At 60.0% G+C, this 54,282-nt stretch carries 56 protein-coding genes and 1 pseudogene (2 of these 57 cut by a window edge); 29 read left to right on the forward strand and 28 right to left on the reverse strand.

What is annotated here, in order from left to right:
* On the reverse strand, positions 1–134 hold the 5' portion of the coding sequence (locus tag ACP7CJ_RS03670; protein ID WP_276197159.1) for a methyl-accepting chemotaxis protein. Its footprint begins 1,348 nt before the window's first position; only the first 134 of its 1,482 coding nucleotides appear in the window; it begins with the start codon at positions 132–134; its stop codon lies beyond the left edge, outside the window.
* A 96-nt stretch (positions 135–230) separates the two neighbouring features.
* Positions 231–1,037, reverse strand: coding sequence for a TatD family hydrolase (locus ACP7CJ_RS03675; RefSeq protein WP_276197160.1), 807 nt, complete (start codon positions 1,035–1,037; stop codon positions 231–233).
* A gap of 236 nt (positions 1,038–1,273) precedes the next feature.
* On the opposite strand from ACP7CJ_RS03675, the gene ACP7CJ_RS03680 reads away from it, so the two are divergent.
* The 3 genes from ACP7CJ_RS03680 to ACP7CJ_RS03690 all read left to right on the forward strand — a co-directional run bounded on the left by ACP7CJ_RS03680 (position 1,274) and on the right by ACP7CJ_RS03690 (position 3,808).
* Complete coding sequence (locus ACP7CJ_RS03680) at positions 1,274–2,701, forward strand: transglycosylase SLT domain-containing protein (protein WP_276197161.1); 1,428 nt, start codon at positions 1,274–1,276, stop codon at positions 2,699–2,701.
* A 103-nt stretch (positions 2,702–2,804) separates the two neighbouring features.
* Positions 2,805–3,239: a DoxX family protein gene (locus ACP7CJ_RS03685; protein WP_276197162.1), complete on the forward strand. Its 435-nt coding sequence runs from the start codon at positions 2,805–2,807 to the stop codon at positions 3,237–3,239.
* Positions 3,240–3,499: 260 nt separating this feature from the next.
* The gene (locus ACP7CJ_RS03690) at positions 3,500–3,808 is read left to right on the forward strand and encodes a class I SAM-dependent methyltransferase (protein WP_276197163.1); all 309 of its coding nucleotides are present in this window, start codon (positions 3,500–3,502) and stop codon (positions 3,806–3,808) included.
* Positions 3,809–3,812: 4 nt separating this feature from the next.
* Here ACP7CJ_RS03690 and ACP7CJ_RS03695 read toward each other — a convergent pair whose 3' ends face one another.
* Genes ACP7CJ_RS03695 through ACP7CJ_RS03705 form a run of 3 tightly spaced genes read right to left on the reverse strand, consistent with a single transcriptional unit; the run spans position 3,813 to position 7,168 of the window.
* Positions 3,813–5,504 carry a Gldg family protein gene (locus ACP7CJ_RS03695; RefSeq protein ID WP_276197164.1) on the reverse strand — a complete coding sequence of 564 codons (1,692 nt, stop codon included), beginning with the start codon at positions 5,502–5,504 and terminating at the stop codon, positions 3,813–3,815.
* A gap of 15 nt (positions 5,505–5,519) precedes the next feature.
* A complete protein-coding gene (locus tag ACP7CJ_RS03700; protein ID WP_276197165.1) occupies positions 5,520–6,245 on the reverse strand; it encodes an ABC-2 transporter permease in 726 nt (241 codons plus the stop codon).
* Entirely contained in the window at positions 6,242–7,168 is a 927-nt protein-coding gene (locus ACP7CJ_RS03705) for an ABC transporter ATP-binding protein (protein ID WP_276197166.1), read from the reverse strand. Before ACP7CJ_RS03705 ends, ACP7CJ_RS03700 begins: the two co-directional genes overlap by 4 nt.
* Positions 7,169–7,425: 257 nt before the next feature.
* On the opposite strand from ACP7CJ_RS03705, the gene ACP7CJ_RS03710 reads away from it, so the two are divergent.
* Both ACP7CJ_RS03710 and greB read left to right on the forward strand, forming a co-directional pair.
* Positions 7,426–8,589, forward strand: coding sequence for a hypothetical protein (locus ACP7CJ_RS03710; RefSeq protein ID WP_276197167.1), 1,164 nt, complete (start codon positions 7,426–7,428; stop codon positions 8,587–8,589).
* Between the two features lie 125 nt (positions 8,590–8,714).
* On the forward strand, positions 8,715–9,188 hold the full coding sequence (gene greB, locus ACP7CJ_RS03715; RefSeq protein WP_177033332.1) for a transcription elongation factor GreB: 474 nt from the start codon (positions 8,715–8,717) through the stop codon (positions 9,186–9,188).
* 44 nt (positions 9,189–9,232) lie between these two features.
* Here greB and ACP7CJ_RS03720 read toward each other — a convergent pair whose 3' ends face one another.
* Positions 9,233–11,743, reverse strand: coding sequence for an ABC transporter permease (locus tag ACP7CJ_RS03720; protein WP_276197168.1), 2,511 nt, complete (start codon positions 11,741–11,743; stop codon positions 9,233–9,235).
* Positions 11,743–12,426: an ABC transporter ATP-binding protein gene (locus ACP7CJ_RS03725; RefSeq protein ID WP_010176179.1), complete on the reverse strand. Its 684-nt coding sequence runs from the start codon at positions 12,424–12,426 to the stop codon at positions 11,743–11,745. Before ACP7CJ_RS03725 ends, ACP7CJ_RS03720 begins: the two co-directional genes overlap by 1 nt.
* 10 nt (positions 12,427–12,436) lie before the next feature.
* On the opposite strand from ACP7CJ_RS03725, the gene ACP7CJ_RS03730 reads away from it, so the two are divergent.
* From ACP7CJ_RS03730 to ACP7CJ_RS03740, 3 genes are all read left to right on the forward strand, one after another.
* Positions 12,437–13,042 (forward strand): arylesterase, encoded by a 606-nt coding sequence (locus ACP7CJ_RS03730; protein ID WP_426099429.1) that lies wholly within the window; start codon positions 12,437–12,439, stop codon positions 13,040–13,042.
* Positions 13,043–13,100: 58 nt separating this feature from the next.
* The gene (locus ACP7CJ_RS03735; protein WP_247401699.1) at positions 13,101–13,394 is read left to right on the forward strand and encodes a hypothetical protein; all 294 of its coding nucleotides are present in this window, start codon (positions 13,101–13,103) and stop codon (positions 13,392–13,394) included.
* 86 nt (positions 13,395–13,480) lie between these two features.
* Positions 13,481–14,449: a L,D-transpeptidase family protein gene (locus ACP7CJ_RS03740; RefSeq protein WP_276197170.1), complete on the forward strand. Its 969-nt coding sequence runs from the start codon at positions 13,481–13,483 to the stop codon at positions 14,447–14,449.
* A gap of 139 nt (positions 14,450–14,588) precedes the next feature.
* Here the strand turns inward: ACP7CJ_RS03740 and ACP7CJ_RS03745 are convergent, their stop codons facing one another.
* Positions 14,589–14,840: an Lpp/OprI family alanine-zipper lipoprotein gene (locus ACP7CJ_RS03745; protein ID WP_247401697.1), complete on the reverse strand. Its 252-nt coding sequence runs from the start codon at positions 14,838–14,840 to the stop codon at positions 14,589–14,591.
* A 611-nt stretch (positions 14,841–15,451) separates the two neighbouring features.
* On the opposite strand from ACP7CJ_RS03745, the gene ACP7CJ_RS03750 reads away from it, so the two are divergent.
* A complete protein-coding gene (locus ACP7CJ_RS03750) occupies positions 15,452–15,733 on the forward strand; it encodes a GNAT family N-acetyltransferase (RefSeq protein WP_003189869.1) in 282 nt (93 codons plus the stop codon).
* A gap of 64 nt (positions 15,734–15,797) precedes the next feature.
* Here the strand turns inward: ACP7CJ_RS03750 and ACP7CJ_RS03755 are convergent, their stop codons facing one another.
* Positions 15,798–16,874: a 3-deoxy-7-phosphoheptulonate synthase gene (locus ACP7CJ_RS03755; protein ID WP_247401696.1), complete on the reverse strand. Its 1,077-nt coding sequence runs from the start codon at positions 16,872–16,874 to the stop codon at positions 15,798–15,800.
* Positions 16,875–17,005: 131 nt separating this feature from the next.
* The gene (locus ACP7CJ_RS03760; protein ID WP_247401694.1) at positions 17,006–17,440 is read right to left on the reverse strand and encodes a PilZ domain-containing protein; all 435 of its coding nucleotides are present in this window, start codon (positions 17,438–17,440) and stop codon (positions 17,006–17,008) included.
* Between ACP7CJ_RS03760 and ACP7CJ_RS03765 the strand changes: the two genes are divergently transcribed.
* From ACP7CJ_RS03765 to cysB, 5 genes are all read left to right on the forward strand, one after another.
* Positions 17,439–17,825: a thioredoxin gene (locus ACP7CJ_RS03765; protein WP_247401692.1), complete on the forward strand. Its 387-nt coding sequence runs from the start codon at positions 17,439–17,441 to the stop codon at positions 17,823–17,825. The two genes, ACP7CJ_RS03760 and ACP7CJ_RS03765, sit on opposite strands and share 2 nt — an antisense overlap.
* Positions 17,822–18,775, forward strand: coding sequence for a putative 2-dehydropantoate 2-reductase (locus ACP7CJ_RS03770; RefSeq protein ID WP_276197172.1), 954 nt, complete (start codon positions 17,822–17,824; stop codon positions 18,773–18,775). Before ACP7CJ_RS03765 ends, ACP7CJ_RS03770 begins: the two co-directional genes overlap by 4 nt.
* Before the next feature lie 15 nt (positions 18,776–18,790).
* The gene (locus tag ACP7CJ_RS03775) at positions 18,791–19,708 is read left to right on the forward strand and encodes a 5'-nucleotidase (RefSeq protein WP_276197173.1); all 918 of its coding nucleotides are present in this window, start codon (positions 18,791–18,793) and stop codon (positions 19,706–19,708) included.
* Positions 19,709–19,778: 70 nt separating this feature from the next.
* The gene (locus tag ACP7CJ_RS03780) at positions 19,779–20,279 is read left to right on the forward strand and encodes a universal stress protein (RefSeq protein ID WP_276197174.1); all 501 of its coding nucleotides are present in this window, start codon (positions 19,779–19,781) and stop codon (positions 20,277–20,279) included.
* 103 nt (positions 20,280–20,382) lie between these two features.
* Complete coding sequence (cysB, locus tag ACP7CJ_RS03785; RefSeq protein WP_426099428.1) at positions 20,383–21,357, forward strand: HTH-type transcriptional regulator CysB; 975 nt, start codon at positions 20,383–20,385, stop codon at positions 21,355–21,357.
* Between the two features lie 5 nt (positions 21,358–21,362).
* On the opposite strand, the gene ACP7CJ_RS03790 is transcribed toward cysB, so the two are convergent.
* Positions 21,363–21,851, reverse strand: a complete 489-nt coding sequence (locus ACP7CJ_RS03790; RefSeq protein ID WP_276197175.1) for a GreA/GreB family elongation factor — start codon at positions 21,849–21,851, stop codon at positions 21,363–21,365.
* A 12-nt stretch (positions 21,852–21,863) separates the two neighbouring features.
* On the reverse strand, positions 21,864–22,232 hold the full coding sequence (locus tag ACP7CJ_RS03795; RefSeq protein WP_276197176.1) for a hypothetical protein: 369 nt from the start codon (positions 22,230–22,232) through the stop codon (positions 21,864–21,866).
* 132 nt (positions 22,233–22,364) lie between these two features.
* On the opposite strand from ACP7CJ_RS03795, the gene earP reads away from it, so the two are divergent.
* On the forward strand, positions 22,365–23,498 hold the full coding sequence (gene earP, locus ACP7CJ_RS03800) for an elongation factor P maturation arginine rhamnosyltransferase EarP (RefSeq protein ID WP_426099427.1): 1,134 nt from the start codon (positions 22,365–22,367) through the stop codon (positions 23,496–23,498).
* A gap of 49 nt (positions 23,499–23,547) precedes the next feature.
* Positions 23,548–24,120: an elongation factor P gene (locus ACP7CJ_RS03805; protein ID WP_017849516.1), complete on the forward strand. Its 573-nt coding sequence runs from the start codon at positions 23,548–23,550 to the stop codon at positions 24,118–24,120.
* A 211-nt stretch (positions 24,121–24,331) separates the two neighbouring features.
* On the opposite strand, the pseudogene ACP7CJ_RS03810 reads toward ACP7CJ_RS03805, so the two are convergent.
* Together ACP7CJ_RS03810 and ACP7CJ_RS03815 are read right to left on the reverse strand one after the other, a co-directional pair.
* Positions 24,332–24,486 (reverse strand): annotated as a pseudogene (locus tag ACP7CJ_RS03810) (MarR family transcriptional regulator); the annotation flags it as partial.
* Positions 24,477–25,427, reverse strand: a complete 951-nt coding sequence (locus tag ACP7CJ_RS03815) for a LysR family transcriptional regulator (protein WP_426099426.1) — start codon at positions 25,425–25,427, stop codon at positions 24,477–24,479. The pseudogene ACP7CJ_RS03810 and the gene ACP7CJ_RS03815, both read right to left, overlap by 10 nt.
* Before the next feature lie 108 nt (positions 25,428–25,535).
* Between ACP7CJ_RS03815 and ACP7CJ_RS03820 the strand changes: the two genes are divergently transcribed.
* Entirely contained in the window at positions 25,536–26,285 is a 750-nt protein-coding gene (locus ACP7CJ_RS03820) for a sulfite exporter TauE/SafE family protein (protein WP_426099726.1), read from the forward strand.
* Here the strand turns inward: ACP7CJ_RS03820 and ACP7CJ_RS03825 are convergent.
* Positions 26,275–27,129: a LysR family transcriptional regulator gene (locus tag ACP7CJ_RS03825; RefSeq protein WP_276197178.1), complete on the reverse strand. Its 855-nt coding sequence runs from the start codon at positions 27,127–27,129 to the stop codon at positions 26,275–26,277. The genes ACP7CJ_RS03820 and ACP7CJ_RS03825 overlap by 11 nt on opposite strands.
* A gap of 97 nt (positions 27,130–27,226) precedes the next feature.
* On the opposite strand from ACP7CJ_RS03825, the gene ACP7CJ_RS03830 reads away from it, so the two are divergent.
* Positions 27,227–27,433: a DUF1127 domain-containing protein gene (locus ACP7CJ_RS03830; RefSeq protein ID WP_426099425.1), complete on the forward strand. Its 207-nt coding sequence runs from the start codon at positions 27,227–27,229 to the stop codon at positions 27,431–27,433.
* A 45-nt stretch (positions 27,434–27,478) separates the two neighbouring features.
* On the forward strand, positions 27,479–28,702 hold the full coding sequence (locus tag ACP7CJ_RS03835) for a winged helix-turn-helix domain-containing protein (RefSeq protein ID WP_426099424.1): 1,224 nt from the start codon (positions 27,479–27,481) through the stop codon (positions 28,700–28,702).
* Positions 28,703–28,733: 31 nt separating this feature from the next.
* Here the strand turns inward: ACP7CJ_RS03835 and ACP7CJ_RS03840 are convergent, their stop codons facing one another.
* Positions 28,734–30,080 carry a class II 3-deoxy-7-phosphoheptulonate synthase gene (locus tag ACP7CJ_RS03840; RefSeq protein ID WP_276197181.1) on the reverse strand — a complete coding sequence of 449 codons (1,347 nt, stop codon included), beginning with the start codon at positions 30,078–30,080 and terminating at the stop codon, positions 28,734–28,736.
* 125 nt (positions 30,081–30,205) lie between these two features.
* Between ACP7CJ_RS03840 and ACP7CJ_RS03845 the strand changes: the two genes are divergently transcribed.
* Positions 30,206–30,961: a spermidine synthase gene (locus ACP7CJ_RS03845; protein ID WP_247406229.1), complete on the forward strand. Its 756-nt coding sequence runs from the start codon at positions 30,206–30,208 to the stop codon at positions 30,959–30,961.
* 117 nt (positions 30,962–31,078) lie between these two features.
* Here the strand turns inward: ACP7CJ_RS03845 and ACP7CJ_RS03850 are convergent, their stop codons facing one another.
* Complete coding sequence (locus ACP7CJ_RS03850; protein WP_276197182.1) at positions 31,079–31,870, reverse strand: crotonase/enoyl-CoA hydratase family protein; 792 nt, start codon at positions 31,868–31,870, stop codon at positions 31,079–31,081.
* Positions 31,871–32,293: 423 nt separating this feature from the next.
* On the opposite strand from ACP7CJ_RS03850, the gene ACP7CJ_RS03855 reads away from it, so the two are divergent.
* Entirely contained in the window at positions 32,294–33,967 is a 1,674-nt protein-coding gene (locus ACP7CJ_RS03855; RefSeq protein ID WP_276197183.1) for a DEAD/DEAH box helicase, read from the forward strand.
* 71 nt (positions 33,968–34,038) lie between these two features.
* Here ACP7CJ_RS03855 and ACP7CJ_RS03860 read toward each other — a convergent pair whose 3' ends face one another.
* Positions 34,039–34,806 (reverse strand): DODA-type extradiol aromatic ring-opening family dioxygenase, encoded by a 768-nt coding sequence (locus tag ACP7CJ_RS03860; protein WP_276197184.1) that lies wholly within the window; start codon positions 34,804–34,806, stop codon positions 34,039–34,041.
* Between the two features lie 102 nt (positions 34,807–34,908).
* Here ACP7CJ_RS03860 and ACP7CJ_RS03865 point away from each other — a divergent pair, with 102 nt between their 5' ends.
* Complete coding sequence (locus tag ACP7CJ_RS03865) at positions 34,909–35,565, forward strand: thiopurine S-methyltransferase (RefSeq protein WP_426099423.1); 657 nt, start codon at positions 34,909–34,911, stop codon at positions 35,563–35,565.
* A 71-nt stretch (positions 35,566–35,636) separates the two neighbouring features.
* On the opposite strand, the gene htpX is transcribed toward ACP7CJ_RS03865, so the two are convergent.
* Positions 35,637–36,524: a protease HtpX gene (gene htpX, locus ACP7CJ_RS03870; RefSeq protein ID WP_017849408.1), complete on the reverse strand. Its 888-nt coding sequence runs from the start codon at positions 36,522–36,524 to the stop codon at positions 35,637–35,639.
* Positions 36,525–36,828: 304 nt separating this feature from the next.
* On the reverse strand, positions 36,829–38,040 hold the full coding sequence (locus ACP7CJ_RS03875) for a pyridoxal phosphate-dependent aminotransferase (RefSeq protein WP_426099421.1): 1,212 nt from the start codon (positions 38,038–38,040) through the stop codon (positions 36,829–36,831).
* A 202-nt stretch (positions 38,041–38,242) separates the two neighbouring features.
* Here ACP7CJ_RS03875 and msrB point away from each other — a divergent pair, with 202 nt between their 5' ends.
* From msrB to ACP7CJ_RS03890, 3 genes are all read left to right on the forward strand, one after another.
* Positions 38,243–38,635, forward strand: a complete 393-nt coding sequence (gene msrB, locus ACP7CJ_RS03880; RefSeq protein WP_426099420.1) for a peptide-methionine (R)-S-oxide reductase MsrB — start codon at positions 38,243–38,245, stop codon at positions 38,633–38,635.
* A gap of 127 nt (positions 38,636–38,762) precedes the next feature.
* A complete protein-coding gene (locus tag ACP7CJ_RS03885; RefSeq protein WP_276197186.1) occupies positions 38,763–39,248 on the forward strand; it encodes a glutathione peroxidase in 486 nt (161 codons plus the stop codon).
* A complete protein-coding gene (locus ACP7CJ_RS03890) occupies positions 39,245–39,709 on the forward strand; it encodes a MarR family winged helix-turn-helix transcriptional regulator (protein WP_276197187.1) in 465 nt (154 codons plus the stop codon). The genes ACP7CJ_RS03885 and ACP7CJ_RS03890 overlap by 4 nt, the downstream gene beginning before the upstream one ends.
* On the opposite strand, the gene ACP7CJ_RS03895 is transcribed toward ACP7CJ_RS03890, so the two are convergent.
* Positions 39,690–41,999: a response regulator gene (locus ACP7CJ_RS03895; RefSeq protein ID WP_426099419.1), complete on the reverse strand. Its 2,310-nt coding sequence runs from the start codon at positions 41,997–41,999 to the stop codon at positions 39,690–39,692. The genes ACP7CJ_RS03890 and ACP7CJ_RS03895 overlap by 20 nt on opposite strands.
* A 170-nt stretch (positions 42,000–42,169) precedes the next feature.
* Here ACP7CJ_RS03895 and ACP7CJ_RS03900 point away from each other — a divergent pair, with 170 nt between their 5' ends.
* Together ACP7CJ_RS03900 and ACP7CJ_RS03905 are read left to right on the forward strand one after the other, a co-directional pair.
* Positions 42,170–43,060, forward strand: a complete 891-nt coding sequence (locus tag ACP7CJ_RS03900; protein WP_426099418.1) for an ATP-binding protein — start codon at positions 42,170–42,172, stop codon at positions 43,058–43,060.
* A complete protein-coding gene (locus tag ACP7CJ_RS03905) occupies positions 43,057–43,539 on the forward strand; it encodes a GAF domain-containing protein (RefSeq protein WP_276197189.1) in 483 nt (160 codons plus the stop codon). Before ACP7CJ_RS03900 ends, ACP7CJ_RS03905 begins: the two co-directional genes overlap by 4 nt.
* A gap of 40 nt (positions 43,540–43,579) precedes the next feature.
* Here the strand turns inward: ACP7CJ_RS03905 and ACP7CJ_RS03910 are convergent, their stop codons facing one another.
* The 3 genes from ACP7CJ_RS03910 to ACP7CJ_RS03920 form a co-directional block, all read right to left on the reverse strand.
* On the reverse strand, positions 43,580–47,215 hold the full coding sequence (locus ACP7CJ_RS03910; protein WP_426099417.1) for a transporter substrate-binding domain-containing protein: 3,636 nt from the start codon (positions 47,213–47,215) through the stop codon (positions 43,580–43,582).
* Positions 47,216–47,223: 8 nt separating this feature from the next.
* Entirely contained in the window at positions 47,224–47,847 is a 624-nt protein-coding gene (locus ACP7CJ_RS03915; RefSeq protein ID WP_247398450.1) for a response regulator transcription factor, read from the reverse strand.
* A gap of 249 nt (positions 47,848–48,096) precedes the next feature.
* Positions 48,097–48,489, reverse strand: coding sequence for a response regulator (locus tag ACP7CJ_RS03920; protein ID WP_276197191.1), 393 nt, complete (start codon positions 48,487–48,489; stop codon positions 48,097–48,099).
* A 555-nt stretch (positions 48,490–49,044) separates the two neighbouring features.
* Here ACP7CJ_RS03920 and ACP7CJ_RS03925 point away from each other — a divergent pair.
* Complete coding sequence (locus tag ACP7CJ_RS03925; RefSeq protein WP_276197918.1) at positions 49,045–50,397, forward strand: deoxyguanosinetriphosphate triphosphohydrolase; 1,353 nt, start codon at positions 49,045–49,047, stop codon at positions 50,395–50,397.
* A gap of 167 nt (positions 50,398–50,564) precedes the next feature.
* Here the strand turns inward: ACP7CJ_RS03925 and ACP7CJ_RS03930 are convergent, their stop codons facing one another.
* The 4 genes from ACP7CJ_RS03930 to ACP7CJ_RS03945 all read right to left on the reverse strand — a co-directional run bounded on the left by ACP7CJ_RS03930 (position 50,565) and on the right by ACP7CJ_RS03945 (position 52,866).
* Positions 50,565–51,728, reverse strand: a complete 1,164-nt coding sequence (locus ACP7CJ_RS03930) for an EAL domain-containing protein (protein ID WP_276197192.1) — start codon at positions 51,726–51,728, stop codon at positions 50,565–50,567.
* A 91-nt stretch (positions 51,729–51,819) separates the two neighbouring features.
* A complete protein-coding gene (locus tag ACP7CJ_RS03935; protein WP_247407241.1) occupies positions 51,820–52,161 on the reverse strand; it encodes a hypothetical protein in 342 nt (113 codons plus the stop codon).
* The gene (locus ACP7CJ_RS03940) at positions 52,158–52,547 is read right to left on the reverse strand and encodes a phage holin family protein (RefSeq protein ID WP_276197193.1); all 390 of its coding nucleotides are present in this window, start codon (positions 52,545–52,547) and stop codon (positions 52,158–52,160) included. The genes ACP7CJ_RS03935 and ACP7CJ_RS03940 overlap by 4 nt, the downstream gene beginning before the upstream one ends.
* Before the next feature lie 4 nt (positions 52,548–52,551).
* Positions 52,552–52,866, reverse strand: a complete 315-nt coding sequence (locus ACP7CJ_RS03945; protein ID WP_276197194.1) for a DUF883 family protein — start codon at positions 52,864–52,866, stop codon at positions 52,552–52,554.
* Between the two features lie 346 nt (positions 52,867–53,212).
* On the opposite strand from ACP7CJ_RS03945, the gene ACP7CJ_RS03950 reads away from it, so the two are divergent.
* Positions 53,213–54,282 carry the 5' portion of an ammonium transporter gene (locus tag ACP7CJ_RS03950; protein ID WP_276197195.1) on the forward strand. Its footprint extends 139 nt past the window's final position, so only the first 1,070 of its 1,209 coding nucleotides appear in the window; it begins with the start codon at positions 53,213–53,215; its stop codon lies off the right edge, out of view.

The following is a 54,282-nucleotide window of genomic DNA, read 5'->3' on the forward strand; positions in this document are numbered from 1 at the left end:
TGGGACGCCTGGCTGCGCGACTGCTGTTCGAGATGCACGGCGTATAACACCAACAGCAGCGTGGTGATAAAAGCGACCGCATTGACGGCCCAGAATTTGTACTTCAGCGAGATATTGCTAAGCCAGGCACCCATGGAAGGTTTTCTCTGATCGCGGAAACAGCATTGGCAAGGTGCCATTATTGTGCCGTTACTCAGAAAAGTCACTTTGATATGGGTCAATGCGTCGCATCAAACCACGATGGGCAGCCCGAAAAAGGCGCGGGCGCAGGCGGTGCTGTGTTGGGCCAGGTCTTCCAGGCTTTCGTTGCGGTGCAGGGCAACTTCGCGCAGCACCTCCGGCAGGTAGGCCGGTTCATTGCGGCCGTTTTTCGGCTTGGGCCGCAGGGTGCGCGGCAGTAGGTAAGGCGCATCGCTTTCCAACATCAGGCGGCCCCGAGGAATTTCCCTGACCAGTGGATGCAGGTGCGTCCCACGGCGCTCGTCGCAGATCCAACCGGTGATGCCGATGTGCAAGTCAAGGTCGAGGTAGCTGAACAGCGCCTGCTGCTCGCCCGTGAAGCAATGCACCACGGCGGCGGACAAGTGATCACGGTAATCCTTGAGGATCTCCAGCAGGCGCTGGTTGGCGTCGCGTTCGTGGAGAAATACCGGCAGTTTCAGTTCGACGGCCAGGGCCAGGTGTTCTTCGAGGACTTTTTCCTGCTGCGGGCGCGGGGAAAAATCGCGGTTGAAATCCAGCCCGCATTCGCCCACTGCACGCACGCGGCTGTCGTTGAGCAAACCGCGTAAGCGTTGGGCGCTGTCGCCGTTCCAGTCGCTGGCGGAGTGGGGGTGGATGCCGGCGGTGCAGAACAGCCGTTGGCCGCTTTCATCGAGTTTTTCGCACAATTGCAGGGCCTGTTCGCTGCCGTCGACACGGGTGCCGGTGAGCACCAATTGTTGCACGCCGGCGGCATAGGCGCGCTCGAGAACGGCCTGGTGCTTCTCGTCGAAACTTGGGTTTGTCAGGTTGACGCCGATATCAATGAGTTGCATGGTGCTATCTCCGCCTGCGGACGGAAAGCATATCAGAGCTGTAGATTTATAAGAAAAACCTAGAACTACAACGAGTTATAGCTGTCTTTGAACGTCGCAAGCGACATTGTGGTGGGTCTATCGCCTGCCCTGGTGCCGCCGTTGCGTGCTTTGTCAGCGCATAAAGCGCTCTGTTTCTGACCTCCAGTCCCTCGTTTTTCGCGAAGGTGCTGGCCAGTATTCTTTCCGGAGAGCGGATGATCCGACCCTCGGCGTTACTTATGTTGTGCCTGACGTTATTGCTGCCCATGGCGGCGGTCGCGCGGCTGGACGGGCCGCTGGAAGTGACCAAGCCGAGCAAGGTCCGCGACCTGGCCGAGATTCGCTCCAGTCGTACCCTGCGCGTACTGGTCAACCAGAGCCGCAACAGTTCCGGTGAAATTCAGGGCCAGGCCATTGGTGTCGAATACCATCGCCTGCGTGCGTTCGAGCAGTACCTCAACGACCAAGCCCGCGATGGCCAGAACATCAATCTCAAGATCATCCCCAAGGCCAAGGGGCAACTGCTCGGCGCGCTGGCGCGTGGCGAAGGCGACTTGGTGGCTCCCGGAGAATTGCTGGAAGTAAAGGCCGCGCACAAGATCAGCGCGAGCGACCCGATCGCCAGTGGCGTGCCGTTATGGCTGGTGGGGGTCAAGGGTGAGCGGCGGTTTACCAAGTTGGAGCAGCTATCCGGGCGCACCCTGGCGCTGACCACCGGCAGCGCGGCGGCGGATGCGATCAATCAGGTCAACCAGAAGCTGGCCCTGCACAAGCAGCCGCCAATAAAGGTGGAATGGGTCGACCCGAGCCTGGCGGTGGAGGATGTGCTGGAGATGGTCCAGGCCGGCATCTTTCACCTGACCATTGTCGAGAAGCCCATCGCTGAACGTTGGTCGAAGATCCTGCCCAAACTGCGCTTCGACAAACAGGTGGCGATCAATGAGCCGGGCGAAGAGTACTGGTTCGTGCGGCAGGACGCCGCGATGCTGCGGGCAAGTATTGATCGCTTTCTCAAGACCTACCGCACGCCCTCCGACCAGGACGTGGCGTTTCAGCGCATTTATCGACGCCTTTACCAAGTGCGCAACCCGCTGGCCCGCATCGACCGCCAGCGCCTCGAGAAACTGCGTCCGGTCCTGCAAAAACATGCGCGCGAGCAAGGCATGGATTGGTTGAACCTCGCTGCGCTGGCCTTCAAAGAGTCCGCCCTCGACCCAGGTACGCGCAGCAGCGGTGGGCCGACCGGCCTGATGCAGATCACACCTTCGGCCGCGCAGCGGGTGGGCGTGAACAATATCGAGAATCTCGACAGCAATGTGCAGGCGAGCGCGCGTTACCTGTCGATGATCCGCCGCAAGTTTTTCGCCAGCCCCAAGCTCAACGAGCGCGAGCGCATGGCTTTCGTGCTGGCCGCCTACAACATGGGGCCGGAACGCGTGCAAGGCATGCGTACTGAAGCCAAGCGCCGTGGGCTTAATCCCAATCAGTGGTTCTTCCAGGTGGAGCGCATTGCCATGGAGCAGGTGGGGATGAGCGCCGTCAGCTATGTGAATAGCGTCAATAAGTACTACCTGGCGTTTGATCGGGAACGGGACTCCCTGGAGCCTTCGGCGTTGGAGCCGAAAATCGCCTCACGCAAGTGATCGATTTTATTGATATTAATCAGGCGATTTTTCGGCTTTTATCATTGTATAAACTGATTAATATAGCGGCCAACCAACCCCTACTTTGAAAAGGATTATCACCATGAGCCCACTGATCAAAAGCATCCTGTCCACCCGCGCCGGCTATGGCCTGACCGTTCTGCGCATTGTTGTCGGTATCATCTTCGCCGCCCACGGTTCGCAAAAACTCTTTGGCTGGTTTGGCGGCTACGGCCTGGCGGGCACCGCGCAGTGGATGGAAAGCATTGGCCTGGCGCCGGGCACCTTGATGGCCTTGTTGTCGGGCGGTACCGAGTTCTTCGCCGGCCTGGCCCTGATCATCGGTCTGCTGGCGCGCCCTGCGGCATTGGGCCTGACTTTTCTGTCGCTGGTGGCGATCTTCTCGGTGCATATCCATAACGGTCTGTTCATGGCGAACAACGGTTATGAGTTCGCCCTGGCCTTGCTCGGCGGCTCCCTGGCCGTCCTGTTCGAAGGTGCTGGCAAACTGTCTGCCGACCGCGCCATCGCCAACTGATCGCCCTGTATCCCCTGGAGAAGGCCCGCCATGCGCGGGCCTTTTCGTTGCGCGGGATTCTTGACACCGCCCCATCGGCTTCTCTAGGATGTTGGTTATGCGCCGATTTAAACAGCTAATTGCGGGGCGCCACTGGGACTCGATGCAGCCCGACAGAAGCCAGCTCTGACTGAAGACGCAGGCTTCGAAATACCGCTAAAGCGCTGGTTCGGTGTTGCCTCTCACCTGCCCGCAGACTTTTGAGGCAGAGACACGACACGATGAATGCACCACACCCCCTCATACGCCTGGCCCCGATCACTGCGGACCTGAATCAACGCAATCCAAGAATTCTCCTCGGCGGCAAGCACCAGCCGACGCTGTTGCGTTACCTGGATGGTTGGCCGCGGCGTGGCGGGCGGCCTTCGGCGTTCCTGATCCAGTTTGTCGAAGATGGCGATTCCCTGGGGCGCTTTGCCAGCAACAGCTTTGACCTTGCGGTGATCCAGGCGCCCAGCGCCAGAGATGCTGCCGAGGTGATTCATCAACTGACGCGCATTGCCCGGCAAGGCTTGATCGCGCGGCGCTGAGCCCTCAATAGAACGCCGACGGTGGCACCGGACAACGACGGCGACGCCATTGAAATAGCCCCCAGGCAATCAGGCCCAGCAGTGCCGGCAACGGCACAATCACCAGCAGTTTTATGTTGCGCTCCAGGCGCTGCACCGGCGCGTGAAGGGCGTTTTTCAGCGCATGCAGTTCCATCGGTAAACGCAGGCGCTCTTTGTTGAGCGCTTGCAACTGGGTGTTGGTATCGACAGCCTCGGTGCCCAGGGTCGTGCCCTCAGGGTTGAGGCGCTGCCATTCCTTTTCCGTTTGTACCAGGCGCCGTTCCAGCTCGGTGGCCTGATCCTGGTAGGCGCGCTCGGCAGCCTCGCGGCGCTTCTCCAGCAGGTTCAATGAGTGGCCCGCCACTGCACGCGGGCGAATATTCGCAAGGGCCTGCGGTGCTGCGAGGTTATCCAGAGTGTTTACTACAAACAGTTTGTTAGCGTTTTGCGCGGAACCGCTGGGTGGCTCGCTCAACATATCCGTATCGGCCACCACTACCACTTGGATCTGCGTCGCCTTCTGCCGCCCCGGCGGCTGCCCGCCAAATCCGTCAGCAAACGCTGAATAGGCTGGCCCTTCGAGTCGGGCAGCGATCACATGACGCTCGCCACGCGTGGGGAACGCGCTGTCTACGGCGCTTGAATCCAGCAGTAACGACTGTCTGGAACTGCGCAGCAGTGGCGTGAAGGTGGCCCGGCTTTTATCCAGGGAGAACAGGGCGCCGCTGTTCGACACGGTCACCGTGTCCAGCTTCCAGGTGCTGACATCATCGGTATTCATCGCTTGGCGTGGCAGGGTGAAGGTGGCCGGTTGATGTTCCGATGGGGCATAGGTGCGGTCGACCAGTACCTTATTGCTCGGCATGCTGACCCCCCAGCCGGCGAGTAACCCGTCTAGTCTGGTCGCCGAGGGTGTTGCCTTTGAGTCGCCTTTACCGAGGGGGTCGATAAACATCAGCAGTTTGCCGCCGTTCAGGACGAATTGGTCAATCGCGTACAGCGTTTTCTCCGGCAGCTCGCGGGGGTTTATGAGCATCAGGGTTTTGATCCGCGAGGGGACATGATCTGCAGTCGGCTCCAACTCCAGTAGGTCGAAATGTCGGTGCAATTCCAGCACCAACGGTTCGATGGACGCGTCTGCCGGTAACCCGGATAACAGTCCAATGACCGCAGGCTCGGGATGCAGCAACTGGGTGATCAGGTGGCTGATTTCATACTCCAGCAACGGTTCGTTCTCTGGGTTGAACGATTCGATGCGTTGTGCGGCTTGGCCCTCCCGCGTGCCGATAAGACCGAAGAATCCCGGTTGATCGCGTAGTCCATATAATCCTGCTTTGTAGGCATCCTCTGAAAAGGGAGCAGGATCGATAATGTGCAGATTGATCCTGCCGTTTGCTGCGTGTTCGAAAGCCCTCAGTTTTTCTTCAACGCGTTTAGCATAGTGTTTCAGGATGCTGCTTTTTTGTGCCGGTAGGCTTGAATTGAAATAGTAGAAGTCCAGTGGGCTTTCCAGTGTGGTGAGTAAGTGCACTACCTCGGGTGACAATGTGTTGGTTTTTTGTTGAGAAAAATCCTGGCGTAGATCGGGAAATTTGACTGCCCATACCAAGTTGAATGCGAGGAACAAAAGCAGTATGACGCTAAGTGTCATGCCGGTGCGCAATGGATATCGCATCGAGAGTGTTCCTTCTCAGCTGTTCTTGTAGTTGAGGATTGCGGTCGTCGCAGCAAGAAAAGCAATGATCATGCTGATGAAATACGCGCAGTCCTGAAAGGTAAGTGTCCCGTGGTCAATCAGGCCAAAACGTAGGAGTGGGCTGAGAGACGTCAAACTATCGATGATCCAGATGGGCGCTTGACGCTCAAGTGCATCCAACACCGAAGACACACCGCTGGCCAATAACAGCAAGCTCAGCGTCAATATGAAAATGGCCAGGCGTTGGCGGGTCAGTGCGCAAATAAAAACACCGACCGATAGATAGCTCCCGGCTAATAACCAACTGGACAGAAATTGTGAGGCAATGACCGCGTTGTCCGCAGTGCCGAGCAAGTTGACAACTGTCACGATGGGAAATGTCAGCAATAGTGCCAGGCCCGCCACGACCCAGGCAGCGAGGAATTTTCCAATAACCAGTTCCGCGGGCCTGACAGGCAGGGTTTTCATGAAATCGCCAAAGCCGGTCTCGTTCTCATCCGCCCAAAGTTGAGTCGACAGGGCAGGGATCAGTAACAGGTACAACCAAGGGTGCCATTGAAAAAAGCCCTGCAAGTCGCTGCTGCTTCGCTCCAGCAATGGGCTTGTGTGCAATCCCAGTAAGGCGGACAGCACCAGGAATAGCGCAATGCTCAGGTAGGTGGCAGGTGCCGATAGATAGCTGGCAAGCTGGCGTTTGAAAACAGGTGGCAGCAGGTTCAATGGGATGCCTCCTGGCTCAGGTGGTGAACGACATCGTTCAGGCGACCTGGCTCCAGATTCAGTGAGTGTATTTCCCAGCGCCGGTTGGCAATCAATGCGCAGATGGCGGGGTAGATGGAGTGTCCCGGCATGGCGAGAACGGTCACCGTGCCTGGACCGTGCCGGTCTTCTTCGATACCTGCCACGCCGGGCAGCACGGCGAGTGCCAACAAATCCAGGGCCGACTTCGCCGCCAGGGTGACCGCCCGGAAGTGCCGGGAGCTGCGCTGTAGCTCGGGCATTGGGGTGTCCGCCAGCAGGCGACCGCCGCCAATGACCAGGGCACGGGTGCAGACGCCGGCCAGTGCTTCGCAATCGCGTGAGGCGACGATAATCGTCATCTCGTCGGCCAATGACTGGATAAGCGTGCTGATCTTCCCTTGCTGATGGGGCGCCAAGCCTTCGCCGGGTTCGTCCAGCAGTAGCACGTCGGGGTCGTGCAGCAGGGCTTGGGCAAATGCGACTTTGCGTTTCAGGCCTGGCGGAAGCGTGTTGATCGGGTAACCGAGGACTGGCCAGAGTTCGAGTCGGCTGGCGGCGCGATCCACCCGCCTGCGCTTCTCCGCGCCCTGGAATCCACGAACGGTGGCGATGAAGCTGAGCAAGTTCTTGACTGACAGGGTCGGGTGGTTGACGCCGGATTCGGGTTGATAGCCTATTGCCTTGCGTGCCTGATACCCATGGGTTTGTGTATCCAGCCCCAAAATCCGCACCTGCCCCGAGGAGGGCTGGGTGGCGCCGGCGATCATCTTCAAAAGTGTAGTTTTACCTGCCCCCTCCAATCCAAATAACCCAAGGCACTCTTGGCGTTTGGCAGAAAATGAGACATCGTTGATTACACTCTTTTTGTTCAAGTATTTTGTGAGGTTGCTTATCTCGATCATTATGCTTTTCTATTCGGTGGGTAAGGCAAGAAGAATGAAGAGGCAAGCGCCTTTATTGAGTGATACAGGGCTCGGGTTTAAAAATGGTACGTTCAATGCATCGTGCTTGGAAGCACTGAAGTATATTAATAAGAGAAGTCCTACGTTCAGTCGATTAGCGCGCTGAAACAATCGTTGAGTGATAAATGCATGTTGATGGTCGGATGTTTATCTGATGTTTATATACGCTTTGCTTGTTGTTATGAGGCCCGATTACTATGATGCTTCTACGTACCCTAGTTCTTGAACGCTCGGGTGAGGATACGCCGGTCAACGGCGCTCTGCTCTGTGGTTTTGCTATACCCCAGATCGCGTCGAACTTTCTTGTGTACAGTCTGGATGAAGAAATAGAGCCGGGTAGTTCCCGGGTATATGTCGCAGCATTACGTAGGAAAGTTGAACGGTACTTCTTGGGCGGGGTGGATGCTCAGGAAGATCTGCAAGTTGCGATGCGGGTATTTAAACAAATACTGACCCTGGCGGCGTCCGGTACCAAATCGGGGAGTGTAGGTGACGGCCAGGTTCCTTATCATTTTGTCGATTTGAAAGGCTGCAAGTTGCCGCCCGCCAGGCCCGAAGATCATCATTCAATGAACATCAAGAAAGCCTTGGTGATGAAGGTGATTACCTTGGGGACGTCTTCCCCAGCGTCAGAGGCTATTGAAAGTCCTACGCTGATTGTCCCGTCCATTCGTTTTTCTTCTCGAATGGTCTCGGCTCCCAAAGTGACGAAGGAGCCTGAAAAGGTCTCGCCCGTGATGATCCAGGGGCCGGCTCAACCTCCGCAGCAGGCGCCAGAGGTCTTGGCGCCAAATGAATCGCTGGCCGTTGTGGTTGCACCCAGTGCGCCGCCGGCATTGAGCGAACAGGCGGAGCAAAATTCGCTGTTCGAGGTGGATAGCACCTTGACCAACCTCGCGCGCGTCGCCCAGGAACTGACCCAGCAAAAACTCGCGATGCAAAAGCGCGAAGAGGTGCTTGAGCAGCGCCAGGTTCAGCTGCAGCAAGGGCTGGCGGAGCTTGAGCAAAAACGCCAGGAGCTGACCCGTCGGATGGCGCAGGAGGAGGGCGCCCTGCAGTTGCAGGCTCAGGCGCTGGAGGGGCGTGAGGCACAGTTGGCAAATGCCTTGGGTGCGCAGCAGCAAGGGCAGCGCCAAATGGATGAACGCGCCCGCGTCCTGGAGGAGCGGGTCACTCAAGTCGAGGTGCAAGAATTACGGGCGCGCCAGAAGGGTGAGACGTTGGCGGCGTTGCTCGTGCAGTTACCTGGGTTGCGCCAGAATGTGCAGGCCGTCCTCTTTGAACTCGACCAGGCGTTGGACGGCCTGGCGAGAAATGAGCCGTTTCAACCCAGCAGCGATCTTGGTGCAATCCACTTGTGATGCGAGGCGTCGGCGGGTCTGGCTACTTTCGCCCGTTCATTTATCATCACTCTCTGTTCGTCGACGCCGGGCCTTCAAGCTGCGGCGTATTGGAATCAATGGACATTGCCTGGGGATGCACGCGTTTGAGTACCAAGCTGATTACCAAAGAAGGTCATGAAGCGCTGAAGAAGGAGTTGGATTACCTGTGGCGCGAAAAGCGTCCGGACACCACGCGCAAGGTGACTTGGGCCGCCTCCCTGGGGGATCGCAGCGAGAACGCGGACTACCAGTACAACAAGAAGCTGCTGCGTGAGATTGATCGGCGGGTACGCTACCTGCGCAAGCGTCTGGAAGACATGCGCGTGGTGGAGTACATGCCCGAGCAGGAGGGGCGGGTATTTTTCGGTGCCTGGGTCGATATTGAAAACGAGCAGGGCGAGACCAAGCGTTTTCGTATCGTCGGCTATGACGAGATCTATGAGCGGATGGACTACATCTCCATCGACTCACCGATGGCACGGGCGCTGTTGCGCAAGCAAGTCGACGACGAGGCCATCGTGCAGACACCAAACGGCGAGGTGTGCTGGTGGATCACCGGTATCGAGTATGTGAAATAGGCAATCATGGCCCGCAGTCTTTGAAGCTGCGGGCCATCGTCCTTTCAACCTTCGCGCAATACCGTCAGCGGGCTGGCATTCAGCGCGCGGCGCGTCCCGAATACCCCGGCACCGCCGATCAGCACCGCACCGATCACCGGCAGCAGTAGCAACCACACGTGCGGGTGCCAGGCCAGGTCAAAGGCGTAGCGGTACAGCACCCATGTCACCAGCTCGGTACCCAGCGCTGCGAGCAAACCGCTGACCGCGCCCAGCAGGCCGAACTCGATGCGTCGGGCCTTTACCAGCAGCTTGCGCTCGGCGCCCAGCGCCCGCAGCAGCGCACCTTGGCGAATGCGCTCATCCAGGGTGGCCTGCAGGCCGGAAAACAGCACCGCCATCCCTGCCGCCAGCACAAATAGCAGCACATATTCCACCGCCAGCGTCACTTGGGCGAGGATGCTGCGCAGTTGCTCCAGCAGGGCCTCGACCTGCAGGATCGTGGCCGCCGGGAATGCCCGGGACAGGTCGACGATCTGCCGGTCATGGCCGGGGGCTAGATAGAAGCTGGTCAAGTAGGTGGCTGGCAGGTCTTTCAAGGTGCCAGGCTGGAAAATCATGAAGAAGTTGGGCTGGAAGTTATCCCAATTGATGGTGCGCAGGCTGGTGACCCGAGCTTCACGATTTTCGCCCGCCACCGTGAACACCAGATGGTCGTCGAGCTTGAGTTTCAGGCTTTCGGCGACCTTGGCTTCCACCGACACGCCCGGTATTTCATCACCCGGTTGCTGCGCCCACCAAGTCCCCGCAGTCAGGGCATTGCCCGGCGGCAGGTCGGCGGCCCAGGTCAGGCTCAGGTCGCGCTGTACCGCACGGTCGCCACTGGAGTCCTTGCTGACAATCTCCTGCACCGGCTCGCCGTTGACGCTGATCAGCCGGCCGGGCACCACTGGATACAGCGGCGCCGATTGCGCCTGCAGCTCGAGCAGGCGAGCACCAAAGGCGTCTTTGTCGGCGGGCAGGATATTCAGCGCAAAGTAGTTGGGCGCATCCTTGGGCAACTGGTTTTGCCAGGTGTCCAGCAATTCGCCGCGCAGCAGGGCGATCAAACCCATGGACAGCAGGATCAAGCCGAACGCCAGGGACTGGCCTGCCGCCGCCAGCGGGTGGCGCAGCAATTGGCCCAGGCCCAGGCGCCAGGGTAGGGACGCCCGGGCCAGCAGGCGGCGTAGGCTCTGCAACAGCAGCAGGAGCAGGCCACCGAGAATCAAGGCCGCGACCACGCCGCCGCCGAGCAGGGCGAAGGTCAGCACCAGGTCGAGGCTCAGGCGCCACATGATCAGGCCCAGGGCAAGCAGCGCCGCGCCGTAGACCATCCAGGTGCTGGACGGGATGGGCAGCAGGTCGCGTCGCAGTACGCGCAGCGGTGGTACGCGGCCCAGTGCCGCCAACGGCGGCAGGGCGAAACCGGCAAGGGCCACCAGCCCGGTGCCGATCCCGGCAATGGCCGGCAGTAGCCCACCGGGTGGTACGTCCGCCGGCAGCAGGTCGTGCAGGAAATAGAACAGGCCAAATTGCGCGAGCCAGCCGAGCAGGGCGCCGGCCAGGCTCGCCAACAGGCCGAGTACGCTGAGTTGCAGGCTGAACAACAGCATGGTTTCACGCCGCGATAAACCCAGGCAGCGCAACAGCGCACTGGCATCAAAGCGTCGGCTGGCGAAACGGTTGGCGGACAGCGCCACGGCCACACCGGCCAGCAGCACCGCCACCAGGCTGGCCATGTTCAGGTAGCGCTCGGCCTTGCCCAGGGCGCCGCCGATCTGCTGGTTGCCATCCCGGGAATCCTGCAGGCGCTGGTTGGCCGCGAGGCCCGGCTTGACCAGGTCGCGATAGGTTTGCAGTGCCGTACTGGCTGGGGCCCCGCGCCACAGTTCGCGGTAGCTGACGCGACTGCCAGGCTGGACCACGCCGGTGGCGTCGAGGTCGGCCAGGTTGATCATCACCCTTGGCGTGAGGCTGTAGAAATTGCCGGCGCGGTCCGGTTCATAGGTCAGCACGCGCGTCAGGCGCAGGGGCTTCATGCCCACGTCGATGCTGTCACCCACTTTCAGGTCGAGTGCCGTGAGCAGCCGCGCCTCCACCCAGGCTTCGCCGGGTTTCGGGCCGCCGCCTGGGGTTTCGTCACCGAACGGCGCGGCTGCGCTTTTCAGTTCGCCGCGCAACGGGTACTGCTCGTTGACCGCCTTGATGCTGGACAGCTGGATGCCGTTATCGGTGGCGATAACGCTGGAGAACTCGACGACGCGCGCGTGATCCAGGCCCAGTTCGGTCCCGGACCTGATTTGCTCGGGGCGCGCGGGTGAGCTGCCCTCGAGCACCAGGTCGGCGCCGAGAAACTCGGTGGCGCGCAACAGCATGGCGCCATTCAGGCGCGCGCCGAAGTAGCCGATGGCGGTGCTGGAGGCGACGGCCACCAGCAGGGCGAAGAACAACACGCGCAATTCGCCGGCGCGGGCATCGCGCAGCAATTGGCGCATGGCAAGGCTGAACAGGCGCAGCAGCGGCAAACGTGCCATCAAGGCTCCAGGGGCGCGACCATCAGGCCGGCTTCAAGGCGGATCAGGCGTCGGCAACGGTGGGCCAGGCGCTCATCGTGAGTGACCAGGACCAGTGTCGTGCCGCTTTCTTTATTCAGTTCAAACAGCAGGTCGCTGATGCGCTCGCCGGTATGGCTGTCGAGGTTGCCGGTGGGTTCATCGGCAAACAGCACGTCAGGTTCGGCGGCAAATGCGCGGGCGATCGCCACCCGCTGTTGCTCACCCCCGGAGAGTTGGCGTGGCGAGTGGGTCAGGCGTTGGCCCAGGCCGACCCGTTCGAGCAGGTGCCTGGCACGTTCGCGGGCGTCTTTGCGGCCGTCCAGTTCCAGCGGCAGCATGACGTTTTCCAGCGCGTTGAGGCTGTCGAGCAGTTGGAATGACTGGAAGACGAAGCCCACGTGTTCGGCGCGTATGCGTGCGCGCTGGTCTTCGTCGAGGGTGCTCAGGGCTTGCCCCGCGAGCGTGACTTCGCCACTGCTGGGCAGGTCGAGGCCGGCCAACAGGCCAAGGAGGGTGGATTTACCGGAACCGGAGGCACCGACGATAGCCAGGCTATCGCCCTTGTTCAGTTCCAGGCTCAGTTCGTGCAGGATAGTCAGTTCACCTTCCGCGCTGGGAACCACTTTGCTAAGGTTCCGCGCGGTGAGAATGCTTGCGCCCATGGAGAATCCGATGCGAATGTGGTTTTTGAGTGCTGGCCTGGCCTTGATGTGCATGGCCCAGAACGCAGCGGCGGGTACGGTCCTGATCGTTGGCGATAGTATCAGTGCCGGTTTCGGACTGGATACCAGTAAAGGGTGGGTAGCCTTGCTGGGACAACGGCTCAAGCACGAAGGTTTCGACGATGAAGTGGTCAACGCGTCCATCAGTGGCGACACCAGTGCCGGAGGCCTCGCGCGACTGCCGGCGGCGCTTGCAGAGCATAAGCCAGGCCTGGTGATTATCGAGCTGGGCGGCAATGACGGCCTGCGCGGACAGCCGCCGGCGCAATTGAAACAAAATCTTGCGTCGATGATCGAGCAGTCCCAGGCGGTCGGCGCCAAGGTGTTGCTGCTGGGCATGCAGTTGCCGCCTAACTACGGTCCGAAATACACCACGGCGTTTACCGGGGTCTACGCGGCGCTGGCCAAGGAGAAGAGCGTGCCGTTGGTGCCGTTTTTCCTCGAAGGCGTGGGCGGTCATCCCGAGCTGATGCAGGCCGATCAACTGCATCCTGCGGTCGGCGCCCAGGGCAAGTTGCTGGAAAATGTCTGGCCGACGCTAAAACCGCTGTTATGACGCTTTTCTACCGGCAGGCTTTCGGCTAAGGTGGCGCCCCCCCGATTTGGAGCCCTCGATGTCGCGTCCTGCCTGGTCCCTGTTTAATTACCAACTGATCGAGCCGGACGAACAGCTGGATCTGTTCGCCTGCCAGGAAGTCCGGGTGCATTTGGTCACGCGTCAATTGGAGCTGGGCGGCACGATCGATCGCACGCTCTGTGGCACGTTGTTGCCGGCTCAGCCACGCTGGTCGGCGGTGGACCGCTCGATCTTCCAGGACCAGCGCCTGTGCCCCCTGTGCCGTGCCATTCTGGAGTCGCAAAAGCGTGGCACGCCGCCGATCTGGCCGGAACTGCGCTTCGAGTTGTAAGGGGGGCTAAGAGCTTGCAGCTAGAAGTCCACTTCACGTATACAATCGTTTTTTACCTACACGTTGTTCTGCGAAGGATTTTCCGGATGTTGTCGCGCCTTTCCGTAGTCACCTGCTGCCTGTCTCTTGCCGCCCTGTGTGCGGCGGGTTCCGCAGCAGCCTTGCAGTTGCCCTTGCCGCCACCGGGTGAAGACATCGTTGGCCAGGTCCAGGTGATCAAGGCCAAGTACGAAGATACTTTTGCCGACCTGGGCAGCACCTACGACCTGGGCTACTCGGAGATGGTCGCCGCCAACCCGGGCGTCGATGCCTGGTTGCCGGGCGCTGGCACCGAGATCGTTTTGCCGACGCGGTTTATCCTGCCACCGGGCCCCCGCGAAGGCATCGTGATCAACCTTGCCGAGTACCGGCTCTACTATTTCCCCAAGGGCCAGAACGTGGTCTACACCTTCCCGCTGGGGATTGGTCGTGAGGGCTGGGGTTCGCCGGTCGCCCATACCACCATTGTCGCAAAAACGCCGAACCCGACCTGGACCCCGCCAGCCTCGATCAAGGCTGAGCATGCCGCTGAGGGCGACCCGTTGCCTAATGTCGTCCCTGCTGGCCCGGACAACCCTTTGGGCCCGTTCAAGTTCTCGTTGGGCACGCCGGGTTACCTGATCCACGGTTCCAACAAGAAGTTCGGTATTGGCACGCGTACCAGCCACGGCTGCTTCCGCATGTTCAACAATAACGTGCTGGAAATGGCCAGTATGGTGCCGGTGGGGACGTCGGTGCGGATCATCAACGATGCCTACAAGTTCGGTAACAGTGGTGGCAAGGTTTACCTGGAAGCGCATACGCCTCTGAACGATGACGGCACCCCCTCGGTGGTCGACAAGCACACGGCAGTGATCAACGCCCTGCTCAAGCGTGAAGACCTGGCCAATCATCTGCGGGTGAATTGGGATCAGGTGCGTGATGTGGTGGCTGCCGAAGATGGCCTGCCGACTGAAATCGGTATGCCGGGCCCGGCGCCGATGGTGTCGAGTACGCCGATCGACCTGCAGCAGTAAGCCTGCTTGGTCCAAAGCCCGCCTCGGCCTTGCGCCGCGGCGGGTTTTTTATTGCCTGCCGCCGCAGGGCTCGCGAAATTCCGGCAATAAAAAAGCCGATCCAAAAATGGATCGGCTTGATAACAACCCCGAAGGATTATTACTTCTTGCTAGCTTTTTCAAGCATGCGCAGAGCGCGCTCGTTAGCTTCGTCAGCAGTCTGTTGTGCTTTTTGAGCAGCAGCCAGAGCTTCATCAGCTTTACGGTAGGCTTCGTCTGCACGAGCCTGGGAGCGAGCTGCTGCGTCTTCAGTTGCAGTCAGACGAGCTTCGGTTTCTTTGGAGACGCTGCTGCAACCGGTAGCCAGAACTGCGGCCAGGGCGATAGCAGAGAATTTCAGAACGTTGTTCATCGTGTTCCCCTTCAAGGAATTTCAATTAGATAGCTACTATCTCAGAGTGAGCTAATAGCCGGCGTACATACTACTCATTACTTGTAGTAAGTAAACTGACCTAGCGCAAGAAGCAAAAAAAAATGCCGTGTCGAATCTATTTTAGCTAATCTTTTGGAGGATTGTATAAAAAGTGTTCGGTTTTTTGCAGTCTGCTGAAGATTGGACCCCGCCTGAAAGGGCCGGCCCGCATGTGTCAAGCCTCCTAAATAGATGAAAATCTATATATCGGGGCTAACACTTTTGTACAGGTTGACTTTGCCAAACCCTGCATCTTTTGCGCATGTAGAGGTGACTTTAACAGCGCCAGTTCGTCTCAAGCTTCAACTGCCGGCAATGTTCAGGCTTTCGGTCACCGATTGATCGAGGCCCTTTCTATATCCGCCAGCGCCCGGGAGGACGAGTGCGTCTTGAGCAATTTCAGGATTGCTGCCTACTATTCTCTACGTGCTGGTTGTAAGCGCTCAAGGTTTTCTCGTTGTCGAAACCGGCACGGGGTGGCGTAGATGTTCCTTCGCCGGAAAAACATCGGTAAGGTAGGGGTCAGAATCCAAGACCCGCGAGGAGTAGTGATGAGCGAGGCGTTGTCCATCCACCATGACCAGGCTGGTCATCAGTTCGAGACCAATGTGGACGGTCATCGTGCCTACCTGACGTATATGGACCTCGGGAAACAGACCTTGGACATCTACCGGACTTTCGTGCCCAACGCACTGCGAGGCCGTGGTATTGCGGCCGCATTGACCGAGGAAGCCTTGAAGTTTGCCGAAGAGGCTGGCTACACGGTGATCCCGTCGTGCTCTTACGTCGAACGCTACATGGAGCGCCACCAGCGCCATGCCGCCAAGCTGTAAGGCATCAACCGCAGCATAAAAAACGCCGGGCTTAGCCCGGCGTTTTTGTATGCCCAGATCAGACTCAGGTACGTTTGCGTAGGGGCAATACGTCCTTGAGCTTGGCGTGCATGCTGCGCAGAGTGGTCTCGGTGGTCGACCAGTCGATGCAGGCATCGGTGATCGACACACCGTACTGCAAATCGGCCAGGTTTTTTGGAATCGCCTGGCAGCCCCAGTTCAGGTGGCTCTCGACCATCAGGCCGATGATCGACTGGTTGCCTTCCAGGATCTGGTTGGCGACGTTTTCCATCACCAGCGGCTGCAGGGCCGGGTCCTTGTTGGAGTTGGCGTGGCTGCAGTCGACCATGATGTTTGGCTTGATCTTGGCCTTGTTCAGCGCCTGTTCGCACAGCGCAACGCTGACGGAGTCATAGTTGGGCTTGCCGTTGCCGCCGCGCAATACCACGTGACCGTAGGCATTGCCCTTGGTGGTGACGATGGAAACGCCGCCTTCCTGGTTGATACCCAGGAAGCGATGCGGGCTGGAGACTGATTGCAGCGCGTTGATCGCCACGGTCAGGCCGCCGTCTGTGCCGTTCTTGAAGCCCACGGCCGAGGACAAGCCCGACGCCATTTCGCGGTGGGTCTGGGATTCGGTGGTGCGCGCGCCGATGGCCGACCAACTGATCAGGTCCTGCAGGTACTGCGGGGAGATCGGATCAAGGGCTTCGGTGGCGGTGGGCAGGCCCATTTCGGCCAGGTCCAGCAGCAACTTGCGACCGATGTGCAAGCCGTCCTGGATTTTGAACGAGTCGTCCAGGTACGGATCGTTGATCAGGCCTTTCCAGCCCACGGTGGTGCGCGGCTTCTCGAAATAGACGCGCATGACCAAGTACAAGGTGTCGGACACTTCTTCGGCCAGCGCCTTGAGGCGCTCGGCGTATTCGTGGGCAGCCTTGAGGTCGTGGATCGAGCACGGCCCGATTACCACGAAGAGGCGGTGGTCGGTGCCGTCGAGAATGTCACGAATGACTTCGCGACCCTTGGTGACGGTCTGCAGTGCAGCGTCGCTCAGGGGTATTTCGCGCTTGAGCTGATCGGGCGTGATCAGGGTCTCGTTGGATTCGACGTTCAGGTCGTTGATCGGTAAATCAGCCATCGTGTTACTCGTCAGGGTCACGGGTGCCGGCCGCCAGCCATTCCCGTGCGGCGGAGCACAGCATGATTTGAATGCAGGGGGGAGGAACCTTAGCGCGTAATACCGGCCCGCGACAATGGGCAAGGCCCGCTTTAATCCAGCGCCGGCGCCACAAACGCCTCATGGGAGAACTCACCGGCGTGCCGCGCTACCCACTCGCGGGCCATGCTTTCGAACTGCTCGGGCGTCGACTCGGCGTCTTCGTGCTGGCGGCAGTAACGTTCTATCCGGCATGCTTGCTCACCCATGCGTGCGCCGAACAACGCATGTTCATCGGTGAACGAGATGCCGACACGATAGCCGTTTTCCACCTTGCGGCACCATGCCACATAGCCCGGATAGCGGGCCCCGGCGCCCAGGGATGGGATATGCAGATCAACCGCCGTACCCTTGCGCCAGGCACGCGGGCAATTGCAGGCGATGCCACCCAGGCCGATAGTGTGCAGGCGTTGGCGGGGAATGGGAGGGGAGGGACGTTGGATCAATAGGGCAGCGACATCATCAGGATGAGGTAAAAAACGACCCATGTACACGGACTCCGAGCACCGTCCAGTCGACGGCGGTGGCAGCAGTATAGTGAAGGAACAGGCATTGACCGACCTGGATATTGACCAGCAATTGCTGGGATTGCCAGGCATTTCGCTCGTGGTGTTCACCAGCGTGGGCTGTTCCAGTTGCCGTTGGGCGCATCAGCAACTACCGGGCTGGCATTTGCCGGTGGATCGGCTGTGCTGGGTGGATGCCGGGCACAACGGTGGTGCGGTGGAACGTTACCAGGTCTTTCATTTGCCGGCGTTGTTCGTGGTGTGCGAGGGTCAATTCCTTGGGCAAATACAGACACGCCTTACGCCTTCCGACCTTACCAACGCTATTCATCAAGCGCTTACCCGTACTCCAGAGGATTTGCCATGACCGCATTGTCACCACGCATTGGCATTATCGGCACCGGCGCCATCGGTGGTTTCTACGGCCTGATGCTGGCGCGAGCCGGCTTCGATGTGCATTTCCTGCTGCGCAGCGAATACGCAGCGGTCAGTGAGCGCGGCCTGCGTCTCAACAGCAGCGTGTATGGCACCTTGCACCTGAACCCCGTGCAGGCCTACGCCCGCGCCGCCGACATGCCGCCGTGCGACTGGCTGCTGGTGGGGACCAAGTCCACGGGCAATGTCGACCTGGCCCCGACCATCGCTCAGGTCGCGGCGCCCGACGCCAAGGTGGTGTTGCTGCAAAATGGCCTCGACGTCGAAGACAGCCTGCGTGAACACCTGCCGGCTTCCCTGCATCTGCTCGGCGGGCTTTGCTATATCGGCGTACACCGTTCTGCCCCCGGCGTCGTCGAGCATCAGGCGTTGGGCCGGGTCAACCTGGGTTATCACAGCGGCACCGCCGCCAACGACGAAGCGCGCCAGAAGGCGATTGTCGAAGCCGGCGCCGCGTTGTTTCATCAGGCCGGCATCGAGTCTCAGGCCATGGCCAACGTACACCAGGCGCGCTGGCACAAGCTGGTGTGGAACGTGCCTTACAACGGCCTCTCCGTGCTGTTGGGCAGCGGCACTACTGCGATGATGGCGGATGAGTCCAGCCGCGAACTGATCCAGGCGCTGATGGCCGAAGTGGTGAAGGGCGCCCACGCCTGTGGCCACGACATTGCGGCCAGCTATGCCGAGCAAATGTTCGCCATGACCGAAACCATGGACGACTACCTGCCCAGCATGTACCACGACCATCTCCATAAACGCCCGCTGGAACTGGCGGCGATCTACGCCCGCCCACTCGCCGCCGCCAAGGCTGCCGGCTGCGAGTTGCCGCGAATGCAGGCGCTGTATCAGGCCTTGAGTTTTATTGATCGGCATAACCGCTGATTGGGGGGAACCACCATGGCAAAGGGATTGGGCGACAAGCTGGTACTGGCGATTTCATCGCGGGCGCTGTTCGACTTGAGTGACAGCCACAAGGTCTACCTGGCCCAAGGCGTGGAGGCCTACCGCAAATACCAGATCGAGCACGAAGAAGAAACGCTCGAGCCGGGCGATGCCTTCCCGCTGGTCAAGAAACTCCTGAGCCTCAACGCCAGCCTGGGCCGGGCCCGGGTCGAGGTGGTGCTGGTGTCGCGCAACAGTGCTGACACCGGCCTGCGCGTGTTCAATTCGATCCAGCATTACGGCCTGGACATTTCCCGCGCCGCTTTCGTAGGAGGGCGTAGTCCATATCCTTATTTGGCGGCGTTTGGATGCCATCTGTTCCTTTCGACCCATGCTGAAGACGTGCGCAGTGCGCTCGATGCCGGGTTTGCGGCAGCGACGATTCTGTCAGGCGGCGCGCGCAGGGCATCGAGCGAGGAGCTGCGGATCGCATTTGATGGCGATGCGGTGTTGTTTTCCGACGAGTCGGAGCGCGTTTATCAACTGGGTGGGCTGGAAGCGTTCCAGGCCAGCGAGCGCGAATCGGCACGCCAGCCGTTGCATGGCGGCCCCTTCAAGGGCTTCCTCGCGGCGCTTAACTTGTTGCAGCGTGAGTTCCCGGAAGAGGCGTGCCCGATCCGCACCGCGCTGGTCACCGCCCGGTCGGCGCCGTCCCACGAGCGGGTGATTCGCACCTTGCGCGAGTGGGATATCCGCCTGGACGAGTCGTTGTTCCTCGGCGGCCTGGAAAAATCTGCGTTCCTGGAGGCGTTCGCCGCCGACGTTTTTTTCGATGACCAGGCCGGCCATTGCGAGAAAGCCAGGGAGGTGGTGGCCACCGGGCATGTGCCCCATGGCATCAGCAATGAGGTGAAGATTCAGACGTCGAGCTAAGTCAGTCGGATTCCCCGAGGCGCTGCTAAGCTCATTCAATCTCCGCCATCCTGGCTGTCCAGGAGGTTTTATGATCCGGTCGATGCTGTATGCCACGGACCTCGGTCTGTATGCGCCTTATGTGATGCAACATGCGCTGGCACTGGCGCGAACGTTCAAGGCTGAGCTGTCGGTGATTCATGTGGTCGAACCCATGGGGCTGTTCGCCGAATCGGTGTTGCAGAGCTACCTTGATGAAAAGGCTCTGAACGAATGGCAGAGCCAGGGCCTGAGCACGGTGATGGCGACGATCGAGCAGCGGGTGCTCGACAGTTTTCGCGAGGAGCTGGTGGACGGCGAACAAGACTTGCAATTGATCCACTCGGTGCGGGTGATCCAGGGTGACCCGTGCGAGGTGATTCTCGACCAACTGCGTAAACTTTCCGTGGATCTGTTGATCGTAGGCAGTCACAGCCACGCAACTGCCGCGGCCACCCCCCTTGGGCGCACCGCTGCACGGGTGTTGCAGCTGTCTCCGGTGCCGGTTTACCTGGTGCCGTCGTTACAACGTCAACGCAGTGATGACGTGTGAAGGAAAGGGTCGATAAAAAGTTCTAGATTTATCTGTCTAACCTTTAATATAGTTATATACCGTCGCTGATACCCGTGGCGTCTATCTGCTTTGAGGGACACATATGAAGCTTCAACAACTGCGCTACATCTGGGAAGTGGCGCACCACGATCTCAACGTTTCCGCTACCGCTCAAAGCCTCTACACCTCGCAACCGGGTATCAGCAAGCAGATCCGCCTGCTCGAAGACGAGCTGGGTGTCGAAGTGTTCGCCCGCAGCGGCAAGCACCTGACCCGCGTCACCCCAGCCGGTGAACGCATTATCACCACTGCCGGCGAGATCCTGCGCAAAGTCGAGAGCATCAAGCAGATCGCCCAGGAATTCTCCAACGAGAAGAAGGGCACCCTGTCGATCGCCACCACCCATACCCAGGCCCGTTATGCATTGCCGCCGGTGATCCGCGATTTCATCAAGCAATACCCGGATGTGGCCCTGCACATGCACCAGGGTTCGCCGATGCAGATTGCTGAAATGGCCGCCGACGGCACCGTCGACTTCGCGATTGCGACTGAGGCCTTGGAGTTGTTCGGCGACTTGGTAATGATGCCGTGCTATCGCTGGAACCGTTGTGTGGTGGTGCCGCAAGGCCACCCACTGGCCAAGCTGCCGAAGCTGACCCTGGAAGCCCTGGCGGAATACCCGATCGTGACGTATGTGTTCGGTTTTACCGGCCGCTCCAAGCTCGACGAAGCCTTCAGTCATCGTGGTCTCACGCCCAAAGTGGTGTTCACCGCAGCCGACGCCGACGTGATCAAGACTTACGTCCGCCTGGGCCTGGGCGTGGGGATCGTCGCCAAGATGGCGGTCGACACCCAGCTCGATAAAGACTTGATCGTGCTCGACGCCAGCGAGTTGTTCGAGTCCAGTGTGACCAAGATCGGTTTCCGTCGCGGCACGTTCCTGCGTGGTTTCATGTGCGACTTCATCGAGAAATTCGCCCCGCACCTGACGCGCGAAGTCATGGCCAAGGCGATCCAGTGCCACAACAAGCAGGAACTGGAAGAGTTGTTCGACGGCGTAGAACTGCCCGTCCACTGAGTGGTTTATTTGGCCTCGGTAACCGTAAAGTGTTGCCGGGCGCCCGCCACTAGAATCTCCACCTCATCACCTTCGAACTTGCCCAGCAGGCTGTTGCCCAGGGGCGAGCGCGGGGTGATGACGGTGACCGGTTGCCCCACCACCTCCACTTTCAAGCCCGCCGCATCCGGCGCCAGGAACAACCATTGCTGGCGACCGTTTTCGTCTTCCAGGCCCACTAGCGCGCCGACTTCTATCCCCCGTTGTGCATCGTATGCACGCAGCTGCAGTTGCAGGTTCTGGCACAGCGTCAGCGACTGCTTGATCTCCTCGACCCGCTTGGCCTGTCCGGCCGCCAGGTATGACGCTTCCAGCCCGAGGGTGTCGTATTTGTTTTCCGCGATGTTTTCTTCATGGGTCGCGGTTTCGTAGGCGGTCTGCGCGGCGCGCTGGGCGATGTCGAGGTCGACGCTGAGTTTTTCCAGGATCAACTGGAGGACGGCGTGTTTATTCATGGTTGGGTTTGATCATTCGCAAAATTGCAGGACATTCGCCCGGCTCTTTTCATTGGGCGCGTTCTGGTCCTGTTGCAGCCAGAACTGGCATTTGGGGTTGGACAGGTTGCGCGCGTTGTTGCGAGCCTGATCCAGGGTTTGCTGTTGTTCCTGCTTGCGCAGGTTCTCTTGATACTGCTCAAACATGCGGTTCGGCGGTTCCGGTGCAACCGGCGTGGGTTTGCCGAGTTGTTGAACGGCCTGGGCGACGGGCGCCAGGCTTTGCGGGAACAGATAACGAGACGCCAGCCAGGTGGTCAGCGCAATGGCGATAAACCCCAGCCACACGCCCAGGGCGATGGCGAGACAAAGCTTGAACAGCGACAGCGGGCGGTCAGACATGGCGGTCTCCTGGGGGGCATTTGCGGTGTGGCGGCGATTGTCGCACAGCCACCGTGCAGAATAATCGCGATCAAGCCTTCTGCATCGGGGCATTTATGCGGACAATCGAGCCTTTGAGCGTTGGAGCCCGGAATGAAAGCCCGCTGGGATGTTTTTTGCAGCGTCGTCGACAACTACGGCGACATTGGCGTGACCTGGCGTCTGGCCCGGCAATTGGTAGTGGAGCACGCGTGTGATGTGCGCTTGTGGGTCGATGACCTGCGGGCCTTCGAGCGCATGTGCCCGCAGATTGATGTGCAACGGGAGCAGCAATGGCAAGAGGGCGTCGACGTGCGTCATTGGCCAGCGCAGTGGTCGTCCACGCCATCGGCGGATGTGGTGATCGCCGCGTTTGCCTGCCAGTTGCCGCCTGAGTATATGGAGGCGATGGCCGAGCGCGAGCGTGCGCCGTTGTGGATGAACCTGGACTACCTGAGTGCCGAAGACTGGGTGGTGGGGTGCCATCGCCTGCCGTCGGTGAAGTTCAAGGGCGTGCAGAAGTACTTCTTCTTTCCCGGCTTTCGGTCGGGCACCGGTGGCCTGTTGCGTGAGGCGGGGTTGCTGCAACAGCGCCAGGCGTTTCAACAGGATGCGCGCGCACAGCAACAATTCCTGCAAAGCCTGGGCGTATTTCCCGCAGCCGATGCGCGGTTGATGTCGCTGTTCGCCTACGAAAATGCCGCGCTTGCCGGTTGGCTGGACGTGTTGGCGACGGACGGGCGTGCGACTCATCTGTTGGTGCCGGAAGGGCGCATCCTCGGCGACATGCAGCGCTGGCTCGGCGTGGATCGGCTGGCGGCGGGCGATGTTTATCAGCGCGACGCCCTGACCGTGCAGGTGCTTCCGTTCGTGCGCCAGGAGCAATATGACCGCCTGCTGTGGTGTTGCGAGTTCAACGCCGTGCGCGGCGAAGACTCCTTTGTTCGCGCTCAATGGGCCGGGCGCCCGTTGCTGTGGCACATCTATCGTCAGGACGAAGACATCCACCTGGACAAGCTCGACGCCTTTCTGGAGCTCTACACAGCAGCCCTCTCGCTGGAGGCAAAAGCCGCAGTGGTGGCTCTTTGGCAGGCCTGGAACACCGAGGGCGATATGGCCCAACCTTGGAAAATGCTGCTGGCACACTGGCCGGAAGTGGCTGCACACGCCGAAACATGGTGTCTGGAACAGGGCTTGCAGGCGGATCTTGCGACGGCGCTGGTACAGTTTTATGAAAGTTGGATATGATACGCCACCTTGATTTTTGTAAACCCCATCCAAATTTCGGATATACGCAATGAAAACTGGTAAAGAACTGAAACCCGGTATGGTAATCCGTATCGACAACGATCCTTGGTTGGTTCAGAAAGCTGAGTTCACCAAGTCGGGCCGTAACAGCGCGATCATGAAGACCAAGCTGAAAAACCTGCTGACTGGTTACAAGACCGAAACCGTTTACAGCGCCGATGACAAGCTGGACGACGTGATCCTCGACCGTAAAGAAGCGACCCTGTCCTTCATCAGCGGCGACGCTTACACGTTCATGGACACCACCGACTACACCATGTACGAGCTGAACGCTGAAGATATCGAAGCCGTTCTGCCGTTCATCGAAGAAGGCATGACCGACGTCTGCGAAGCTATTTTCTTCGAAGACCGCCTGGTTTCCGTAGAGCTGCCGACCACTATCGTGCGTAAGGTTGCCTACACCGAAGGTTCCGCTCGCGGCGACACTTCGGGCAAGGTCATGAAGCCTGCCAAGCTGGCTAACGGTACTGAACTGCAAGTGGCCGATTTCATCGAAATCGACGACCTGATCGAGATCGACACCCGTGAAGGTGGTTCGTACAAAGGTCGCGCCAAGAAGTAATTCTGGCCCCTCCGATACGAAAAAAAGCCCGACCTTGAGTCGGGCTTTTTTGTGGGCGTTTAGTTGTCACTTCAGGTGTGGCTTCAGCATCATCCGATGCTTGCCGCACCGCCGGCACTTGGCTGGACGGCGCGCAGTTGACGAGCAGTACGGGTCAGACGGTGACGTGCAGGCGCACGTCGACGTTGCCACGGGAAGACTTGGTGGCAGTGTCGCCCAGGCTTTGCGCGTGACTGAGCAAGCTCTCGGCTTCCAGGTGCTTGAGCAAGGGGGCAGGCAGTGCGGATTGCTGATTTCGCCGACGGTCAAACCATCCTCTTCCCACAGCATCAACATGGCCAGTTACTGCGGATAGGTCAGACCAAGCCGCTTTGCAGTGCCAGGTCCCAGGGCGGCACCGGGCTGAAGCGGGATTTAAGGTATTCGAGCAACAAGCGGCTGCGCGCATTCGGCTGTTGTTCCAGGCGCAGCGCGTAGATGCCGGTGGTTTCCGGACTGGGCAGGCCGTTTTCGCAAAACAGCGGCAAGAGTTCGCCGCGAACCAGATATTCACTGGCCAGCCAGGTGGGCAGGTGCGCGATGCCCAGCCCGGCCAGGGCGCCGGAGAGCAGGGTTTCGGCGTTGTTGGCGCTCATGCGGATGCGTTGCGGGCGATAGGTGGCGCGGCGCCCGTCCAGTTCGAAGCGCCAGGCGAACATTGGCGCCAAGCCATCCCAGTCCAGCCCGTCGTGTTCGCTGAGGTCTCGCGGATGGGTCGGCGTGCCACGGTTTTTCAGGTAGGCCGGGCTGGCACAGGCAATGCGCACGATACTGGCCAGCGGCGTGGCGATCAGCCGGGTGTCGACGATATGCCCGGCGCGCAGCACCAGGTCGACCTTGCCCAGGTGTGCGCCCTGCATGTCCACAAAGCTGTCGATCAAATGCAGGTGTACATCCAGCCCAGGGTAGACGTTCAGGAAGTCGGCGATCACCGGCGCCAGATGCCGTCGACCGAACGCCGCCGGTGCATCTACGCGTATCAAGCCCTCCGGCGCATGGCTCAAGGACACCGCTTCCGCCCGTGCCAATTGCAACTCGGTGACGATGCGCCGCGCACGCTCGGCGAACGCCAGGCCGGCCGGTGTCGGCAGCACCGCATGGGTGCTGCGCTGGAACAAGCGGCTGCCCACCGAACTTTCCAGGCTATCGATACGCCGGGCCACTGCCGAGGGCGTCAGCGGATGGCGACGTGCGGCGGCGGAAAAACTGCCGGTTTCCAGCACATCGAGAAACAGGCTGAGTTGGTCGGTCAGGGTATTCGGGTTCATCAGTCGACGCTTATGCGAGATTGGCACAGCCATTGTGCGTTGCTGTGCGTATCCGCGCCAGAGCGGACTGCGTAGCATGCAAGGCCTGGGATTGTGGAGTAATGCGTGGTGTTGGATTTAGCGATGTACCTGGTATTAGGCGCGGCATTGGGCACGGTGGGCGGCCTGTTTGGCATTGGCGGCGGGTTGATTGCCATCCCGGTGCTCGGCGTGCTGTTCGGCCTCGATCAGCAGATCGCCCAAGGCACTGCGCTGGTGATGGTGGTGCCCAACGTGATGCTCGCGCTGTGGCGTTATCACCAGCGCAATCGCATTGAATTGCGCCACGCATTGCCGCTGGGGGTGATGGGTTTCAGCTTTGCCTGGCTCGGTTCGATCTGGGCCGTGGGCCTGGACGCCGGCGCGATGCGCATCGGCTTTATCGCTTTCCTGGTGGTGCTGTCGGCCTACAACCTGTTGCGCATGTTCACGCGCAATGCACCGCCGACGGCACAGATGCGGTATCCCTGGCCGTGGCTCGGCGTATTGGGTGCGGTCTCCGGCTCTATGGGCGGCTTGTTCGGTGTCGGTGGTGCGGTGGTCGCCACGCCGGTGCTGACCAGCGTGTTCGGCACCACCCAGGTGGTGGCCCAAGGTTTGTCCCTGGCCTTGGCGTTGCCCAGCACCGGGGTGACCCTCGTCACCTACGCTTGGCACCACGAGGTGGACTGGATGGTCGGCGTCCCCCTGGCGTTCGGCGGCCTGCTCAGCATCAGTTGGGGCGTGAAGGTCGCCCACGCCCTGCCGGAGCGCCTGTTGCGCGGTTTGTTCTGCGGTTTCCTGGTGGTGTGCGCGGTGATGCTGACGTTTAAAGTTTGAAGCCTTCGATGATGTATTCCGCCAGGCAGTCGGTGATGGGCGATGTCATCAGCGGGTTACGCAGCAAGCGCAGATTCATCGACGGCAAGGGTGGAAAACCGTCGTCACTGCCGAGCACGCGCAGGTCATCGGTCACCAGGCTTTCCATGCTGACCATCGCCGCCAGGCCAGCGCTGACCACGGCCTGGATCGCCGCCCCGTTGGAGCTGTGGTAGGCCAGGCGATAATCCCGACCGGCCGCATCCAGTGCGGCACGCGCCCATTGGGTGTAAAGGCAGTCGGAGCCGGACATCGCCAGCGGCAGGGCATCGTGCTCGTCCACGCAGAAGCACGGCGCCGCCGCCCACACCATGCGCTCGGTGCGTAGCAGTTCGCCGAGATCATTGCCGGGCTCGCGGCTGATCACCGTCAATGCCAGGTCGCGCCGTTGCATCAGCACCGTTGACGCCTCGCAGTGCATTTCGATCTGGATCAACGGGTATGCCTTGGAAAACTGTTTCAGAATCCCTGGAAGGAAGCGCATCACATAGTCGTCCGGGGTGCCGATGCGCACCAGCCCGACCATATGCGGTTCACGCAAGGTGTTGAACACCTCGCTGTGCAGTTTCAGGATGCGCCGCGCATACCCCAGCAGCACCTGGCCCTCGGGCGTCAGCCGCACTTGCCGGCCGTCGCGTTCGAACAGCTTGCGCTGCAGCACGTCTTCTTCCAGGCGCTTCATCTGCATGCTGACCGCCGATTGGGTGCGGTTGACCTGCTCGCCGGCACGGGTAAACCCGCCCTGATCGGCGATGGCGACGAAGGTGCGCAGCACATCGGTGTCGATGCTCGGGTACGCGGTCAATTGATCAATCCTTGAGATGTATTACATAAGAAACATTCGTTGGATTGATCATATCCCCCGGCACACACTCGCGTCATCCCCAAGGGAGGGCGAGAAGATGAAAGGTCAAACAGGTTTTGCAGGATTGGCAAAGCGGCCGCTTTGCGGGCTGCTCCAGGCGGTTGCGCGGTGGCAGGCATTGCATCATGAGCGTCGGTTACTGGCGACACTGAGCGATGCGGCGCTCAAGGATATCGGGCTCAACCGCGCCGACGTGGAGCACGAAACCCATCGGCATTTCTGGGATGACCCGCTGCGAAAATGACCGAAGATGCAGTAGGGTAGTCGCCAAGTTCATAGGGAGATGCCCATGCTCGCCGACCTGTCTTTTTCCCTCAAGCAAGCGCGGCGCATGGCACTGGCCGCGCAGGGGTTTTCCGGGCGCCAGGCGCCCGCGTTGATCAAGGCCACGCACCTCAACCGCTTGATCGAACGCCTGGGCGTGGTGCAGATCGATTCGGTCAATGCCGTGGTGCGTTCCCATTACCTGCCGTTGTTTTCGCGCCTGGGCCAGTACGCCCCGTCATTGCTTGAGCAGGCGGCCTGGAGCCAGGGTCGACAGCGTTCGTTGTTCGAATATTGGGGGCATGAAGCCTCGTTGTTGCCGATGGCACTGTACCCCTTGATGCGCTGGCGCATGGAACGGGCAAAACAGGGCCAGGGCATCTATGCGCAGATGGCGCGCTTTGGTCGCGAGCAGCAGGCCATCATCCAGCGCGTCTTGAAGACCGTCGAACAACAGGGCGCCCTGGGCGCGGGCAGTCTGTCGACCCGCGAAGAGCGCGCCGGCCCCTGGTGGGACTGGAGTGATGAAAAGCACGCGCTGGAATGGCTGTTCGCTGCTGGCCTGGTCACGGTTGCCGGTCGGCGCGGGTTTGAGCGGCTCTACGATTTACCTGAGCGCGTCATTCCCGGCGACCGGCTTCACCAGGCCCCGCTGAGCGAGGCCGAGGCTCAGCGCGGTTTGCTGCTGCACAGCGCGACCGCGCTGGGCGTCGGCAGCGAAAAAGACCTGCGCGATTACTTCCGTCTGGAGCCTGCCGACACTCGCAGCCGCTTGGCCGAGCTGGTCGAAGACGGCCAATTGCTGACGTGCCGGGTGCAGGGCTGGAAGCAGCCTGCCTATTGCCTGCCGGAGCCGAAAGTACCGCGCAAGGTGCCGGCCAGTGCACTGCTGTCGCCGTTCGATTCGCTGATCTGGGAGCGCAGCCGCACCGAGCGACTGTTCGATTTCCGTTATCGGCTGGAGATCTACACCCCTCAAGACAAACGGGTGTACGGCTACTACGTGCTGCCGTTTCTGCACAACGAGCGCATTGCCGCGCGCGTCGACCTGCGCGCCGAACGTGCGCACGGGCGCCTGGTCGTGCATGCGGTACACGAAGAAGAGCCGGGGCTGGATGAGGAGGGGATGCGTGCGTTGGCGCTGAACTTGCGGCAAATGGCCGACTGGCTGGGCCTGGAACAGGTGCAGCTGAATTGCCAGCGGCCGAGTGGCGGCCGACTAAGGGCGGCGATGCTCACACAACTGTAGGAGCGAGCAAGCTCGCTCCTACAGAATGGGGTCATCTTTTTACTTGCTTCAACGTTTCGGCGATCAGGAACGCCAGCTCCAACGACTGATCGGCATTCATCCGCGGGTCGCAGTGGGTGTGGTAGCGGTCCGACAAGCCGTCTTCGGTGATGGGCCGCGCGCCGCCGATGCATTCGGTGACGTTCTGCCCAGTCATCTCGATATGAATCCCGCCGGCATAGCTGCCTTCGGCCTCGTGTACCTGGAAGAACGCCTTCACCTCGCCGAGGATCTGCGCAAAGTCGCGGGTCTTGTAGCCGCTGCTGGCCTTGATGGTGTTGCCGTGCATCGGGTCGGAGCTCCACAGCACCTGCTTGCCCTCGCGCTGTACGGCGCGAATCAGCGCCGGCAGGTGGTCGCCGACCTTGTGGGCGCCCATGCGTGCAATCAGGTTCAAGCGGCCGGGGTCGTTGTCCGGGTTGAGGATGTCGATCAGGCGGATCAGGTCATCCGGGTTCATGCTCGGGCCGACCTTGACCCCGATCGGGTTGTGTACCCCGCGCAGGAACTCGACGTGGGCGCCGTCCAGCTGACGGGTGCGATCACCGATCCACAGCATGTGGGCCGAGCAGTCGTAGTAGTCGTTGGTCAGGCTGTCGCGGCGCACGAAGGCTTGTTCATAGTTGAGCAGTAGCGCTTCGTGGGCGGTGAAGAAGCTGGTTTCGCGCAGTTGCGGCGAGCTGTCCATGCCGCAGGCGCGCATGAAGGCCAGGGTTTCGTCGATGCGGTTCGCCAGTTGGCTGTACTTCTCGGCCAGTGCGGAGTTGGCGATGAAGTCCAGGTTCCACTTGTGTACCTGATGCAGGTCGGCAAACCCGCCCTGGGCGAAGGCGCGCAGCAGGTTAAGGGTGGCGGTGGACTGGTGGTAGGACTGCAGCAGGCGCTCGGGGTCTGGCACGCGGTTTTTTTCGTCGAAGCCGATACCGTTGACGATATCGCCACGGTAGGCCGGCAGGGTGACGCCATCGATGGTTTCATCGTTGGACGAGCGCGGCTTGGCGAACTGGCCAGCCATGCGCCCGACTTTCACCACCGGGCAGCCGGCGGCGAAGGTCATCACGATGGCCATCTGCAGCAGCACCTTGAAGGTGTCGCGGATTTTTGCGGCGGAAAACTCGGCAAAACTCTCGGCGCAGTCGCCACCTTGCAGCAGGAAGGCGCGACCCTGGGTCACCTCGGCAAACTGACGGCGTAACTCGCGGGCCTCCCCGGCAAACACCAGCGGCGGGTAGCTGGCCAGGCTCTGCTCCACCTGCAACAGGTGCGCAGCGTCCGGGTACTGGGGTTGTTGCTGGATCGGCAGGGCGCGCCAGCTGTCGGGGCTCCAGGGTTGGCTCATCGTGAACTCGATAGGGTGATTGACGGTCGGGCGTCAATGTTATCAGCAATTAGTGCGTGACCTGTTGCCGCTGGTTGGCCGACAATCGCGCCTTTGCCGTGGGGTTAGACCCTTTAGGAGTTGAGATGACCGAGGAGCGTGTCGAGCGCCTGCTGGCCGAGGTCCATGATGACTTCGGCATTGTCCGTGTGCTCGAAGTGGCCGATTACCGTTTTCTCGAGTTTGGCGACGCCATCGAGCAAAGCTGCGTGTTCACCGCCGACCCGAGCTGGCTGGAGTACGACTACACCCGTGCGATGCTGATCGGTGCGTTGTGCCATGAGCAGCCGGAGAGCGCGTTGTTCCTCGGCCTGGGCGCCGGCACGCTGACCCAGGCGTGCCTCAAATTCCTGCCGCTGGAGGATGTCGAAGCCATCGAGTTGCGCCCCGACGTGCCGCGTCTGGCCATTGAGTACCTCGGGCTGGACGACGATCCACGCCTGTACATCCGCATTGGCGACGCTCTGGAATTGCTCGAAACCGCTGAAACGGCCGACCTGATTTTCGTCGACCTGTACACCGACGTCGGCCCCGGCGTCGGGCACCTGGCCTGGACCTTCCTGGAAAATTGTCAGAAGAAACTCAACCCCGGCGGTTGGCTGGTGATCAACCAGTGGGCCACCGACGATGGCAAGCCCTTGGGTGCGGCCTTGTTGCGCGGGTTGTATCACCGGCATTATTGGGAGCTGCCGGTGAAAGAGGGCAATGTGATCCTGCTGGTGCCTTCGGAGCTGGATCAGGAGCTGGACCATGCCGCGCTCTCAGCTCGCGCCGAGGCGCTGGCGCCGCGACTGGGCTATTCGTTGCAGGCGCTGATCAAGGCTATTCGGCCAGCCACCTAGTTGTCTGCGCGGGCGTCATCGCGAGCAAGTCCGCTGCCACATCGACCGCATTCCTTCAGGATGTGCTCGGTCAAATGTGGGAGCGGGCTTGCTCGCGATGACGGCGGCACGGCCAACTCAAATTCCCCTGAATACCCCTGGGCGCTTCTCGAGCATGGCGCGCACGCCTTCCTTGGCGTCTTCGCTGTTGAGCAATTGCTCGACCACTGGCGGTAATGCGGCCGCCGCGACGGCTTCGCCCTCCAGGCGCGCCAGGCGGGCCGACATCAAGGTGGCCTGCACGCCGAGCGGTGCCTGGCGTGCGATGCGGCTGGCCAGTTCGATGGCGCGCGGCAGCAGGTCTTCGCTGGCCATCACCTCCTGCACCAACCCTAGGCGCAGGGCTTCGTGGGCATCGAACTCATCGCCGGTGAGCAGCCAGCGCATTGCGTTGCCCCAGCCGGCAATCTGATGAAAGCGCAACGTCGCACCGCCAAATGGAAAGATCCCACGTTGTACTTCCATCTGCGCGAAGCGGGTGTTGCTCGCGCAGAGATTGATATCCGCCGCCAGCATCAGCTCGATACCAAGGGTCAGGCAGTAGCCCTGGGCGGCGACGATCACCGGTTTGCTGACCCGTGGGCCGGCGAACACGCCCCAGGGATCGCAGCCCCCGAGCGGCGGTTGCCAACCTCCCGCCATCACCCCACTGACGTTGGCCAGGTCCAGTCCGGCGGTGAAGTGGTCGCCGTGGGCGAACACCACGGCCACCCGCGCATCGTCATTTCGATCAAATTCGCCATAGGCCCGGCTGAGTTCGTTGAGTAGCTCCAGGTTAAAGGCATTGCGCTTGGCGACTCGATCCAGGCCCAACAGCAGGACATGATCCTTGTATTCACGGCTGACGAGGCTGCTGCTGGCTTGATTCATCGGGTGTGCCCTCGGGCGCAGGGAAGGGTTTCGGACCAAAGGGTCTGAGTGGACGGGTGAACCGTTTAAGCGTTTTAACCAACAAGGCCGGGCACTTGAAAAATAGACCTTGGCGCTCATCTGCGCAAAGACGGTGAAGCAGCGCGGTTTATCGGCGCTTTGCGATAAAAAAAGCTCCCTTTTTCAGCTATTTCCGGTATAGTGCGCGCCGGCCTTTAACCTGGCCGCGTTTAGGTAGCGCAATTCCCCGAAGTCAGCTTCGGCTGCACGTCCGTACAGCGGACTCTTCCTTGACGAATCTTTTTCATTCATTCGTTTTCGCAAATCCCCGCCGACAAAGCAGCCAGGGCGACTCTTGAGTCTCAACACGGCACGCGCAGCTTTGGAGCATGGGTCTTTGCGGATGCACTTAGAGGCAGACCCATGACCCAGGAAACCGGCGGCTTCGCCGCTTTTAATCTTAACCCGAACATTCTTGCTGCCGTCATTGCGACTGGCTACGAAGAACCTTCGGCGATTCAGCAGCAATCGATCCCGATCATCATGGCCGGCCATGACATGATTGGCCAGGCGCAAACCGGTACCGGTAAAACCGCCGCGTTCGCCCTGCCTATCCTGCACTGCATCGATCCTGCTAAGCGCGAACCGCAAGCCCTGATCCTGGCGCCAACTCGTGAGTTGGCGCTGCAAGTAGCAACCGCTTTTGAAACCTACGCCAAGCAAATGCCGGGTGTAACCGTTGTTGCCGTTTACGGCGGCGCGCCGATGGGTCCACAACTCAAGGCTATCCGTAACGGCGCACAGATCGTTGTCGCCACCCCGGGCCGTCTGTGCGACCACCTGCGTCGTGACGAGAAAGTCCTGTCGACCGTGAACCACCTGGTTCTGGACGAAGCTGACGAAATGTTGAAACTGGGCTTCATGGATGACCTGGAAGTCATCTTCAAAGCGCTGCCAGCAACCCGTCAGACCGTGCTGTTCTCGGCCACCCTGCCGCAGTCGATCCGCGCCATTGCCGAACGCCACCTGCGCGATCCGCAACATGTGAAGATCCAGACCAAGACTCAGACCGTTACCGCGATCGAACAGGCTCACCTGTTGGTTCACGCTGACCAGAAGACCTCGGCTGTATTGAGCCTGCTGGAAGTTGAAGACTTCGACGCCCTGATCATGTTCGTGCGCACCAAGCAAGCGACCCTGGACCTGGCCAGTGCCCTCGAAGCCAAAGGCTACAAAGCCGCTGCGCTGAACGGCGACATCGCCCAGAACCAACGTGAGCGCGTGATCGAGTCGCTCAAGGATGGCCGTCTGGACATCGTTGTGGCGACCGACGTTGCTGCGCGTGGCCTCGACGTTCCGCGTATCACCCACGTGTTCAACGTTGACATGCCTTACGATCCAGAGTCCTACGTTCACCGTATCGGCCGTACCGGCCGTGCCGGTCGCGAAGGTCGCGCACTGCTGCTGGTGACGCCACGTGAGCGTCGCATGCTGCAAGTGATCGAGCGTGTGACCGGTCAGAAGGTTGCTGAGGTCCGCCTGCCGGATGCCCAGGCCGTTCTCGATGCCCGCATCAAGAAACTGACCAACAGCTTGTCGCCGCTGGTGGCTGACGCTGAATCGACCCACGGCGAGCTGTTGGATCGTCTGACTGCCGATATCGGTTGCACCCCGCGTGCCCTGGCTGCAGCCCTGCTGCGCAAGGCGACCAACGGTCAGGCCCTGACCCTGGCAGCGATCGAGAAAGAACGCCCACTGGTACCGAACAACGCTCCGCGCGGTGATCGTCCAGAGCGTACTGGCGACCGTCCGGACCGTGGTGATCGTGAGCGCCGCGCTCCGGTGCCATTGGCCGAAGGCCGTGCTCGCTGCCGTACCGCGCTGGGCGCGCGTGACGGTATCGCCGCCAAGAACCTGCTGGGCGCTATCCTCAACGAGGGTGGCCTGGCACGTGAAGCCATCGGTCGCATCCAGGTCCGTGACAGCTTCTCCCTGGTGGAGCTGCCGGAAGACGGTCTGGAAAAACTGCTGACCAAGCTGAAAGACACTCGCGTTGCCGGTAAGCAGCTCAAGCTGCGTCGCTACCGCGAAGATTGATCTGCCTCTGGGCTGATTGATCGCACATAAAAAATCCCCGACTGGTTCGGGGATTTTTTTTGCCTTGGTTTTCAGCCGAAGCGATAGATGTCCATGCCCAGCGCGCCCATGGTGAAGCCTTGGTGCGCCACGCTGAAGTCGCCTCCGGCGCCCCGCGCAAAGTAGAGCGGCAGCAAATGCTCATCGCTGGGATGGCTGCGCACGGCGTTGGGCGCCTGGCGGCGATAATCGTGCAATGCGGCCTCGTCGTTGGTCGCGAGCTTGTCCACCATCCAGTCACGGAACGCCCTCGCCCACGGTTCGATGCTTTCGGGCCCGGCGTGCCAGTCCAGCTCGCCGAGATTGTGGGTGATGCTGCCGGAGCCGATCAGCAACACGCCGTGTTCGCGCAGGCCGGCGAGGGCGTGTCCGACCCGGGTCTGCAGGGCAGGGCCCATACGGCTGGGCAAGGACACTTGCACCACCGGGATATCCGCCGCCGGGTACATCAGCGACAGCGGCACCCAGGTGCCGTGGTCTAGGGGGCGGCGGTCATCGATGCGCGCACTCAAACCATCGGCATGCAGCAACTCGACGATGTTGCGCGCCAATTGCGGGTCGCCCGGCGCAGGGTACTGCACGGCAAACAATTCGGCGGGAAAGCCGCCGAAGTCGTGCAGGGTTTCCGGTGTGGCGCTACCGCTGACCAGCAATTCCTGGCTTTCCCAGTGCGCCGACACCACCACAATCGCCTTCGGCCGTGGCAGTTCAGCCGCGAGGCGCTGAAGGGCCGGGCCGCTGGCGCCAGGTTGCAGGGCGAGCATGGGCGAACCATGGGAGATAAACAGAGTGGGGAGCATAGGAAGGGCCCTCAGGGTTAACATGCCCTATCTTCAATCAGATCAATGATCTAAATCTAATATAAGTTTTAGCGCTTTTTGATCGAATTTTTAGGGTGATGTATGGATTCTCAGTTTTGGCGGGAGCGCTGGGCGCGTAACCAGATCGGCTTTCACTTGCCCGAGGTCAACCCGTACCTGCAACGGCACTGGCCGCGGCTGGCCCTTGCGCAAGGGGCAAAGGTGCTAGTGCCTTTGTGTGGCAAGAGCCTGGATTTGGTATGGCTGGCGAGCCAAGGGCATCGTGTGCTCGGGGTGGAGCTGTCGGAGCAGGCGGTTGAGGCATTCTTCAGCGAGCAGGGGCTGACACCGCGTATCAGCCAGCGCGGCGTGTTCAAGGTGTACCAGGCGGATGTGATCGAGGTGTGGTGCGGTGATTTTTTCGCGCTGGACGCGGATGCGTTGCGCGATTGCACGGCGCTGTATGACCGCGCGGCGTTGATCGCGTTGCCGCCGCTGATGCGGGCGCGCTACACCGAGCACCTCAATGTTCTTCTCGGTGCTGGTTGTAAGGGGTTACTGATTACCCTCGACTATGACCAGACGCAAAAGGCCGGCCCACCGTTTGCGGTGGCCGAGGATGAGGTGAACTTGCTGCTGGGGGCGCACTGGGCCCTTGAAGTCCTTGAGGAGCAGGACGTCCTGGGTGAGAGCTGGAAGTTCGTTCAGGACGGCGTAACCCGGTTGGAAGAGCGAGCCTACCAACTCACAAGGCGCTGATTAGGGGGCTGGCGAGGCGCGCACAAAAAAGGGGCGATCAGATCGCCCCTTTCCGTTTTGCTGCCAAGCGGTCAGCCGCGACGACGCAGTGCGTCAATCCGCTCTTCCAGCGGTGGGTGGCTCATGAACATGCGTGCCAGGCCCTGCTTGATGCCGCCGTTGATGCCAAAGGCGGTCAGGCTGTCCGGCATATGCACCGGCAGGCCCTGTTCGGAGCGCAGGTGCTGCAAGGCTGCAATCATCGCCCCGGTGCCGGCCAGGCGGGCGCCGGCTTCGTCTGCGCGGAATTCCCGTTTGCGCGAGAACCACATCACGATCGCGCTGGCCAGGAAGCCCAGCACCAGTTCAGCGAAGATGGTCGCCACGTAGTAGGCAATACCGCGGCCTTCTTCGTTCTTGAAGATCACCTTGTCGACGAAGTTGCCGATGATCCGCGCGAAGAACATCACGAAGGTGTTCACCACGCCCTGGACCAGCGCCAGGGTGACCATGTCACCGTTCGCCACGTGGCCGATCTCGTGGGCCAGCACCGCCTTCACTTCATCGTAAGAGAAGCGCTCCAGCATGCCCTGGCTCACTGCAACGAGCGCGTCGTTCTTGTTCCAGCCGGTGGCAAAGGCGTTGGCTTCATAGGCCGGGAAGATCCCGACCTCGGGCATCTTAATGCCGGCCTCGCGGGACAACTGCTCGACGGTCTGCAGCAACCATTGCTCATGCCGGGTGCGTGGCTGAGTGATGACCTGGGTGCTGGTGCTCATCTTCGCCATCCACTTGGAGATGAACAGCGAGAACAGCGAGCCGGCAAAACCGAAGACCGCACAGAAGATCAGCAGCTGATTGAGGTTTAGATCAACCCCGTTGGCCGCCATGAACCCGTTGAAGCCGAAAAGGCTCAGGGTGATGCTGGCAATCAGCACGACCGCCAGGTTAGTGGCCAAGAACAGCAGGATGCGCATCATGGTTGTAGAGTTCTCCTCATGCTAAATATGTCGCGTACTGCGGGGTATATAAGGTGCAGCTTGGGGTGATTCAACCGAGCGACTATTTCAAACTGTGTCCTACAGCCTGAAGGTAGAGTCTTGAAGGGAATTTCCCACCTGCAATCCTCCGTCTGATCAGCCTCTTGTCGCCCCGCGGCCCTTTGATTATAGGGGGCAAGCGCTGGGAGAGGGGCAACCGCAGTGCTGCGCGGGAGAATGGGCAGAGAAGTGTTGCCAGATAATCGCTGTACGACCAGATCCCAGTCGTACAGCGGCATAGTCGTTACTGGCGATAGGACTTGAGGAAGTTGCCGATGCGACCGATGGCCATGTCCAGGTCATCCACACGCGGCAAGGTCACCACGCGGAAGTGATCCGGCCACGGCCAGTTGAACGCCGTGCCTTGGACCACCAGCAGCTTTTCCGACAGCAGCAGGTCGAGCACGAACTTCTCGTCGTTGAAGATCGGGCAGACTTTCGGGTCGATGCGTGGGAAGGCGTACAGCGCGCCCATCGGCTTCACGCAACTGACGCCGGGAATATCGTTGAGCAGTTCCCAGGTGCGGTTGCGTTGCTCCAGCAGGCGGCCCTGTGGCAGTAGCAGGTCGTTGATGCTCTGGTAACCGCCCAGGGCGGTCTGGATCGCATGCTGGCTCGGTACGTTGGCGCACAGGCGCATATTGGCCAGCATGTCGATGCCTTCAATGTAGCTCTGGGCGTTGTGCTTGGGCCCGGAGATGGCGACCCAGCCGGAGCGGAAACCCGCCACGCGGTAAGACTTGGACAAGCCGTTGAAGGTCAGGCACAGCAGATCCGGCGCCAGGGAGGCGGTGCAGATGTGGACGGCATCGTCGTAGAGGATCTTGTCGTAGATCTCGTCGGAGAACACCACCAGGTTGTGCTGGCGCGCTAGCTCGAGCATGCCCAGCAGCACTTCCCGCGAGTACACGGCGCCGGTGGGGTTGTTCGGGTTGATGATCACCAGGGCTTTGGTGTTCGGGGTGATCTTGGCCTTGATGTCGGCCAGGTCCGGGAACCAGTCGGCGCCTTCGTCGCACAGGTAGTGTACCGGGCGGCCACCGGCCAGGGTCACCGCAGCGGTCCACAGCGGGTAGTCCGGTGCCGGCACTAATACTTCGTCGCTATTGTTGAGCAAGGCCTGCATCGACATCACGATCAGTTCGGACACGCCGTTGCCCAGGTAGATGTCCTCGATGCCGACACCTTCGACCTGCTTCTGCTGGTAATACTGCATCACCGCCTTGCGCGCACTGAACAGGCCTTTGGAATCGCTGTAGCCCTGGGCGGTGGGCAGGTTGCGGATCACGTCCTGGAGGATTTCGTCCGGCGCTTCGAAACCAAAGGGCGCCGGGTTGCCAATGTTCAGCTTGAGGATGCGATGGCCTTCCTCTTCCAGGCGTTTGGCGTGCTTGAGCACTGGGCCGCGAATGTCGTAGCAGACGTTAGCGAGCTTGTTCGATTTGCTGACCTGCATGGCGATGTGATCCTGAAAATGAACGATCCAGACGGTGCGGCGCCTACCGTGCTGAGAATCCTGCGTTGGTCGCACCCATAAATACGTTTGAATGCAGCTAACGCGGGTGCCAGACTGCCGGGTTGAAGAGGCGCAATCATACGTGCCGCCTGATCCCTGGAAAAGACACAGATCAGGGTTTTTCAGTTGCCGAGGTGTACTGATGGAAAAGCTGCAGAAAACCATTGATGAATGGAAAGCGATGCTCGATCCGGAGCAATACAACGTGTGCCGCCTGAAGGGCACCGAACGGCCGTTTTCCGGCAAGTACAATGCCACCAAGACCGACGGTGTGTATCACTGCGTCTGCTGCAATGAGCCGCTGTTCGACTCTACGACTAAATTCGATTCCGGCTGCGGCTGGCCTAGCTTCTACGCACCGATTGGCGAAAACGCGATGATCGAGATCCGCGATATCAGCCACGGCATGATCCGCACCGAAGTCACCTGCGCCAAGTGCGATGCACACCTGGGGCATGTGTTCCCGGACGGCCCGGAGCCGACCGGCCTGCGCTATTGCATCAATTCGGTGTGCCTGGACCTCGTACCGCGCTGAGCATGAGTCGCCCCTGTGTCTTGTGCAGGGGCGATGTATACCGGGTTATCAGTTTGATCAATTCAATCGCGCACAATTAAATTGCTCGCTATGTTTTCCCTTCTTTCCCCATATTCGAGGCATTGCCATGAGCGACAACCTGCTGAGCATCCCTTGCACCACCATCAAGGGTGAGCAAAAGACCTTGGCCGACTTCGCCGGCAAGGCCATTCTGGTGGTCAACACCGCCAGCAAATGTGGCTTCACCCCGCAGTACAAAGGCTTGGAGCAACTCTGGCAGCAGTACAAGGACCGGGGCCTGGTGGTGCTGGGGTTTCCGTGCAACCAGTTCGGCAAGCAGGAACCGGGCAACGAAGGTGCGATTTCCGAGTTCTGTGAGCTGAATTTCGGCGTCAGCTTTCCGTTGTTCAAGAAGATCGACGTCAATGGCAGCGCTGCCCACCCGCTGTTCGTGCAGTTGAAAAAGCAGGCCCCGGGTCTGCTGGGTTCCAAGGGCATCAAGTGGAACTTCACCAAGTTCCTCATTGGTCGCGACGGCTTGGTGGTCAAGCGCTTTGCGCCAACCACCAAGCCCCAGGAGTTGACCCAAGAGATCGAAGCCCTGCTCAAATGACCGACCTGCCCACCGTGTCTCTGGCCCTGGACAACCAGCTGTGTTTCAAGCTCTACGCCGCGTCGCGGGCGGTGACCCGCGCGTACAAACCAATGCTCGATCAGTTGGGCCTGACCTACCCGCAATACATAGTGATGCTGGTGTTGTGGGAATGGCACCACGCAACCCCGGACCAACCCACGGTCACGGCCCTGGGCGAGCGCCTGATGCTCGATTCGGGCACGTTGACGCCGCTGCTCAAGCGCATGGAGCAGCTTGGGTTAGTGAGGCGCCAGCGCAGCGCGCAGGATGAGCGTGAAGTGCATTTGAGCCTGAGCCAAGCCGGTGTGCAACGGCGCGACCAGGCCCATCAATTGAAAACCCGCTTGCTGTGCGACAGCGGTGTCGACCTCAACCAGGCAGACGCCCTGCGCGAGGGCTTGGATCAATTGCTGGCGCAGATCAGAGACTTGTCGTCTTAGGCACCCACAGGTCCAGCAACGCGTTGAGTTCTTCGCGGCGAAACGGCTTGGCCAGGTAGTCATTCATCCCCGCTGCCCGGCAACGCTCGCGTTCTTCCGACAGCGCGTTGGCGGTCAAAGCCACAATGGGCAGGTCCGGCCAACGCCCGCTGCGACGAATCTGCCGACTGGCCTCATAGCCATCCATCACCGGCATGTTGCAGTCCATCAGCACCATGTCGAAGCGCTGTTCTTCGAGGAACTTGAGCGCTTCGCCACCATGGGCGGCGACGATCACTTCGCAGCCCAACTTGCTGAGCATGCCCTTGGCCACCAGTTGATTGACCGGGTTGTCCTCCACCAGCAGGATGCGTGCCCGGTGGACGAGGGGCGCGGCGTCCAGCGGGATCGGATCTTGGATCAAGCGCGGATCGCTACGCAGATTGCGTTGCAGTATCTGGTACAGCGCGTTGCGGCTCAAAGGGCGTGCCTGTTGCTGCAACGGCGCGAAGGCCGCGACTTCCTCGCTGGGCATGAAATTGCCATAGGCGGTCACCAGCAGGATCGGCGCCGTGATGGCCGGCCGCAGGCGAAACAGGCACTCCGGGCAATCTGTGATTAGCAAATCAGGGGTTTTTCCGCTCAAGTCCTCATCAAGAGAATAGCAATGCGGCGTCAGCCCCCAGTGAGGTAGCAGGGTGCTGAGCAGCTCCGTCAGGCCGTTGTCGCCGTTGGTGATTACAATGACTTCGCCCACCAACGGCGCGAGCCGGGTCGCGGGCAAATGGGCGGGCAGTGGCAGGTCGGCGCAGAACTGGCTGCCGAAGCCGACTTCGGAACTGATGCTCAGCCGGCCGTGCATTGCTTCGCACAGGTTATGGGTCAACGCCAGACCCAGGCCGGTGCCGCCAAACTGGCGGGTGATGCCCGCGCCGGCCTGTGTGAACGGCTGGAAGATCTTCACCTGCGCGTCCTGGGCAATGCCGATCCCGGTGTCGCACACTTCGACTTTCACTCGACCGTCCTGGGCGCTGAGGCGCACATCCACCCGACCGAAGCGCGTGAATTTCAAGGCGTTGGACAGCAGATTACTGACGATCTGTCGCACACGTGTCGGGTCGCCGAGCACCTGAGCCGGAAACTGCGGATCAATCAGGCACGTCAGTTCGACACTTGGCGCGGCGTTCTGCGACAACAGGTTGGCGGTGTCTTCCACCAGCGAGCCGAGGTCGAACGGGATGCGCTCCAGCTCCAACTGGCCCGCGTCGAACTTGGACAGGTCGAGGATATCGTTGAGCAGTTCCACCAGCACCTTGCCGGAATCATGGGCGATCGACAGTTGCTGGCGCTGTTCCGCGTTGAGCGGGCTGTCCAGCGACAGCGCGATCATGCCCAGCAACCCATTGAGTGGCGTGCGGATTTCGTGGCTCATATTGGCCAGGAACGCCGCCCGCGCTTGAGCCATGCCGAGGGCGGTCATTTTCGCCGCTTCCAGCTCATCGTTGGACTGACTCAAGCGTTGATTGCTGGCCTTGAGCTCCAGCGTGCGCGCCGAGACGATATCTTCCAGTTGCCCCAGGTATTCGGTGAGGCGGTCTTCGGCATGGCGGCGTTGCTGGATCTCGGTTTCCATGCTGTCGAATTGCTGGTTGGCAACGCTGACCAGCACGCCGATTTCATCGCGTTCATGCCCAGGCGGGCAATCCAGGCGTGTCTGTCTGCGCGTGCTCAGCTCGCGAATGATGCGCACCAGGGGTTGGGTCAGCATCACGTAGAACAGGCCCAGCAAGATGCCGCTCAGCAGCAGGCTGCGCGCAAACCCATTGAGCAGGGTTATCTCGGCGCGGCGCAGGAAGCGGCTGCCAAAAGCGTAGGTGTCTACGTCCAGGTGCAGTGCGCCAAGGGATTCGTTGGGCATATGGCTGAGAAACAGCCGGTCTTCGAACTGGCGGTTGGCGCCGAACAGGAAATCGCTGAGGGGCCGGTAGGGACTTTCCTTGCTCGGCCGTTCGACGTCGGCCAGCACCGTGCCGTTGTTGTCGGTCAACTGTGCGTGAATGATGGCGGGGGAGTGCAATAGGCCGAGGGTCAATTCCTGGGCCAGTTCGGCGTCGATGTTGTAGGCGATGCGCGACGCCGGGTTGTGGCTGATTTCAATCAGTGAACGAATTTCACGGTTGATGGACGCGTCTTCGCTGGCATAATCAATGCCTATCTGGATCAGGCTGAGCAAGGTTCCCAAGACGAGACCGACCAGCACAGTCGATCTGGCTTGTTTGTAAGACAAGCGGTGGGTGAACTTGATATTCATCGAGTGTTGAACCACTTCACGTTTCCCTTCGCCCGGCAAGCATAGTTGAACATCCACAAGCTCACGCTTGCCCGGCACGAATCGTCAGTTTTTTGGAGGGTAGCCCGGAGTGCTTAGCCACAGGGTTGCCAATACGCCATCTTTTACAAGAACTTGCCAGAGGAATAGTCGTGGATTCTCGATTGAATGCCTTTCTTGAGCGTGCCGACGCCGTACTCGCACGCCTGGAACCCTTGTTGCCCGCCCCACGCCAAGTCATTGACTGGAACCAGTGTCTCGCCGCCCGTTGGCAGCGCGAAGGCCGCAGCGGCTTCCTGTTGCCGCTGGAGGTCAGCCTGGATATGCGCCTGTCCGATCTGATCGGTGTGGACAAGCAGCGTGAAACATTGGCGCGCAACACCCAACAGTTCCTCGACGGCCTGCCCGCCAACCATGCGCTGCTGTGGGGCTCGCGCGGTACGGGGAAATCGTCCATGGTGCGTGCCTTGCTCGCCCAGCATGCCAGCGCCGGTTTGCGCCTGATTGAAATCGAACGCGATCACTTGGCCGATCTACCGCGAGTGGTCGAACAACTGCTCAAGCTGCCGCAGCGCTTCATCCTGTTCTGCGATGACCTGTCGTTCGAGGCCGGTGAAGGCGATTACCGTGTGCTCAAGAGCGTGCTGGACGGTTCCCTGGAACAGGCGCCGGAAAACGTGCTGCTGTATGCCACGTCCAACCGTCGTCACTTGGTGCCGGAAAACCAGAGCGACAATGACAACTGGAAGCGCGTGGATGGCGAGTTGCACCCCAGTGAGGCGGTGGAAGACAAGATCGCCTTGTCCGACCGTTTTGGCCTGTGGCTGTCGTTCTACCCGTTCACCCAGGAGCATTTCCTCGACGTGGTGGAGCACTGGATCGGCGAGCTGGCGCGCAAGGCCGGCCTGCAGTGGCAGCGTAATGAAGCCCTCGATATTCTCGCCGTGCGCTGGGCCACCGGGCGTGGCAACCGCAACGGCCGTTGCGCGTATCAATTCGCCCGTTATTGGGTGGGCCTCAAATTGCTGGAGCGTCAACCATGATCGATTTGCAACAGGCCGGCACCGGCCTGGATGGGTATGCCATGTTATGCGCGCAGTTGGAGTCGCTGCTGGCCGATGAGCGGGATTTCATCGCCAACAGCGCGCAGTTCTCTGCGTTTTTATTCAACCAGTTGGATGACCTGAACTGGGCCGGTTTCTACCTCAACCGTCATGAAGAGTTGGTGTTGGGGCCGTTTCAGGGCCAGATCGCATGTGCGCGCATTCCGTTCGGTCGTGGCGTGTGCGGCGCGGCGGCCGCGTCGCGCCAGACCCAGCGGGTGGAGGATGTGCATGCGTTCCCCGGGCATATCGCCTGTGACAGTGCGTCGAACAGCGAACTGGTGGTGCCGCTGGTCAAGGATGGCCAACTGATTGGCGTCCTTGACCTCGACAGTCCGTCGCTGGCCCGATTTACCGCGCAGGACCAGGCCGGTATCGAGCAGTTGGCGGCAATTTTCCTGCGCTTGACCGACTGCTGATCGACCGTTGCGGGGGGCGAGCCGGCCGGTTCGCCCCTGCCTATCCTGGAGAACCCCGGCCGTTGAGTTGCATGTGCAGCAGGCGCTCCAGTTCCAGCATGCACTTTTCCAGGGTCTTGATGCCGGTTTCGATCACCGCCCGATCATCGTCGCGGGCGCAGGCCTGCTCCAGCGCTTCGCATTGCGCCGCCAGCACACCGGCCTGGACGATGCGCGCGGCGCCCTTGATCTTGTGGGCCTGCTCGATGATGTCCTGCGGTGAGGCCTGCTGGGCCCACAGCGTGACCAATATCTGGCGATCGTGACAACTGCTGCTCAGCAGTTCCTCAAGCAGCCGCCGACTCAGTTGTGGGTCGCCGCCCGTCAGCGCATCCAGGTTGCTGAGGTCTAGCCGCGAGCCGGACGGCTGGGGCGCGATCTGCGCCAGTTGCCGTTCCAGCGCTGTGAGGCTGATCGGTTTGAACAGGCAGTCGTTCATCCCGGCTTCGGCGCAGCGCAGTTTCTCTTCGGGCTGGGCATTGGCGGTAAACCCCAGCACCACGCAGGGTGTCAGCTGTTCCCGCTGTTCGTACTCGCGGATCGAGCGGCTCAACTCGTAGCCGTTCATGATGGGCATGTTGCAGTCGGCGATCACCAGGTCGAAGCGCGCCTGGCGCCAGGCCTGGAACCCGGCGGCACCATGCTGGGCAGCGGTGAACTGGTGGCCCAGGTAACCTAGCTGCTGGCACATCAGCAGGCGATTCGCCGGATGATCATCCACCACCAGCACGTTGAGCACCGGCGCCGGTGCGGGCGCGGCCGGCTTGGGTTCGTCCGCGGCCTGGATGGGCTGCAGGCAGTTCATCTTCAGGCTGACATGCACCTGGGTGCCGACCATGGGCACGCTGCTCAGGCTGAGTTGCCCGCCCATCATCGCGCACAGGCTGCGGCAGATCACCAGCCCCAGGCCCGCGCCGCTGCGGGCCAGGTGCCCGGAATTATCGGCCTGGGCAAAGGGTTCGAACAGGCGCAACTGGTCGTCGCGGCTGATACCGATCCCCGTGTCTTCAACCACCAGCTTCATTTCGACCTGCTGCGGCAATTCGGTGGCTTGCACCTGCACCTTGATCTTCACCTGCCCGCGCTCGGTGAACTTGATCGCATTGCTCACCAGGTTGGACAGCACCTGCTTGAAGCGCAGCGGGTCGATCAGCACATCGGTGTCATCGAGCTCAGGCTGGAACTCCAACAGCAAACTGAGGGTTTTCTGGCGCGCCAGGCCGTCGAATACCCGCACCACAGACTCAATCACTTCCCGCAGGTTCACGCGTTCCGGTGCGAGGCTCAGGCGACCGGATTCGATCCGTGCAATGTCCAGGATATCGCCGATCAGCTCCAGCAGGTCCTTGGCAGAGTGGTAGGCCACTTCGATCGCCGGACGGTCAAGGTGTCCCTGGTCAGCGCGCTTGAGGGTCAGCTCCAGCATGCCGATCACCGCATTCATGGGCGTGCGGATTTCGTGGCTCATGGTCGCAAGGAAGGTGCTCTTGGCGCGGTTGGCTTCGTCGGCACGCTCCTTGGCGGCCCGCAGCTCATCGAACAACTGGCGTCGTTCGCTGATGTCGATCCAGCCGCCGATGACGCCTTGGACTTCGCCGGTGGAGTCGCGGTAGGGCAGTATCCAGTGGTAGATCGTCAGTTTTTTGCCATTGATCAGCAGGGTGCGATCTAGGATCAGCGGGTTGCCCTCGGCGACCACGCGCAGATAGTCGGCGTGATACTGAGCCGCTTCGGTTTCCAGGGCCGTGCTCATCTGCATCGCACTTTTGCCGATGACCTCTTCGCGCTTGACGCCGAACACTTGCAGATAGCTGTCGTTGCAGGTTTGCAGCAGGCCATCGCGGTCGCGCACGTAGATCGGATGCGGGGTTTCATTGACCAGCGCGCGCATGAATTCGAACTGGTCGTTGAGGGCGCGCTCGGCCATCTTGCGGTGTTTGATCTCCCTGCGCATGTACGCGTTCCAGGTCAGGGAAATCAGCAGCAGCAGGCCGGTGACGATGATGATTTGGGCAATCAGGTGGTGGTAATTGCGCCAGTAGCTGTCGGAGGCGGCGGTGTAGCCTCGCCAGCGGCTGTTGATCACACCGAGTTCATCGGGGGCGATGCTGAGCAGTGCCTTGTCCAGGATCGAGCTCAACTCGGTGGCGCGCCGTGACGTGGCCAGCGCGAAGGTCGCGGGGAGGGTGCCGATGCTGCTGCTGATCTGCAGTTTGTCCTGAAACACTTGGGAGGACAGGAAATAGTTGGCGATCACCAGCGAATTCACTGCGCCTTCCACGTGCCCTTGGGCCAGCAGTTCCGAGGCCTTGAAGGTGTCACTGGTTTCCACCAGGTGAATGTGCGGGAACTCCTTGCGCAGAATGGTTTCCAGGGGGTTGCCCTGGGTGATCGCCAGACGCTTGCCTGCCATCTGTTCAAGGTTCGATGGCGCGCCGGGCTCTTTGCGCGTCAGCAGTACGTAGGAGTTTTCCAGATAGGGACGACTGAAGTTCAGTTGAGCTTCCCGTTCCGTGCTGGGAATGATGGCGCCGATGAGATCGGTTTTGCCGGCGTCGACTTGCTCGATCATCGCGTTGACATCACGCGCGCGCTGGACCTCGAAGCGCAACCCGGTGCGCAGGCGGATCAGCTCCAGGAGGTCGGCTGTGATACCGCGGAAGTTGCCGTCGGCATCGAAAAAGGTCAATGGCGCGAAGGTTTCGTTGGCGATCACCCTGACCACCGGGTGCGCCTTCAGCCAGCGCTCCTCGCGTTGCGTCAGTTGCAGTTTTTGCGCAGTGAGCAGGATATCGCTGCCCGCACTCCAGCGTTTGGCAATGCTGTCCTGCTCATTGGTCGGCACTGCCGCCAGCACGGCGTTGAGGATGCTCAAGAGGGTGTGCTGGTCCTGGCGCACGGCGAAGCTGAAGCCATAGGCCTCGTGCTTGCCGAAGTTGGCCATGCGGATATTTTTCAGGTAGCCCTTGTTGATCATGTAGTGGGTGGAAATGGTGTCGCCAAGAAACACGTCCGCCTGGTCGAACGCCACCGCATTCAGGGCGTTCTGATAAGACGGGTAGGCGCGAATCATCGCTTCGGGATACAACTTCTCGACTTCGCCCAGGGGCAGGTAGTGATAGACCAGGCTCAGACGCAGCCCCGCCAGGCCGTCACTGAGGCTGCGGGTTTCACCTTCGCGCGTCACCAGCACTGGCTGGTCCACGGCATACGGTGCTGAAAGGGTGAGCAGCGGGTTGGCGGCCTCAAAGCCATTGGACGAGCCCAACAGGTCTATTTCACCGGCTTCGAGCGCCTGGATGGACGCTTCCCGGTTGGGGTAGCGCAGCACTCTGACCGGTAACGCCAGCGCCTTGGCCAACAGCCCGGCGTAATCGGCGGTGAGCCCCTCATAGTCGCGTCCGCTGGACGTGAGGTCGAAGGGCGGGTAGTCGGGAGCCGCAGTGCCGAGCACCAGTTCGCGTTTGTTCTGCAGCCACTGGCGTTGCGTCTTGTCGAGTTGAGTGTCCAGTTGAACGGCGCCTGCGCGGCTCAATAAGGTGAAGTGTTCCGGTTCCGTTTGAACAGCGAGCACAGAGGTGCTCAAGCACACGCCTGCGCTCAATATGATCAGATAGTCCTTTATACGCCTGGGCATCCGCTTTCTCACACTAGCGCGTTTCGTTTTGCCAACTCGATAAGTTCTACCAAGGACTTGGCTTTGAGTTTTTGCATAAGCCTCTTTTTATAGGTGCTGACCGTTTTGTTACTGAGAAACATACCCTTTGCAATTTCCTTGTTGGTGCGACCTTGTGCAAAAAGTTGCAAAACCATTAACTCACGGTCATTCACTGCCTTAAATAATTCCAGTTCCTGGGAGTTGCCTTCCGGGCCGCCGGCATTCAATGCCTGGCTGGGGAAGTAGTTGTAGCCGGATAATACCGCGCGTATCGCACTCAGCAGTTCACTCAGGTCGCCCTCCTTGCACACATAGCCATCGGCGCCCGAGCGCATGCAGCGTGTGGCGAACAGCGTTGGACATTGAGCCGTCAGAATGAGGGTTTTCATCGATGTGTTCATTGCGTTAAAACGGCACAGCACTTCGAGGCCATCAAGTTTCGGAATACTGATATCCAAAATGATCAAGTCTGGAAGGCATTCGCGAACCATTTGTATCGCATCACAACCATTATCCGTTTCGCCGACGACTTTATAGCCTTCGTGTTCCAACAACATTCGAATCGCCAACCTGATAACAGGATGGTCGTCAATGATGAAAACTGTGTTCATAATTACATTCCATGCAAGTGCAAATAAAGCGGGCACATTAGCTCAGAAGGCGAGGGGGTAGCATGAAGGTCAGGGGGTGTAAGTACAGAACAGGAAAATTCCTACATCAAAAAAAGTATTGCCTTACGATCTATCAAGGCTTTGTGGGCGTTTGTGTCAGAATTCGGTCTGCAGCGAGGAACACGACCTCTGTCCACGTTTTAGGCGCTTTTTCTGGTAAGTTTTTCCTATAGGTGGGTGTTTAAATTCCTACATGTTTAGCGGGTTTATCAGTGTCATTAATTCGTCCCGGTTTAATGGTTTTGATAAATAGCCAAGTAACGGTAAGTTGCGTTTTAATGCTTGAGCCTTCAGATTCGCCAGTTCGAGTAGGGGCAGCCCGCTCAGCAAGATAGCCCCTGCGATAAAACCTCGACGACTGGCGATCTCGACTAACTCAAGCCCGGGCAGATCAGGCAGGCATTGGTCGCACAGCATGAGGTCGAAGGGCCGCTCAGACTGGATCATCAACCGGATCGCCTGTTCGGCGTTTTCCGCCAGTGTCAGGTGCTCGAAGCCGAAGCTGTTGAGCAGACACCGGGTTGCCAGGAGCTGAAAGGGGTGATCCTCCACCAGCAGGATGCGAAGGCAATTCTTGAACATAGGAAGGGCACACGGTGAGTCAAGCGGCGATTGGGCGGGGCGTAGGAAGGTGCCCCATGCCTTTTAAGAGCGTGCGTGATTATTCATCGGGTGTTTGTACTGATTCGATCAGGCCGCTCTGTTCCCCTCGTAGGTAGATTCTGTTCAGGGAACAGGCCGCTGGATCAGTCATCTATTGCGGGCAGGATCGCCCGGTCGATTAGTGCGTAGCAGATGTCGTCCGCAGCCGCCATCAAGTACATCAAGGGAGGTTAGACAGTTTGCGTTACGAACTACTAAGGCGACTGAATAAATAGTCGTGGTGTTTATGCACAAAGCCAAAGCGCGTAAGTGCAGTTGGGCAGTTTACGAATCAACTATCAGGCTGATTTGGCTTGTGTCATGTGTGACCGGGTTGAGTATTTCGCGCTGTCGCAATATTACACTGTTGGGTTCTTAGAGTTGCGGCCATTTTAGCTCGATTTTTTAGACTGAATTTTTGTGAATCGTTGAGTTTTTGCTATTTGCGGAAGATAACTATAATGTTGAGGTTTTTGTGGGGGTTCTATGGGAAGCATGAGTTGGGACAGGTTGCTGAATAATACTCGCCTGGGTGGTCGGCCTCCTAAATCTGAGCTAGGCCGCTCACCTTTCCACTCAGACCATGACAAGGTCATCTTCTCCGGGGCTTTCAGGCGCCTTGCAAGAAAGACACAGGTTCATCCTCTCGCCACTAATGACCATGTTCATAATCGCCTCACACATAGCTTGGAAGTCGCTTGTGTCGGTCGGACGCTGGGCGTGAGAGTAGGCCAAGAGCTTCTAAATGAAAGGCTTATCCCCGAGCAACATTCAGCTGCCGATATTGGTGATATTGTCCAAACTGCTTGCCTGGCTCATGACATTGGCAATCCTCCCTTTGGACATACCGGTGAAGAGGCTATTCGTCACTGGTTCTCCAATGATGTGGGGGCAAAGATGATTGAGCAGTTGCCATTCCATGAGGCTACCGACTTGCGCAGGTTTGAAGGTAATGCCCAAGGATTCAGGGTTTTAACGACCTCGGAGTATCATCCCAATGAAGGGGGGATGCGTCTGACCTATGCGTCACTCGGGGCTTTCATTAAGTATCCTTGGCTGGCGGGTGATGCTGTTAACTTGCAAAGGCCTATCCAGAACAAATATGGTATTTACTGCTCTGAGTTGGAGTTGTTCAATGAAGTGGCCGATGCGACTGGTTTGATAAAGTTGGGTGAAAGTTGGCGGTGCCGCCATCCTCTGGCTAACTTGATGGAGGTCTCTGATGACTTCTGTTACGCCATTCTTGACTTAGAAGATGGTGTGGAAATGGGGATACTTGAGTGGGATAAGGTCTTTGAAATCTTGTGCCTTGTCCTTGGTGACCACCAGAAGGATCAGCTTGTCAAAGAAATCCAGGGCATGAAGGTTGGCCGAAGACTCTCTATGGTGCGTGGAAAAGTCATTTCAGCTTTTGTAGATGCCGGAGCGACAGCGTTCATGAACAACCACAACGAAATCATGAATGGCAAGGTGTTAGGCATCTTGGATCTTTGCGATAAGAACGTGCGTGATTGTGTCACCGCCGCCAAAGGTCTTGCTCGTGATGAAATCTTCCAACATCCACGGAAAGTCGAGTTGGAAATTGGAGCTTATAGCACGATCTCTACGTTGCTTAGCGTTATCTGCTCTGCTGCTTTGGATTACGTCAAAAAGGGCGGTGTAGCTGATTCTAAGACTAGAAGGGTGGCTGAGCTTATTGGCCTGGATTTGAAAGTGCTAGATGATAATGTTGGCGTGTCAAAAGAGTACGGCGCAATTATGCAGGTTTTGGATTACGTGAGTGGTATGACGGATAACTATGCTATCCACTTGGCTCGCCAATTCAGTGGAATGGGTGGGGAGCGTTGAGGTGTGAGTACTGATCTATTTATTTTGTTATCGCTATCTAGCGGTGGAACGTGCCGGAGAAAATGATGCGGTCGTGGTCCTTGTAAAACGGGCTACGGCTTAACGCTTCTCTGTGCTGAATGACCCGCCCAGCTTCCCGGTACCGGGTGGGCGGGGCAAGCGAAAATCTACAGGCCGACCGCGTCGATATCGATTAACAGCAAGCGCTGGCCGTTATCGAAAAATTGTCCGGCGGTCAGGCAATACTGGTTGGTGGTGGCATCGCGGTAGGTTGAAGACAGCGTCAGGCGACGCTCATCCCAGCCTTCGGCCAGCAGATGGTAGAAGTATGGGCGCCATGACCAGTTGTGGCCTAGGTAGCGGCTGTCAGCTTGCCAGGCATCCTGGCGCCATTCGAAGTTGGGGGTCAGTTGGGTGCCGTGCCGGTCGCACTGGTAGAAGCGCAGCAGCCAGGGAAAATCCGGTAATTGCGGCAAATCGCTTAGCGGTGCCTGGCCCTGGGCCCAGGTCTGGAGGATTTTCATCAGTTCGGTCAATTGCTGGCGCAGCTGCATGACGCGTCCGCGTTCGGCGAGCTTTTTCTGCACGTAGGTGCTACGCAGTTGGGCAAAGCGCGGCACGAAAGCATCGGTGGCGAACCAGTCCAATTGCGCCTGGGCAAACAGATAACCCTGCACGTACCGCGAGCCGCACTCCAGCGCAAAGCTCAACTGCGCCTCGGTTTCCACGCCTTCGGCAATGATCCAGCAGCCGGTTTTTTCCGCCATTTGCGCCAGTGCCCGCACGACCTCACTGCTGGGGCCACCTTTTGCAGCTTCCTGAAACAGGCGCATGTCCAGCTTGAGAATGTCCGGCTGCAACGCCAGTACGCGATCGAGTTGCGAATAGCCGGCGCCGAAGTCATCGATGGCGATGCGTGCGCCGGCCTCGCGATAGCGCGCCACCACGTCGGCCAGGCGTTGGATATCGCCGCCCAGTTCGGTGATCTCGAACACGATGCGCTGTGGGTCGACGCCGTGGGCCTGCACTTGTTGCAGGCTGGGCAAGGCTTGGCCGGCACGCAGGCGATTGATCCAGCGCGGCGAGATGTTCAGGCTCAGAAACCAGTCCTGCGGCGCCTCGTGCAGACGACTCAAGGCGTCGTCGCGGATCTGCCGATCCAGGCGGCGCAAGGCCACGCCTGGGGTGCGCGGGTCAGCGAACAACGGGCCCACGGACAGCAGGCGGCCGTCAGCCTGGCGCAGGCGGCCTAGGGCTTCGACGCCGGCAATGCGCCCGGTGGCGGTGTCAATGAATGGCTGGAAGCAGGCGAGCGGTTGCCCGTCGATCACGGGGCCTCCTTAAAACGTTGGTAAGAAAAGGCCCGGCCTTCGCTGACGAGGGCCGGACCGATGGTGTTTGCAAGAATGCAGCCAGCAGGCCTCAACCTTTGCGTGAGGCGCCCTGCATGGCCAATTTGATCAGCGGGATCAAGCCGGCGCCCAGCCGCACCAGGCGGGTCAGACTGCTGATACTACCGCCCTTGGCACCCTTGCCAGTGAAAAAACCTATCAGCGTCACTGCCGCCACGCCCCACAGCGGCGCGTGCTTGATACCCAGGCTGTCCTGCCAGTTCTGGCCCATGTTGCGCACTTTGTGCAGGGGCGCCATCAGTTGCTGGGACTCATGGCGGATTTCCTGACGGTGCATTTCCATGCGCAGGCGGATCAGCGCCTTGCGCATTTCCTGGCGCGAGTGGGTGTGCGGGAATTCAGTCAGGCTCATGGCAGCAGGCGCTCCCGGTCATTGGCCAGCTCTTCGAGCGTGGCGTGGAACGGCGTGGATTCATCGAACACCGCCGCCTTCAAGCGCACACCGCAGAACACAGCGGCCAGGGTATAGAACACACAGAGGCAGATGATTCCGGTCAGGCGGTAGCCAGTGTCCCATACCAGAATCATCACCAACGTCGACAACCCCACCAGCAACAGCAGGGCAAACACCAAGGCCAGCCCGGCAAACAGCAGCAGGCTGACGGTGCGGGCCTTCTGCTCCTGCAACTCGATGCCGAACAGTTCGACATGGCTGTGCAGCAAGCCCAGTACGGCTGCGCCCAGGCGTCGGGACGTTGAACTTGGGCCCGTGGACGAGCCGGATTCGCCGATAGACATAGGATTAGCGCCTTGTAGCAAGCAGGCCGATCAAAAAGCCCACGCCGGCGGCAATGCCCACCGACTGCCAAGGGTTGGCCTGCACATAATCTTCGGTCGCGGTGACGGCTGCCTGACTGCGGTCGCGCAAGGAATCTTCGGTCAGTTGCAGGGTTTCACGGGCCTTGAGCAGGCTGTCGTGGATCTTGGCGCGCAGCTCGTCGGCCTGGTCGCCGGCCAGGATGGCGGTGTCGTCCAGCAACTTTTCGGTGTCACTGACCAGGGTCTGAAAATCCGCCATCAGTATTTCTTGAGCAGTCTGTGCTGTTTTGCCGGCCATGGTTATCTCCGTGAGTGGCTGATCGGTACGTGTGGTTTCGAGTCACCGGCATCGGTGAAGGTTCATTGCAATTGTCTGGTACAGCTTTTGCTTTGCCTTGGTGCGCAGGCCCCGAGGCCTGCGCTGAATCTGGGCGGTTGGGCCGCAAGCCGGTGAAAACCTTACCCTATATAACTGAAACTCGCGGAAAAACCCTGTCGGGAATGGCCGTCTGTGCTGATCGCTGCGCTAAAGCGGTTCACGCCCTCTGAAGAGGGGTGGGACCGGTGGTGCCAATTTAGTGCGCGAAACGCTGGCTTGAACCGCTTTGGTGCTTTTTGCCTTTATCGCAGGCCTGCCAACCTCCATGGAAAATCTGCAAAGTGCAGTGGACACCCTCGTCCATAGCTCTAATACCCTATTCATTCTGATCGGTGCGGTCATGGTCCTCGCCATGCACGCCGGCTTTGCCTTCCTCGAAGTCGGCACCGTGCGCCAGAAGAACCAAGTCAACGCCCTGTCGAAAATCCTCAGTGACTTCGCGATCTCCACCCTGGCCTATTTCTTTATAGGCTATTGGATCTCTTATGGCGTGAGCTTCATGCAACCGGCGGCGGTGATCAGTGCCGATCACGGTTACGGCCTGGTGAAGTTTTTCTTCCTGTTGACCTTTGCCGCGGCGATTCCGGCGATTATTTCCGGGGGCATTGCCGAGCGTGCACGATTTGTTCCGCAACTGTGCGCTACCGCGCTGATCGTGGCGTTTATCTACCCGTTTTTCGAAGGCCTGGTGTGGAACGGCAATTTCGGCGTGCAGGCCTGGTTGCTCGCGACCTTCGGTGCCAGCTTCCATGACTTCGCCGGTTCCGTGGTGGTACATGCCATGGGCGGCTGGCTGGCGTTGGCGGCGGTGCTGTTGCTCGGACCACGTAACGGGCGTTATCGCGAAGGGCGCCTGGTGGCCTTTGCGCCGTCGAGCATTCCGTTCCTGGCGCTGGGTTCGTGGATTCTGATTGTCGGCTGGTTCGGCTTTAACGTGATGAGCGCGCAGACCCTGAATGGCGTCAGCGGCCTGGTGGCGGTTAATTCGTTGATGGCCATGGTCGGCGGCACAGTCGCGGCGCTGGTGATTGGCCGCAATGACCCGGGTTTTCTGCATAACGGCCCGCTGGCCGGGCTGGTGGCGATCTGTGCCGGCTCCGATCTGATGCATCCGGTGGGTGCATTGGTCACGGGCGTTGTCGCCGGCGGCCTGTTTGTGTGGTGCTTCATTGCTGCCCAGGATCGTTGGAAGATCGACGACGTGCTGGGTGTCTGGCCGCTGCATGGCCTGTGTGGCGTGTGGGGCGGGATTGCCTGTGGCATCTTCGGCCAGACCGCCCTTGGCGGGTTGGGCGGGGTCAGCCTGATCAGTCAATTGATCGGCACCGCGTTGGG

Origin of the sequence: Pseudomonas sp. PSPC3-2, assembly GCF_049897085.1 — a bacterium.
GTDB lineage: Bacteria > Pseudomonadota > Gammaproteobacteria > Pseudomonadales > Pseudomonadaceae > Aquipseudomonas > Aquipseudomonas paraveronii.

Coding starts and splice junctions, on each gene's coding strand:
- ACP7CJ_RS03770 (WP_276197172.1), top strand. CDS start 17,822: ATGACCGCATTGTCACCACGCATTGGCATTATCGGCACCGGCGCCATC.
- msrB (WP_426099420.1), top strand. CDS start 38,243: ATGGAAAAGCTGCAGAAAACCATTGATGAATGGAAAGCGATGCTCGAT.
- ACP7CJ_RS03945 (WP_276197194.1), bottom strand. CDS start 52,866: ATGGCCGGCAAAACAGCACAGACTGCTCAAGAAATACTGATGGCGGAT.
- ACP7CJ_RS03885 (WP_276197186.1), top strand. CDS start 38,763: ATGAGCGACAACCTGCTGAGCATCCCTTGCACCACCATCAAGGGTGAG.
- ACP7CJ_RS03690 (WP_276197163.1), top strand. CDS start 3,500: ATGAATGCACCACACCCCCTCATACGCCTGGCCCCGATCACTGCGGAC.
- ACP7CJ_RS03915 (WP_247398450.1), bottom strand. CDS start 47,847: ATGAACACAGTTTTCATCATTGACGACCATCCTGTTATCAGGTTGGCG.
- ACP7CJ_RS03890 (WP_276197187.1), top strand. CDS start 39,245: ATGACCGACCTGCCCACCGTGTCTCTGGCCCTGGACAACCAGCTGTGT.
- ACP7CJ_RS03850 (WP_276197182.1), bottom strand. CDS start 31,870: ATGAATCAAGCCAGCAGCAGCCTCGTCAGCCGTGAATACAAGGATCAT.
- ACP7CJ_RS03790 (WP_276197175.1), bottom strand. CDS start 21,851: ATGAATAAACACGCCGTCCTCCAGTTGATCCTGGAAAAACTCAGCGTC.
- ACP7CJ_RS03840 (WP_276197181.1), bottom strand. CDS start 30,080: ATGAGCCAACCCTGGAGCCCCGACAGCTGGCGCGCCCTGCCGATCCAG.
- ACP7CJ_RS03865 (WP_426099423.1), top strand. CDS start 34,909: ATGGATTCTCAGTTTTGGCGGGAGCGCTGGGCGCGTAACCAGATCGGC.
- ACP7CJ_RS03830 (WP_426099425.1), top strand. CDS start 27,227: ATGAAAGGTCAAACAGGTTTTGCAGGATTGGCAAAGCGGCCGCTTTGC.
- ACP7CJ_RS03725 (WP_010176179.1), bottom strand. CDS start 12,426: ATGGGCGCAAGCATTCTCACCGCGCGGAACCTTAGCAAAGTGGTTCCC.
- ACP7CJ_RS03765 (WP_247401692.1), top strand. CDS start 17,439: ATGTACACGGACTCCGAGCACCGTCCAGTCGACGGCGGTGGCAGCAGT.
- ACP7CJ_RS03755 (WP_247401696.1), bottom strand. CDS start 16,874: ATGGCTGATTTACCGATCAACGACCTGAACGTCGAATCCAACGAGACC.
- ACP7CJ_RS03805 (WP_017849516.1), top strand. CDS start 23,548: ATGAAAACTGGTAAAGAACTGAAACCCGGTATGGTAATCCGTATCGAC.
- ACP7CJ_RS03775 (WP_276197173.1), top strand. CDS start 18,791: ATGGCAAAGGGATTGGGCGACAAGCTGGTACTGGCGATTTCATCGCGG.
- ACP7CJ_RS03845 (WP_247406229.1), top strand. CDS start 30,206: ATGACCGAGGAGCGTGTCGAGCGCCTGCTGGCCGAGGTCCATGATGAC.
- ACP7CJ_RS03745 (WP_247401697.1), bottom strand. CDS start 14,840: ATGAACAACGTTCTGAAATTCTCTGCTATCGCCCTGGCCGCAGTTCTG.
- ACP7CJ_RS03895 (WP_426099419.1), bottom strand. CDS start 41,999: ATGAATATCAAGTTCACCCACCGCTTGTCTTACAAACAAGCCAGATCG.
- ACP7CJ_RS03925 (WP_276197918.1), top strand. CDS start 49,045: ATGAGTTGGGACAGGTTGCTGAATAATACTCGCCTGGGTGGTCGGCCT.
- ACP7CJ_RS03735 (WP_247401699.1), top strand. CDS start 13,101: ATGTCGCGTCCTGCCTGGTCCCTGTTTAATTACCAACTGATCGAGCCG.
- ACP7CJ_RS03905 (WP_276197189.1), top strand. CDS start 43,057: ATGATCGATTTGCAACAGGCCGGCACCGGCCTGGATGGGTATGCCATG.
- ACP7CJ_RS03860 (WP_276197184.1), bottom strand. CDS start 34,806: ATGCTCCCCACTCTGTTTATCTCCCATGGTTCGCCCATGCTCGCCCTG.
- cysB (WP_426099428.1), top strand. CDS start 20,383: ATGAAGCTTCAACAACTGCGCTACATCTGGGAAGTGGCGCACCACGAT.
- ACP7CJ_RS03720 (WP_276197168.1), bottom strand. CDS start 11,743: ATGGCACGTTTGCCGCTGCTGCGCCTGTTCAGCCTTGCCATGCGCCAA.
- ACP7CJ_RS03910 (WP_426099417.1), bottom strand. CDS start 47,215: ATGCCCAGGCGTATAAAGGACTATCTGATCATATTGAGCGCAGGCGTG.
- ACP7CJ_RS03750 (WP_003189869.1), top strand. CDS start 15,452: ATGAGCGAGGCGTTGTCCATCCACCATGACCAGGCTGGTCATCAGTTC.
- ACP7CJ_RS03730 (WP_426099429.1), top strand. CDS start 12,437: ATGCGAATGTGGTTTTTGAGTGCTGGCCTGGCCTTGATGTGCATGGCC.
- ACP7CJ_RS03795 (WP_276197176.1), bottom strand. CDS start 22,232: ATGTCTGACCGCCCGCTGTCGCTGTTCAAGCTTTGTCTCGCCATCGCC.
- ACP7CJ_RS03740 (WP_276197170.1), top strand. CDS start 13,481: ATGTTGTCGCGCCTTTCCGTAGTCACCTGCTGCCTGTCTCTTGCCGCC.
- ACP7CJ_RS03675 (WP_276197160.1), bottom strand. CDS start 1,037: ATGCAACTCATTGATATCGGCGTCAACCTGACAAACCCAAGTTTCGAC.
- htpX (WP_017849408.1), bottom strand. CDS start 36,524: ATGATGCGCATCCTGCTGTTCTTGGCCACTAACCTGGCGGTCGTGCTG.
- ACP7CJ_RS03875 (WP_426099421.1), bottom strand. CDS start 38,040: ATGCAGGTCAGCAAATCGAACAAGCTCGCTAACGTCTGCTACGACATT.
- ACP7CJ_RS03705 (WP_276197166.1), bottom strand. CDS start 7,168: ATGATCGAGATAAGCAACCTCACAAAATACTTGAACAAAAAGAGTGTA.
- earP (WP_426099427.1), top strand. CDS start 22,365: ATGAAAGCCCGCTGGGATGTTTTTTGCAGCGTCGTCGACAACTACGGC.
- ACP7CJ_RS03935 (WP_247407241.1), bottom strand. CDS start 52,161: ATGAGCCTGACTGAATTCCCGCACACCCACTCGCGCCAGGAAATGCGC.
- ACP7CJ_RS03760 (WP_247401694.1), bottom strand. CDS start 17,440: ATGGGTCGTTTTTTACCTCATCCTGATGATGTCGCTGCCCTATTGATC.
- ACP7CJ_RS03835 (WP_426099424.1), top strand. CDS start 27,479: ATGCTCGCCGACCTGTCTTTTTCCCTCAAGCAAGCGCGGCGCATGGCA.
- ACP7CJ_RS03940 (WP_276197193.1), bottom strand. CDS start 52,547: ATGTCTATCGGCGAATCCGGCTCGTCCACGGGCCCAAGTTCAACGTCC.
- ACP7CJ_RS03855 (WP_276197183.1), top strand. CDS start 32,294: ATGACCCAGGAAACCGGCGGCTTCGCCGCTTTTAATCTTAACCCGAAC.
- ACP7CJ_RS03920 (WP_276197191.1), bottom strand. CDS start 48,489: ATGTTCAAGAATTGCCTTCGCATCCTGCTGGTGGAGGATCACCCCTTT.
- ACP7CJ_RS03685 (WP_276197162.1), top strand. CDS start 2,805: ATGAGCCCACTGATCAAAAGCATCCTGTCCACCCGCGCCGGCTATGGC.
- ACP7CJ_RS03710 (WP_276197167.1), top strand. CDS start 7,426: ATGATGCTTCTACGTACCCTAGTTCTTGAACGCTCGGGTGAGGATACG.
- ACP7CJ_RS03695 (WP_276197164.1), bottom strand. CDS start 5,504: ATGCGATATCCATTGCGCACCGGCATGACACTTAGCGTCATACTGCTT.
- ACP7CJ_RS03680 (WP_276197161.1), top strand. CDS start 1,274: ATGATCCGACCCTCGGCGTTACTTATGTTGTGCCTGACGTTATTGCTG.
- ACP7CJ_RS03815 (WP_426099426.1), bottom strand. CDS start 25,427: ATGAACCCGAATACCCTGACCGACCAACTCAGCCTGTTTCTCGATGTG.
- ACP7CJ_RS03780 (WP_276197174.1), top strand. CDS start 19,779: ATGATCCGGTCGATGCTGTATGCCACGGACCTCGGTCTGTATGCGCCT.